The 57671-nt window shown below is 64.2% G+C and carries 48 protein-coding genes and 1 riboswitch (1 of these 49 running past the window's edge); of the genes, 21 read left to right on the forward strand and 27 right to left on the reverse strand.

The genetic code is table 11. The features are described from left to right. Positions 1–70: 70 nt before the first annotated feature. The 5 genes from FJW08_RS27375 to FJW08_RS27395 are packed head-to-tail and all read left to right on the forward strand — an operon-like array spanning position 71 to position 6353. Complete coding sequence (locus tag FJW08_RS27375) at positions 71–1195, forward strand: ABC transporter ATP-binding protein (protein ID WP_140813050.1); 1125 nt, start codon at positions 71–73, stop codon at positions 1193–1195. Beyond that, a complete protein-coding gene (locus FJW08_RS27380; protein ID WP_140813051.1) occupies positions 1195–2748 on the forward strand; it encodes an FGGY-family carbohydrate kinase in 1554 nt (517 codons plus the stop codon). Before FJW08_RS27375 ends, FJW08_RS27380 begins: the two co-directional genes overlap by 1 nt. A 10-nt stretch (positions 2749–2758) precedes the next feature. Continuing rightward, positions 2759–3799: a 2-hydroxyacid dehydrogenase gene (locus FJW08_RS27385; RefSeq protein WP_140813052.1), complete on the forward strand. Its 1041-nt coding sequence runs from the start codon at positions 2759–2761 to the stop codon at positions 3797–3799. A 46-nt stretch (positions 3800–3845) separates the two neighbouring features. Beyond that, the gene (locus FJW08_RS27390) at positions 3846–5363 is read left to right on the forward strand and encodes a glycerol-3-phosphate dehydrogenase (protein ID WP_140813053.1); all 1518 of its coding nucleotides are present in this window, start codon (positions 3846–3848) and stop codon (positions 5361–5363) included. Positions 5364–5411: 48 nt separating this feature from the next. Next, positions 5412–6353: a TIM barrel protein gene (locus FJW08_RS27395; RefSeq protein ID WP_140813054.1), complete on the forward strand. Its 942-nt coding sequence runs from the start codon at positions 5412–5414 to the stop codon at positions 6351–6353. Between the two features lie 55 nt (positions 6354–6408). On the opposite strand, the gene fba is transcribed toward FJW08_RS27395, so the two are convergent. After that, positions 6409–7473, reverse strand: a complete 1065-nt coding sequence (fba, locus tag FJW08_RS27400; protein WP_023782262.1) for a class II fructose-bisphosphate aldolase — start codon at positions 7471–7473, stop codon at positions 6409–6411. 272 nt (positions 7474–7745) lie between these two features. On the opposite strand from fba, the gene FJW08_RS27405 reads away from it, so the two are divergent. The 3 genes from FJW08_RS27405 to FJW08_RS27415 are packed head-to-tail and all read left to right on the forward strand — an operon-like array spanning position 7746 to position 9760. Further along, on the forward strand, positions 7746–8516 hold the full coding sequence (locus FJW08_RS27405) for a DeoR/GlpR family DNA-binding transcription regulator (RefSeq protein ID WP_140813055.1): 771 nt from the start codon (positions 7746–7748) through the stop codon (positions 8514–8516). Positions 8517–8534: 18 nt separating this feature from the next. Continuing rightward, on the forward strand, positions 8535–9293 hold the full coding sequence (locus FJW08_RS27410) for a triose-phosphate isomerase (RefSeq protein ID WP_140813056.1): 759 nt from the start codon (positions 8535–8537) through the stop codon (positions 9291–9293). A 26-nt stretch (positions 9294–9319) separates the two neighbouring features. Next, entirely contained in the window at positions 9320–9760 is a 441-nt protein-coding gene (locus FJW08_RS27415; protein WP_140813057.1) for an RpiB/LacA/LacB family sugar-phosphate isomerase, read from the forward strand. Here the strand turns inward: FJW08_RS27415 and dhaL are convergent. The 4 genes from dhaL to FJW08_RS27435 all read right to left on the reverse strand — a co-directional run bounded on the left by dhaL (position 9757) and on the right by FJW08_RS27435 (position 13561). Beyond that, positions 9757–10392 carry a dihydroxyacetone kinase subunit DhaL gene (gene dhaL, locus FJW08_RS27420; RefSeq protein ID WP_140813058.1) on the reverse strand — a complete coding sequence of 212 codons (636 nt, stop codon included), beginning with the start codon at positions 10390–10392 and terminating at the stop codon, positions 9757–9759. The genes FJW08_RS27415 and dhaL overlap by 4 nt on opposite strands. Before the next feature lie 10 nt (positions 10393–10402). Next, a complete protein-coding gene (locus FJW08_RS27425; RefSeq protein ID WP_210241222.1) occupies positions 10403–11416 on the reverse strand; it encodes a dihydroxyacetone kinase subunit DhaK in 1014 nt (337 codons plus the stop codon). A 172-nt stretch (positions 11417–11588) separates the two neighbouring features. After that, positions 11589–12062: a 6,7-dimethyl-8-ribityllumazine synthase gene (locus tag FJW08_RS27430; RefSeq protein ID WP_140813060.1), complete on the reverse strand. Its 474-nt coding sequence runs from the start codon at positions 12060–12062 to the stop codon at positions 11589–11591. 77 nt (positions 12063–12139) lie between these two features. Then, a riboswitch (FMN riboswitch) is annotated at positions 12140–12284 on the reverse strand. A gap of 101 nt (positions 12285–12385) precedes the next feature. Continuing rightward, positions 12386–13561, reverse strand: coding sequence for an MFS transporter (locus FJW08_RS27435; protein ID WP_140813061.1), 1176 nt, complete (start codon positions 13559–13561; stop codon positions 12386–12388). Positions 13562–13609: 48 nt separating this feature from the next. Here FJW08_RS27435 and FJW08_RS27440 point away from each other — a divergent pair, with 48 nt between their 5' ends. Then, positions 13610–14149, forward strand: coding sequence for an Lrp/AsnC family transcriptional regulator (locus tag FJW08_RS27440; protein ID WP_140813062.1), 540 nt, complete (start codon positions 13610–13612; stop codon positions 14147–14149). Positions 14150–14205: 56 nt separating this feature from the next. Here the strand turns inward: FJW08_RS27440 and FJW08_RS27445 are convergent, their stop codons facing one another. Then, entirely contained in the window at positions 14206–15528 is a 1323-nt protein-coding gene (locus tag FJW08_RS27445) for a four-carbon acid sugar kinase family protein (RefSeq protein ID WP_140813095.1), read from the reverse strand. Between the two features lie 8 nt (positions 15529–15536). Continuing rightward, the gene (gene oiaX / locus FJW08_RS27450; protein ID WP_140813063.1) at positions 15537–16787 is read right to left on the reverse strand and encodes a 3-oxo-isoapionate-4-phosphate decarboxylase OiaX; all 1251 of its coding nucleotides are present in this window, start codon (positions 16785–16787) and stop codon (positions 15537–15539) included. A gap of 189 nt (positions 16788–16976) precedes the next feature. On the opposite strand from oiaX, the gene FJW08_RS27455 reads away from it, so the two are divergent. After that, positions 16977–17690: a transcriptional regulator NanR gene (locus FJW08_RS27455; protein ID WP_140813064.1), complete on the forward strand. Its 714-nt coding sequence runs from the start codon at positions 16977–16979 to the stop codon at positions 17688–17690. Between the two features lie 10 nt (positions 17691–17700). Here the strand turns inward: FJW08_RS27455 and FJW08_RS27460 are convergent, their stop codons facing one another. The 10 genes from FJW08_RS27460 to FJW08_RS27505 form a co-directional block, all read right to left on the reverse strand. After that, positions 17701–19539, reverse strand: coding sequence for a hypothetical protein (locus FJW08_RS27460; RefSeq protein ID WP_140813065.1), 1839 nt, complete (start codon positions 19537–19539; stop codon positions 17701–17703). Next, positions 19536–20570 (reverse strand): Gfo/Idh/MocA family oxidoreductase, encoded by a 1035-nt coding sequence (locus tag FJW08_RS27465; protein WP_140813066.1) that lies wholly within the window; start codon positions 20568–20570, stop codon positions 19536–19538. The genes FJW08_RS27460 and FJW08_RS27465 overlap by 4 nt, the downstream gene beginning before the upstream one ends. Before the next feature lie 2 nt (positions 20571–20572). Continuing rightward, positions 20573–21637 (reverse strand): ABC transporter permease, encoded by a 1065-nt coding sequence (locus tag FJW08_RS27470; RefSeq protein ID WP_140813067.1) that lies wholly within the window; start codon positions 21635–21637, stop codon positions 20573–20575. Continuing rightward, positions 21637–23181 carry a sugar ABC transporter ATP-binding protein gene (locus FJW08_RS27475; RefSeq protein WP_140813068.1) on the reverse strand — a complete coding sequence of 515 codons (1545 nt, stop codon included), beginning with the start codon at positions 23179–23181 and terminating at the stop codon, positions 21637–21639. The genes FJW08_RS27470 and FJW08_RS27475 overlap by 1 nt, the downstream gene beginning before the upstream one ends. Next, positions 23178–23840, reverse strand: a complete 663-nt coding sequence (locus FJW08_RS27480; protein ID WP_140813096.1) for a DUF2291 family protein — start codon at positions 23838–23840, stop codon at positions 23178–23180. Before FJW08_RS27480 ends, FJW08_RS27475 begins: the two co-directional genes overlap by 4 nt. Before the next feature lie 144 nt (positions 23841–23984). Next, complete coding sequence (locus FJW08_RS27485; protein WP_140813069.1) at positions 23985–24926, reverse strand: D-ribose ABC transporter substrate-binding protein; 942 nt, start codon at positions 24924–24926, stop codon at positions 23985–23987. Between the two features lie 263 nt (positions 24927–25189). Further along, positions 25190–26017 carry a phosphogluconate dehydrogenase C-terminal domain-containing protein gene (locus tag FJW08_RS27490; RefSeq protein ID WP_140757665.1) on the reverse strand — a complete coding sequence of 276 codons (828 nt, stop codon included), beginning with the start codon at positions 26015–26017 and terminating at the stop codon, positions 25190–25192. Between the two features lie 106 nt (positions 26018–26123). Beyond that, positions 26124–27158, reverse strand: a complete 1035-nt coding sequence (locus FJW08_RS27495; protein ID WP_140813070.1) for an ABC transporter permease — start codon at positions 27156–27158, stop codon at positions 26124–26126. Continuing rightward, entirely contained in the window at positions 27155–29629 is a 2475-nt protein-coding gene (locus tag FJW08_RS27500) for an ATP-binding cassette domain-containing protein (RefSeq protein WP_140813071.1), read from the reverse strand. The genes FJW08_RS27495 and FJW08_RS27500 overlap by 4 nt, the downstream gene beginning before the upstream one ends. A 73-nt stretch (positions 29630–29702) precedes the next feature. Beyond that, positions 29703–30725 (reverse strand): ABC transporter substrate-binding protein, encoded by a 1023-nt coding sequence (locus FJW08_RS27505; RefSeq protein WP_140813072.1) that lies wholly within the window; start codon positions 30723–30725, stop codon positions 29703–29705. Between the two features lie 354 nt (positions 30726–31079). Here FJW08_RS27505 and nanR point away from each other — a divergent pair, with 354 nt between their 5' ends. The 4 genes from nanR (at position 31080) to FJW08_RS27525 (ending at position 34903) form a co-directional block, all read left to right on the forward strand. Beyond that, positions 31080–31793, forward strand: coding sequence for a transcriptional regulator NanR (nanR, locus tag FJW08_RS27510; protein ID WP_140813073.1), 714 nt, complete (start codon positions 31080–31082; stop codon positions 31791–31793). A 105-nt stretch (positions 31794–31898) separates the two neighbouring features. Then, positions 31899–33161 (forward strand): ribulose-bisphosphate carboxylase large subunit family protein, encoded by a 1263-nt coding sequence (locus tag FJW08_RS27515; RefSeq protein ID WP_348642697.1) that lies wholly within the window; start codon positions 31899–31901, stop codon positions 33159–33161. Between the two features lie 44 nt (positions 33162–33205). Continuing rightward, positions 33206–34051: a phosphogluconate dehydrogenase C-terminal domain-containing protein gene (locus FJW08_RS27520; RefSeq protein WP_140813074.1), complete on the forward strand. Its 846-nt coding sequence runs from the start codon at positions 33206–33208 to the stop codon at positions 34049–34051. Between the two features lie 54 nt (positions 34052–34105). Continuing rightward, positions 34106–34903, forward strand: a complete 798-nt coding sequence (locus FJW08_RS27525) for a TIM barrel protein (RefSeq protein WP_140813075.1) — start codon at positions 34106–34108, stop codon at positions 34901–34903. A gap of 11 nt (positions 34904–34914) precedes the next feature. On the opposite strand, the gene mtnA is transcribed toward FJW08_RS27525, so the two are convergent. Next, on the reverse strand, positions 34915–36009 hold the full coding sequence (gene mtnA / locus FJW08_RS27530) for an S-methyl-5-thioribose-1-phosphate isomerase (RefSeq protein ID WP_140813076.1): 1095 nt from the start codon (positions 36007–36009) through the stop codon (positions 34915–34917). Next, the gene (gene mtnK, locus FJW08_RS27535) at positions 36006–37280 is read right to left on the reverse strand and encodes an S-methyl-5-thioribose kinase (RefSeq protein ID WP_140813077.1); all 1275 of its coding nucleotides are present in this window, start codon (positions 37278–37280) and stop codon (positions 36006–36008) included. Before mtnK ends, mtnA begins: the two co-directional genes overlap by 4 nt. A 137-nt stretch (positions 37281–37417) precedes the next feature. Here mtnK and FJW08_RS27540 point away from each other — a divergent pair, with 137 nt between their 5' ends. From FJW08_RS27540 to FJW08_RS27550, 3 genes are all read left to right on the forward strand, one after another. After that, the gene (locus FJW08_RS27540; RefSeq protein ID WP_140813078.1) at positions 37418–38929 is read left to right on the forward strand and encodes a sugar ABC transporter ATP-binding protein; all 1512 of its coding nucleotides are present in this window, start codon (positions 37418–37420) and stop codon (positions 38927–38929) included. An 81-nt stretch (positions 38930–39010) separates the two neighbouring features. Beyond that, on the forward strand, positions 39011–40006 hold the full coding sequence (locus FJW08_RS27545; protein WP_140813079.1) for an ABC transporter permease: 996 nt from the start codon (positions 39011–39013) through the stop codon (positions 40004–40006). 49 nt (positions 40007–40055) lie between these two features. After that, entirely contained in the window at positions 40056–41108 is a 1053-nt protein-coding gene (locus FJW08_RS27550) for a substrate-binding domain-containing protein (RefSeq protein WP_140813080.1), read from the forward strand. On the opposite strand, the gene FJW08_RS33405 is transcribed toward FJW08_RS27550, so the two are convergent. The 4 genes from FJW08_RS33405 to FJW08_RS27570 form a co-directional block, all read right to left on the reverse strand. Further along, positions 41014–41463: a type II toxin-antitoxin system YafQ family toxin gene (locus FJW08_RS33405; protein WP_348642698.1), complete on the reverse strand. Its 450-nt coding sequence runs from the start codon at positions 41461–41463 to the stop codon at positions 41014–41016. The two genes, FJW08_RS27550 and FJW08_RS33405, sit on opposite strands and share 95 nt — an antisense overlap. A gap of 2 nt (positions 41464–41465) precedes the next feature. Further along, on the reverse strand, positions 41466–41723 hold the full coding sequence (locus FJW08_RS27560) for a type II toxin-antitoxin system RelB/DinJ family antitoxin (protein ID WP_140757654.1): 258 nt from the start codon (positions 41721–41723) through the stop codon (positions 41466–41468). Between the two features lie 86 nt (positions 41724–41809). Beyond that, positions 41810–43864 carry a bifunctional aldolase/short-chain dehydrogenase gene (locus tag FJW08_RS27565; RefSeq protein WP_140813081.1) on the reverse strand — a complete coding sequence of 685 codons (2055 nt, stop codon included), beginning with the start codon at positions 43862–43864 and terminating at the stop codon, positions 41810–41812. Between the two features lie 86 nt (positions 43865–43950). Further along, positions 43951–44916: a sugar-binding transcriptional regulator gene (locus tag FJW08_RS27570; RefSeq protein ID WP_140813082.1), complete on the reverse strand. Its 966-nt coding sequence runs from the start codon at positions 44914–44916 to the stop codon at positions 43951–43953. A 202-nt stretch (positions 44917–45118) separates the two neighbouring features. Here FJW08_RS27570 and FJW08_RS27575 point away from each other — a divergent pair, with 202 nt between their 5' ends. From FJW08_RS27575 to FJW08_RS27590, 4 genes are all read left to right on the forward strand, one after another. Next, entirely contained in the window at positions 45119–46759 is a 1641-nt protein-coding gene (locus tag FJW08_RS27575) for an acyl-CoA synthetase (RefSeq protein WP_140813083.1), read from the forward strand. Positions 46760–46949: 190 nt separating this feature from the next. Next, entirely contained in the window at positions 46950–47555 is a 606-nt protein-coding gene (locus FJW08_RS27580; RefSeq protein WP_140757650.1) for a TetR family transcriptional regulator, read from the forward strand. 54 nt (positions 47556–47609) lie between these two features. Continuing rightward, positions 47610–48752 carry an efflux RND transporter periplasmic adaptor subunit gene (locus FJW08_RS27585; protein ID WP_140757649.1) on the forward strand — a complete coding sequence of 381 codons (1143 nt, stop codon included), beginning with the start codon at positions 47610–47612 and terminating at the stop codon, positions 48750–48752. A 258-nt stretch (positions 48753–49010) separates the two neighbouring features. Further along, positions 49011–52157 (forward strand): efflux RND transporter permease subunit, encoded by a 3147-nt coding sequence (locus FJW08_RS27590; RefSeq protein ID WP_140813084.1) that lies wholly within the window; start codon positions 49011–49013, stop codon positions 52155–52157. 78 nt (positions 52158–52235) lie between these two features. On the opposite strand, the gene FJW08_RS27595 is transcribed toward FJW08_RS27590, so the two are convergent. The 4 genes from FJW08_RS27595 to FJW08_RS27610 form a co-directional block, all read right to left on the reverse strand. After that, entirely contained in the window at positions 52236–53945 is a 1710-nt protein-coding gene (locus tag FJW08_RS27595) for an APC family permease (protein ID WP_140813085.1), read from the reverse strand. Positions 53946–54198: 253 nt separating this feature from the next. Continuing rightward, a complete protein-coding gene (locus FJW08_RS27600) occupies positions 54199–56568 on the reverse strand; it encodes an aminomethyltransferase family protein (protein ID WP_140813086.1) in 2370 nt (789 codons plus the stop codon). A 106-nt stretch (positions 56569–56674) separates the two neighbouring features. Further along, complete coding sequence (locus tag FJW08_RS27605) at positions 56675–57301, reverse strand: sarcosine oxidase subunit gamma (protein ID WP_140813087.1); 627 nt, start codon at positions 57299–57301, stop codon at positions 56675–56677. Beyond that, positions 57294–57671: the end of a sarcosine oxidase subunit alpha gene (locus FJW08_RS27610; RefSeq protein ID WP_140813088.1), read on the reverse strand. It continues 2604 nt past the right edge of the window; only the last 378 of its 2982 coding nucleotides appear in the window; its start codon lies beyond the right edge, outside the window — the gene reads right to left on this strand; its stop codon occupies positions 57294–57296. Before FJW08_RS27610 ends, FJW08_RS27605 begins: the two co-directional genes overlap by 8 nt.

Consider the following 57671-nt stretch of genomic DNA (forward strand, 5'->3'; position numbering starts at 1 on the left):
CGTCACGGTGGCGCGGGACCAACGCCCAATCAGCTCCTAAACTGATTCAACGCAATCGTGAGGTTGCCTGATGAGCGCCAGCGCACTCACCATTTCCGGCGTCGACAAGTTCTACGGCCCGATCGACAGGGGCGTTCACGCCGTCAAGAACCTTACGATGGAGATCGGCAAGGGCGAGATCGTTGCGCTGCTCGGCTCGTCGGGCTGCGGCAAGACCTCGACGCTGCGCATGATTGCCGGCTTCGAGGAGGTCTCGCGCGGCACGATCGCGGTCGCCGGCCGCAAGGTACACACCTTGCCGCCGGTCAGACGCAATGTGGCGATGGCCTTCGAGGGCTACTCGCTCTATCCCCCGCTGACCGTGCGCGAGAACATGGCCTTTGCCCTCAAGGCCGCCCGGCTGCCCAGGAGCGAGGTCGACGCCAAGGTCGCCAGCATCGCCAAACTGCTGGAGATCGAAGACATACTGGAGCGCTATCCCAGTTCCATTTCGGGCGGCCAGCAGCAGCGTGCCAGTCTCGGCCGGGCGCTCATCCGCGAGGCCGACCTGCATCTGCTCGACGAGCCGATGGGGCAACTCGAGCCGCAGCTTCGCGCCGTGCTGCGCGGCCGTATCAAGCACTTCATCAAGGAGCGCGGCCTGACCGCGATCCTGGTCACCCATGATCAGACCGAGGCCAATGCGCTTGCCGACCGCATCGCGGTGATGGAAGGCGGCGTGCTGCAGCAGTTCGACACTCCCGACAGGATCAAGGAGCGTCCGGCGAACCTGTTCACCGGCACCTTCGTCGGCGAGCCGCCGATGAACGTCTTCGAGGCCTTTGTCGGGACCGCCGCCGGCCGCATCAATCTCAGGCTGCCCGATGGGCTGTCGCTCGACTACGACAAGGACGCTTTCAGCGCTCCGGTGCGCGACCAGCTGCTCAGCCGCGAACGGGTGGTCATCGGCATCAGGCCCTACGCGGTCCGGCGCTCGAAGGAAGGTGTTCCGGCCAGGGTCTCGGCCAACCAGTGGCTCGGCGACCAGACCCATATCGCCGCCGATTTCGCCGGCGGCTCGCTGGTTCTGGTGGAGCATGACCGCACCCGGCTCGACCTCGGCGCGCCTATCAATGTCAGCATCGATCCGAAAAACCTGCACGTCTTCGACCAGGCGAGCGGCAAGGCCATCTCGCACGGCATGGAGCTCGCGTGATGCGCGACATACTGATCGGCATCGATGCCGGCACCTCCGTCATCAAATCCATCGCCTTCGACACGGCGGGCCGCCAGATCGCGGCCGCGGCAACGCCGAACCATTATGAGACGCTGCCGGGCGGCGGCGCCGAACAGGATCTGGCGCGCACATGGGCCGATGCCGCCACGACCCTGCGCCAGCTTGCCGACAAGGTGCCCGATCTCGCCAGCCGGACCGTCGCCATCGCGGTGACCGGGCAGGGCGACGGTACTTGGCTGATCGATGGCAAGGGCGAGCCGGTGGCCAAGGGATGGCTCTGGCTCGATGCGCGCGCCGCCGGCGTCGTCGAGGAGATCCGCGCGCGGCCCGATGACCGGCTGCGCTTCGAGAAGACCGGCAGCGGGCTTGCCGCCTGCCAGCAAGGCTCGCAGTTCGTCTTCATGAAGCGCACCATGCCCGAAATGCTCGGCAGGGCTGCCACCGCGTTCCACTGCAAGGACTGGCTCTATTTCAAGCTGACCGGCGAGCGCGCCACCGATCCGTCCGAAGGCACCTTCACCTTCGGCGACTTCCGCACCCGTGACTACAGCGACGAGGTGCTCGACGTGCTCGGCGTCGCCGATCTCAGGCACCTGCTGCCGCCGATTGTCGATGGCACGAGGCACAGCACCGGACTGTCGCCGGCCGCCGCCGCCGTCACCGGCATGCTTGCTGGTACACCCGTCGTGCTCGGCTATGTCGATGTCGTCTGCACCGCGCTCGGCGCCGGCCTCCTCGACCGCGAGCGCAAGCCCGGCTGCTCGATCATCGGCTCCACGGGGATGCATATGCGGCTGGCCGAGACGCCCGACGATGTGCAGCTCAACGAAGCGGCGACCGGCTACACCATGGCGATGCCGGCGCCCGGCGTGTTCGCGCAGATGCAGTCCAACATGGCCGCGACGCTCAACATCGACTGGGTGCTTGGGCTTGCCTCGGGCATTCTCGCCTCGCAAGGCATAACCCGCAGCAATGGCGAGATGATCGCCCTGGTCGATGCCTGGATCGCGGCATCGCAGCCGGCAACGCTGCTCTATCAGCCCTACGTATCGGAAGCCGGCGAGCGCGGGCCGTTCGTCGATGCCAATGCCAGGGCGGGCTTCGTCGGCATTTCCTCGCGCCACGGCTATGCCGATCTGGTGCGCGCCGTCTTCGAAGGCTTGGCGTTCGCGGCGCGCGACTGCTACGCCGCCCTGGGTCCGCTGCCACGCGAAATCCGCCTGACCGGCGGGGCCGCCCGAAGCCCGGCGCTGCGCAAGATCCTGGGCGCGGCCATCGGTGCCGACACGCGCACCAGCGCGCGCGAGGAGGCCGGCGCCGCCGGTGCGGCGATGATCGCCGCGGTCTGCGTCGGTCAATACGCCTCGATGGACGAATGCGTCGGCGAATGGGTGACGCCGCTGCTCGGCGAGGCCGAACCCAGCGACCCGGACCTTGCCGCGATCTACGACAGGATGGCCCCGTCCTACATGCTGGCGCATCAGGCCCTGCGGCCGGTTTGGCGTGCCATGGCGACATCGCAGGAAAATTGAGAAGTCGAGTATGCCCAGGAAAATAGCGATCATTGGCGACAACTTCATGCTGCCGGAGGTGTTTCGCGCCAAAATCGAGAACGTCGTCAGTGGCGGCCTCGATATCAGGACCTTGCAGACGGCCTGGCCCGACGAGCCGATGGAGTTCGGCGATCCGGCGCTCGGCCTCGACAAGGTCAAGGAATATTTCGGCCATCCCGACGAGGTCGTCGACTTCATCGGCGATGCCGAAATCCTCGTTACTCAGCTTGCGCCCCTGTCGGAAGGCATGATGCGGCGCCTGCCGGGGCTCAAGCTGGTCGCTGTCTCGCGCGGCGGCCCGATCAACATCGACATGGAAGCGGCCAGGGCGAACGGCATCACCGTGGTCAACGTGCCCGGCCGCAACGCCACCGCCGTGGCCGAGTTCACCATCGGCGCGATCCTTACCGAGACGCGGCTGATCCGGGTCGGTCACGAGGCCCTGCGCAAGGGGGAATGGCGCGGCGATCTCTACCGCGCCGACCGCACCGGTCGCGAACTCGGTGAAATGACAGTCGGCGTCGTCGGCTATGGCAATATCGGCACGAAAGTGGTGCGCCTGCTGCGTGCCTTCGGCTGCCATGTCCTGGTCAGCGACCCCTATGTGCAGTTGAGCGCCGAGGACCGCAACGCCGGCGTCGAACTGGTTGCGCTCGACGATCTCCTGTCGCGCTCCGATGTGGTTACGCTGCATTCGCGGGTGACGCAGGAGACACGCGGCCTGATCGGTCAGGACACCCTCGCGCGGATGAAGCCGGGCGCGATCTTCGTCAACACCGCGCGCGGGCCGCTGGTCGACTATGACGCACTCTACGGCGCGCTGGTTTCGGGGCGGATCGCCAGCGCGATGCTGGAGACCTTCGCGGTCGAACCGGTGCCCTCGGACTGGCCGCTGCTGCAGCTTCCCAATGTGACACTGACGCCGCACATCGCCGGCGCCTCGGTGCGCACCGTGACCTATGCCGCCGAGCAGGCCGCCGAGGAGGTGCGCCGCTACCTGGCCGGCCTGCCTCCGGTCAATCCGTGCTGAGAGCGAGAGCCATGATGCGAGAGTCCGGTCGCGGGATGATGGCAAGATGAGCGTCGGCCCTGACATCGTCGATCTCTTCGTCATTGGCGGCGGCGTCAACGGCGCCGGCATCGCGCGCGATGCCGCCGGCCGCGGCCTTTCCGTCATTCTGTGCGAAAAGGACGATCTCGCCGAAGGCACCAGTTCGCGCTCGGGCAAGCTCGTGCATGGCGGTCTACGCTACCTCGAATATTACGAGTTCCGTCTGGTGCGCGAGGCGCTGATCGAGCGCGAGGTGCTGTTGGAATCGGCGCCGCACATCATCTGGCCGATGCGCTTCGTGCTGCCGCACAGCCCGGACGACCGGCCGGCATGGCTGGTGCGGCTCGGCCTCTTCCTTTACGACCATCTTGGCGGCCGCAAGCGGCTGCCCGCCACCCGCACGCTCGACCTGCGCACCGCGCCCGAGGGGGCGCCGATCAAGGACGGTTTCAAGCGCGGCTTCGAATATTCCGACTGCTGGGTCGACGATGCCCGCCTCGTCGTCATCAATGCTCTCGACGCGGCCGAACGGGGAGCGAAGGTCTTCACCCGCACCGCCTGCACCGATGCCCGCCGCGAAGGCGGCCTCTGGGTCGTCGAGATGCGCGACGTCAGGACCGGCAACAAGACCAGTGTGCGGGCTCGCGCGCTGATCAATGCCGCCGGCCCCTGGGTCAACGACATCGTCAACCGCGTTGCCGGACAGAATTCCAGGCGCAATGTCCGCCTGGTCAAGGGCAGCCATATCGTCGTGCCCAAATTCTGGGAAGGCCGGCAGGCCTATCTCGTCCAGAACAGCGACAAGCGCGTCATCTTCATCAACCCCTACCAGAACGATCTTGCCCTGATCGGCACCACCGACATTCCCTACGAAGGCCGGCCCGAAGATGTGACGGCGGACGAGAGCGAGATCGATTACCTGATCAGAGTGGTCAACCGCTATTTCAAGCGCGGCCTTGCGCGCAACGATGTGGTCTATTCCTTCTCAGGCGTCAGGCCGCTCTACGACGACAACGCCGACAATCCGAGTGCGGTGACCCGCGACTATATTTTCGAACTCGACGCGCCGGACGCGCAGGCGCCGCTGCTCTCCGTCTTCGGCGGCAAGATCACCACCTTCCGCAAACTGGCCGAGCACGCGCTGGACAGGATCGCGCCGTTCTTTCCGAAGATGGGCAAACCATGGACCGCGAAGGCGCATCTGCCCGGCGGCGACATCGCCAATGCCGACTTCGAACAGTTTCTCGGCGACCTCGCGAACGAGTATCCGTGGATGCCCGCGTCGCTGCTGAAGCATTACGGCCGGCTCTACGGCACCAGGACGCGGTCCGTGGTCGGCGGCGCCCATTCGCTTGCCGCACTGGGGCGGTGCTTCGGCGGGGATTTCTTCGAGCGCGAGGCGAACTACCTCTTCGAACAGGAATGGGCGCAAGACGCGGCCGACATTCTCGAACGGCGCACCAAGCATGGCCTGCATCTGTCCGCCGAGGAGAAGTCGGCCTTCGAGCATTGGTGCGCGAACCGGCAGGCGAGGGCAGGCTGATGGCGCTCATTGGCCCTATTCGGCGACTGCGTTGAAGGGATCGCGACCTTGGCCTTCACGCTCTCCCTCAACACCAATCCGCTGGTCAACCGCTTCGCGGAGCCGGACGATGTGATCGACACCATCGCCTACGGCATCGGCATCAGGGACATTCAGCTCACACATGAATTCGTCAATCCGGGCTGGCCGGCGGCGACGATCGTCAAATTCATCCGCCTGTTCCGTAATGCCTTGGACCGCACCGGCGTGCGTGTGACGTCGGGGATGACTGGCCCCTACGGCCGGCTCAACCATTTCGGCCACCCCGATGCCGATGTGCGCCGTTACTATGTCGACTGGTTCAAGACCTTTGCCGATATCTCGGCCGAACTTGGCGCCGGCGGCATGGGCACGCAGTTCGCCATCTTCACGCATCGCGACTATGACGACCCCGCCCGCCGCGCCAGGCTGTTCGACATCGCGCTGGACTGCTGGCGAGAGGTCGCCGAACACGCCCGGGCGGCAGGCCTGAGCTACCTGTTCTGGGAGCCGATGTCGGTCGGTCGCGAGTTCGGCCACACGATCGAGAATTGCCGGATGCTCCAGGATGCGATCGATGCTGCCGGCATGGCTATTCCGCTGGAGATGATGGTCGACATCGACCATGGCGACGTGACCTCCGCCAACCCGGCCGACATCGATCCCTATGCCTGGGCCGAGGCCTTCCCCCTGAAGTCACCGATCATCCACATCAAGCAATCGTCGATGAACAAGGGCGGCCACTGGCCGTTCACGTCATCCCACAACAAGGACGGCCGCATCACGCCTGAGAAGCTGCTGGAGACCGTGCGGCGAGGCGGCGGCACCGACAACGAGATCTGCCTCGAACTGTCGTTCCGCGAGCGCGAGCCGGTCGACCATCAGGTGGTCGCCATGATCCGCGAGTCGGTCGACTACTGGGCGCCGTTCATCGAGACCGGCAGGCCTGGCCTGCTGCCGAAAGCCGGATAGAAATCGGACAGGAGCCGATGCGGCTCCTGTCCATGAAATGCAACGGGGAGCGAACTCAGGCGAATTTCGGATCGAGGCTGCCCGACTTGTAGCGCTTGGCCATTTCCGAGACCGGCAGCGGCTTGATCTTCGGCGCATTGCCGGCGGTGCCGAATTGCTCGAAGCGCTCCTTGCAGAGCTTCCTCATCGCCGCCATCGCCGGCGTCAGGTATTTGCGCGGATCGAACTCGCTTGGGTTTTCGGTCAGCACCTTGCGGATCGCGCCGGTCAACGCCATGCGGTTGTCGGTGTCGATGTTGATCTTGCGCACGCCATGCTTGATGCCGCGCTGGATCTCTTCTACCGGCACGCCCCAGGTCGGCTTCATCTGGCCGCCATATTTGTTGATGATCTCCTGCAGGTCCTCCGGCACCGACGACGAGCCGTGCATCACCAGATGCATGTTCGGCAGCCGGCGGTGGATCTCCTCGATGACGTTCATGGCGAGAACCGCGCCGTCGGGCTTGCGCGAGAATTTATAGGCGCCGTGGCTGGTGCCCATGGCCACCGCCAGCGCATCGACATGGGTGTCGCGCACGAACTGTTCGGCCTGCACCGGATCGGTCAAGAGCTGGTCGTGGCTGATCGCGCCTTCGACGCCATGGCCGTCTTCCTGCTCACCGCCGCCGCTCTCCAGCGAACCCAGAACGCCGATCTCGCCTTCCACCGAGACGCCGCCCCAATGCGCCATGTCGACGACGCGCCGCGTGATGCCGGAATTATAGGCATAGTCGGCCGGCGACTTGCCGTCCTCCTTGAGCGAGCCGTCCATCATCACCGAGGTGAAGCCGTGCTGGATGGCGGTGACGCAGGTGGCTTCGTTGTTGCCATGGTCGAGATGCATGCAGACCGGGATGTCTGGGTGGATTTCCACCAGGGCGTCGATCAGCTTGGCCAGCACCACGTCATTGGCGTAGGCGCGCGCACCGCGGCTTGCCTGCAGGATGACCGGTGACTTGGTCTCCTCCGCGGCCTCCATGATGGCGAGGCCTTGTTCCATGTTGTTCATGTTGAAGGCCGGCACGCCATAGCCATATTCGGCGGCGTGATCGAGCAATTGTCTCAGTGTGATGCGAGCCAACGATTAGTCTCCCGTATCTGGTTTCAAACCTGTGGTTGCGGGCTGTCCGCGCATCGTTCAGCCCACCGATGCTTCTGGCCGGAATTCTGCGCAACCGCAACCGTGACAGAGGGTCCCGGCTGCAATTCTTGTTACAGCGTCGCGATAGAAGGCGGCGAGATATCCCACAGAAATGTCTCATTATCACAAAAATTATGATACTTCTGCGATGGTATCTGTTATATCTGGGCTCGATCAAAGAGCCAGGCTTCTGCGTTGGCGGGTCGGCGAGAATGAAGAGCGACAACAGACGGCAAGGCATCATGGACTTCCTGATGGACGCCGGCGCGGCAAGCGTCGACGACCTCGCTTCGCGTTTTGGCGTCTCCAGGATGACCGTGCACCGGGACCTCGACGAACTCGAGGAGAGCGGCTTCCTGCGCAAGGTGCGCGGCGGCGCGTCGATCCAGCCGAGCAGCCTCTTCGAAAGCGATTTCCGCTACCGGCAGAAGCAGGCGATCGGGGAAAAGCAGCGCCTGGCGGCTGCGGCCGTGGCCATGATCGAGCCTGGCCAGACGGTCGTCATCGACGACGGTTCGACGGCGGGCGGCATCGCGCGTCATCTCACCGATCTCAGGCCGCTGACGGTGATCACCAACAACCTCGCCGTCATCCAGGATCTGGCCGGTGCCGGAGGCATCAACCTGATCGCGCTTGGCGGCCAGTACTCGAAGAAATTCCATGGCTTCTTCGGCCTGCTCGCGGAGGCTTCGCTGAGATCGCTGCACGCCGACGTCGCCTTCCTGTCCTCATCCGCCATCCACGGCGCGGCCGCCTTCCATCAGGACCAGGAAGTGGTGCAGGCCAAGCGGCTGATGATGGCCGCGGCGACACGCAAATATCTGCTCGTCGATCACGGCAAGTTTGGCCGCAGCGCGCTGCATTTCCTGACCGATCTCAAGGCATTCGACGCCGTCTTCACCGGGCGCGAGCCGGAGCTCGGGATGCGCGCGACGCTGGATGCGGCCGGGGTTTCGCTGACGGTCGTCGCCGACAAGGATTGAGGGTCAAGGAGAGTACGCGTGGTTTACTGGGTCGGTACAAGCTGGAAGATGAACAAGACGCTCGCCGAGGCGCTTGATTTTGCCGGGGCGCTGGCCGGCTTCGTGCCGGGTTTCGACGATCGCATCCAGCCTTTCGTCATCCCGCCCTTCACGGCGGTGCGCGAGGTCAGGCAGGCGCTGTCGGCAACGCGCATCAAGGTCGGCGCGCAGAACGTGCATTGGGCCGATGCCGGCGCCTGGACCGGCGAGATCTCGCCGGTGATGCTGAACGACTGCGGCCTCGACCTGGTCGAACTCGGCCATAGCGAACGGCGCGAGCATTTCGGCGAGACCGATCGCACGGTCGGGCTGAAGACGGCGGCGGCGGTCAAGCATGGACTGATACCGCTGGTCTGTGTCGGCGAGACGCTGGCCGAGCGCGAAAGCGGCAAGGCCGATGCGGTGCTGACCAGCCAGGTCGAGGGTGCATTGCAATTCCTCGAAGGCGAGGCGAGGGGAGCAAAAATCCTGTTCGCCTACGAGCCGGTCTGGGCGATCGGCGACAAGGGCATTCCGGCCAGCTCCGACTATGCCGACAAGCAGCAGGCGCTGATCAAGAAGATCGCTGCCGGCCTGCTGCCGTCCATGCCGCCGGTGCTCTATGGCGGCAGCGTCAACCCTGGCAATGCCGCGGAACTGATCGGCCGACCCAACATCGATGGCCTGTTCATCGGCCGCTCCGCCTGGCAGGCCGAAGGCTACATCGACATCCTGCGCCGGGCCTCGGCGGCAATCTGAACCAAACGAACTGGAAAGGACAAAAAATGAAGATAGCCATCGGAGCCGACAGCGCCGGCAAGCCGCTGCTCGACATCATCGCCGCGCATCTGGCAACCAAGCCCGGCCTCACCGTCAGCGACCTCAGCCAGGCCGGCTTCTACGCCGACCTGTCGCAGAAGCTTGCCCAGACGATCGTCGAAGGCGAGAACGACCGCGGCATCCTGTTCTGCGGCACCGGCATCGGCGTCTCGATCTCGGCCAACAAGGTGCCGGGCATCCGCGCCGCGCTCACCCACGACACCTATTCGGCCGAGCGCGCGGCGAAATCCAACAACGCCCAGATCATCACCATGGGCGCCCGCGTCATCGGCCCGGAATTGGCCAAGGCCATCGTAGATACGTGGCTGGCCTCGGAGTTCGACGAGAAGGGGCCATCGGCCGGCAACGTCCAGGCGATCAACAAGCTCGACGCGGCGAAGAGCTAAGCGAGACTGTCGCGCATAGCGCCGATGACGGTGACGGTCGATGCAGCTCCCGGATCCATGTGGCCAAGCGAACGCTCGCCAAGCCGTGACGAACGGCCTTTGGCGGCGATCATGTCCTTTGTCGCTTCCGCGCCGCGCTCGGCGGCAGCAAGGGCTGCCTCAAGGCTTTCCGGCAAAGGCTTGCCGGCCGCATTTGCAGCGCCAGCCGCGTCTGCCGCCGGTTGCCAGGCATCGACCATCGTCTTTTCGCCGATCTCTGCCTTGCCGCGATCCTTGATGCCTTGCGCCATCGCCTGCAGCAGCGTGATGAATTCGGCATCCGCCAGCGTCGCCTTGCCCTTGACGGCGGCGCCGGCGCGCATGAAGGCCGTGGCATAGAGCGGGCCGCAGGACGCGCCGACGGCATTGAGAAACGATTTCGCCGCAGTGTTGAGGAGCGTGGTCGGTTCGGTCGCCGTAAGGTCGAGCGATGCCAGCGCATCGCGCACGGCGTTGAATCCGAGCGCCATCGCAATGCCGTGGTCGGCGTCGCCGATGACGCCGTCGAGCTGGCAAAGCCGGTCCCTATCTGCCTCGATCGCGATCGCGATCGCGTCGAACATTCTCTTCAGGTCGGAGACGCCGATCGTCATGGAGCGCTCCTCAGCCGGCACGGAACATGGCGCAGTCGCAGGGGTGGTCGAGCATCGCCTGCAATTCTTCGTCGAGATGGAACAGCGTCACGGAAGCGCCGGCCATTTCCAGCGACGTGCAATAATTGCCGACCCAGGTCGCATGAATGGAAACGCCGATTGCGTCCAATCTCTGCTTGACCCGGCGGTTCATGATGTAGAGCTCCATCAGCGGCGTCGATCCCAGCGAATTGACCAGCACCGCGACCTTGTCGCCGCGCTCCGGCGCCATCTCGGCGAAAATCTTGTCGAGCATCTCGTCGGTGATCTGATCGGCGGTTCCGAGCTTGCCGCGCGCAATGCCGGGTTCGCCATGGATGCCCATGCCGATCTCCATCTCGTCGGCGCCGATCTCGAAATTCGGCCGCCGCGTCTGCGGCAGCGAGCAGGGCGACAGCGCCACGCCCATGGTGAAGGTGCGGTCGTTTGCCTTGCGCGCGACGCGTTCGCATTCGTCGAGGGAGAGCATGAGATCGCAGGCGGCACCGGCCGCCTTGAAGATGAAGAAATTGCCGGCGACACCCCGGCGCTTCTGCCGCTGGTCGAGCGGTGCCGAGGCGACGTCGTCGGTGGTGAGCACGGTGCGCACCTCGACGTCGTCCATGCCGGCCATCTCGGCCGCCATGTCGAAATTCATAACGTCGCCGGCATAGTTGCCGTACATGAACAGGACACCGGCGCCGCCGCTGACCGCCTTGGCGCATTCCAGGATCGGATCCGGTGGTGGCGAGGCAAAGACGTTGCCGATGGCCGCTGCGTCCGCCAGCCCCTTGCCGACAAAGCCGAGAAAGGTGGGCTCGTGGCCGGAGCCGCCGCCGATCACCAGCCCGACCTTGCCGGGCCGTGGTCCGTCGCGGGCGATGATCGAGCGCGGGCTGCCGTCCACGCTTGCGAGATGGCGAGGATGCGCGGCCAGTATCCCTTCGAGCATTTCGTCGACGGCGCGGTTGCCGTCATTGATGATCTTCTTGGTCTGCACCAGCATCCTCCCGAACTCGGCATGTTCCTGGAAACGTGTCGCGCTGAAACGAATTAACGCGACGCGTTTCCAGGTCTTTTTCTATGCACGTCCTTATCCCAAAACCACTGCGCGATTTTGGGCGACGTGCATCCGATACTACCGGCTGTCATCGGGATTTCCACCCGGCTTCGGTACTTCAGGCCGCGATCTTTTCCCGCGCTGCGAGAATCTCCACGCATGCCTTGGCCGCCTCTTTGCCCTTGACCGTGAAGTGCTCGAAGAAGAAGCGGTGATGCTCGGCGCTGTCGTGAAAATTGTGCGGCGTGAGCACCGCCGAAAGGATCGGCACGCCGGTCGAAAGCTGCACGTTCATCATGCCGTCGATGACGGCGCCGGCGACGAAGTCGTGCCGGTAGATGCCGCCATTGACGACGAAAGCCGTGCCGAGGATCGCCGCGTAGCGACCGGTCCCGGCGAGCGTCTTGGCGTGCAGCGGAATCTCGTAGGCGCCGGGCACGTCGAAGACGTCGACGGCAAAGCGTCCGCCGCCGATCTCGGCCAGCTCCGCCTCGAAGGCTTGCACGCACTGGTCGACGATGTCGGCATGCCAGCGCGCCCTGATGACGGCGACACGGATCGTTTCAAAGTCTTTGTGGGAATGCTGATTCATGGGTCCATCCTTCCGTTTCGAACCAGAATCAGGACGCACGATACGAAATCCGGCCCGCCGGGGCGGTCCGTTTTCCGTTTCGTTCTCTTTCATCCGGACTCTAACCGTCGGCTCCGGAATCACACCGGATCTGCTGACCTTTCCGATGCCGGAAAGCGCTCGCGGGCTTCGGCCGAAACCGTTACCGCCGGTGGGGACTTTCACCCCGCCCTGAGAACATTAACGGCTCTGTATGGAAGGGTAGGGGTGCCGCTGTCAACCGCGCCAGCGGCCGGTGGCCAACCACATTCCGTCGACTGGAGCAACGCGATGCGAGGCTGGCTCTACCGGGTGCGCCATGCTGCAGCCGCGGCGGCAACCAGCATCAGCACCGCCGCGACCATCGCACATGTGGCAAAGCCGAAGCCGGAATAGAGCGGCCCGAAGCCGGTGGTGCCGACGAACACTGCGAGGTAGGTCACCGCGCTGTTCAGGCCCATGATCGTGCCCCGCCGTGACGGATCGAGCGCCGACAGGCGCATCACCAGCACGTTCAACCCGAAATGATTGGCAAGCCCCCAGGCCGCTACCATGGCGAGGGTGAGACCGTAGCTGTCGCTGGTCGCGGCAATCGCTACATAGACGATGGCGACGAGAAGATAGGCGAAAGGCATGACGCGTCCGGCGCCCAGGCGATCGATGATGCCGTCGAAGAGCGCCGCCGCGCCGAACCCCACCCCATAGGCAAGCGCGGCAAGCCCGTTGGCGCTGACCGGCTCTCCCAGGCCGACATGAAGGTGGTCGCCGAGGTAGCCATAGACGCCGTAGAAGGCGGTCATGAATGCCGCACAGGCGACCAGCAGCGGGATGATGCCAGGCGTGCTCAGCGCCTCCATCGGGGCTGGCGCAGGCCCGGCTTTTCTGGCGTCGCTGAGCGAGGTCATTGTCAGTCCCGCCCAAGCGAGAGCAGCAAGCAGCGCCACGGCCGCGAAGACGGCGCGCCAGTGCACGAGATCGGCAAGCACCGCCGACAGGGAAACGCCGGCCACCATGCTGAGCGTCCATCCGGTCAGCACCACGCCGATCGTGCCGCTTTCGCGCCCGGGCGGAGCGATGGCCGCGGCACTGGCGTAGATCGCCGGCATGGCGACGCCGGCGGCAATGCCGGCGACAAGCTGCGCGGCAACCAGCGCGCTCACCGTCGGCGCGGCCGCGCTGGCGACCAAGGCCAATGCCAGCAACAGCAAGGCCGCCTGCAGCATCCGGCGCGCGCCGACCCGGTCGATATGGCGTGCCAGGAACAGGGCGCTCGCCGATGTGCCGAGGCCGAAGGCCGCCGCCGCCATCATCACCATCGGAACGCTGGTCGCGAACGATACGGCCACCGCCGGAGCGATCGGGCCCAGCACCAGCGAATTCGAGCCGATCACGGCGATGCATCCGGTCAGCAGATAGGCAAGGCCCGGGATGGGCGGCCTGGTATCCGCGCCCAAGGCTGCAGCTTGATCGTTGTTCGACATATCATCATAATGGCCGTATTAAATTCCGTGACAATCGGGAATGTCGATATGGATGAAGAAACAGATGGTATTCCGCGGAACAGGCCGGCGGCCCGGGATCTCGACGCGATCGACCGAAAAATATTAGGTGTTCTGGTCGACGACGCGACGGTCAGCTATGCCGAACTCGGCGATCGCGTCGGCCTGTCGCCGCCGGCCGCGCATGAGCGCGTCAAGCGGCTTCGGCGCAGCGGCGCCATCCGCAACACGGCCGCCATCATCGATCCCAACGCGGTGAGAAAGCCGCTGCTCGCCTTCGTTCACATCGACACCAGTGGCTGGGGCAAGACCCCTGAACTGATGGCGATCTCGGAATACCCCGAAGTCGAGGAGATCCACACCGTCGCCGGCGATACATGCGTGTTGCTCAAGGTGCGCACCGAGGACACCAAGGCGCTCGAAGGATTGCTGTTGCGTCTCTACGAGACACCCGGCGTCACCTCGACACGCAGCTACGTGGTTCTGGCGACCTACCTCGAACGGCCGGTGCAGCCCGGCATCACCGCGCAGTGGCCGACTCCGAAGCACATGGGCAAGCCGCTGTACTGAAGCAATTCCAGGAAAAATGTGCAGCGGGTTTCCATCCGGAATCGCGCCGAGACGGTCTAGCTCCCCAGCCGGATCGTCTCGAAATAGGCGTCGGTGCCGACCTGGCCGCCTTTCAGTGCGATCTCCAGGCCATCGATCGCACCGCTGCCATGGGCGACGCAGAGCGGCGACCCCGGCGATTGCGGCAACGGCATGCGCACGGTCAGCGCGTCGATGGCCAATTGTCCGAGCGCGTGGCTGGACGTGTCGCCACCGGCGATCACCGCGCGCTCGAGTTTCTGCTCGGCGATCAGACGGCGCAGGATGGTCCCCAGCGCCCGCCCGAGCGTGTTCCGGGCGCCGTCGATGCGGTCGATCTCGGCGCCGCGATCGGCCTGTGGACCAAGCGCTGTGTAGAGGATGACGCTGCGGCCCTTGGCCAGGCTCGCCAGCCCGGCCGCGACTGCCTGCTCGATCGCTTCGCGGGCGCCTTCGCGGACCAGTCGCATTGCATCCATCTCGACGCCGTCGAACCCGCGGGCAAGCGCGTGGCGAATCTGTTTTTCCGTGGTCGGGGAGACGCTGCCCGACACCACGGCGAGCCGATCCACCGGACCGGGCGGTGCAAATGCCGCATGCCCCGACACGATGCCTTTGGCGGCCCACTCGGCAAGCAAGGCATATTCGGCGCCGGAAGATCCGACGACGAAACCATGGCCTTTCTCGTGAATGCGCCAGAGCTGTTCGCCGACCCGTTTCTGCGTCTGGGGGCTATCGACATCGAACAGGACGATGTCCTTGTCCTGCAGGATTTGGTCGACCGTTCGCGCGAGATCGGGAGCCTGCAGGGTCGCCAGGTCGACCAGGCCGGAACCGAGGCTGGTCTGGCGCGAAAGGTGAACGAGCAGGTCGGCCTCGTCCATCGGCGTCACCGGATGCCTGCTCATCACCGGGTGCCGGTCGATGCGGAAATACGCGCCACGGAATGCCGCGAAGAGATGGCCGAAGGCGGTGTAGCGCTTGAGTTGCGGCGCCCCGACCACCATCGGTACGCTTGCCCCGCCGAAGATGCGCCTGCCGATCTCGGTGGCGCGGCCGATGCTGCCGACCGCCGGGCTGGAATCGAAGGTCGAACAGATCTTGTAGTGGCACACAGCCGCCCCGAGGCCCTTCAGCCATTCGAAGGCCGGCGTCAGGTTTTCCTCCATCCATTGCGGCGTTTCGCTTCGGCTGGTGCCCGCCAACCCGACCGCGCGGCAATGCGAAAACCGTGCCAGCAAGGAAGGGTCGGGCCGGCGCATGAACAGGACGGTCGGCACGCCGCTCAGTTCGAGCGCCTCCATGACGTCGGTCGAGCCGGTAAGATCGTCGCCGTAGTAACTGAGGAGCAGGTTTTGCACGGCCATGCTCATGCTGCCTTGCCGTCGCCGAACTTTTCAATCGATCGGGCCAGTTCGATGTGATCGCGGGCATAGTCCGCAAGCGCAATGCCCTCGACTGCGGCTTGCCAGGCTTGCAGCACGGCCCGTACGCCGGCGCCGGGCCCGTCCGGATGGCTGACGATGCCGCCGCCGCAGAGGTAGAGGAGATCGACCGTGCGGCCTGTGCGCTCATAGGTTTCTGGCGCCTGGCCGCCCCACTGGCCGGAACAGGCGACGGGCAGTGCGCAATCGTCTGGTGAGAACAGCGGCGTCGTCACAGCCTCGAAGGAACGGATGAAAGAATCGTCCGGCTCCCAATATTTCGAGCCGATGCCGTTGATCTGGAACTGATCGATGCCGAGCAGCCGCCAGAATTGCTGCCAAACCTTGAAATCCATGCCGAGGCCGGGATGGCGTGTGAGGATGTCCCAGCCATTGCGGTGCGCATGCAGCACCAGTCCGGAGCGCTTTCTCAGGTAAGCCATGCCGCCGAAGCCGATGGAGTTGATGTTGACGACAGCGCAATTGCCGCCGGCTTCGAGCACGAGATCGTGGTTGCGCATCATCTCGTCGGGATCGGCATGCGAGATGCCGAAGGCATACATCACCTTCTTGCCGGTCTTCTGCTCGTGGTCGAGGATCAATGGCATGATCGCCTTCACCCGTTCCGCGAGCGGCGAATAGGCCGGGCTCATCAGCTTCTCGTCGTCCTTGATGAAATCGACGCCGGCCTTAATCAGTTCGCCCACCATTTCGGCCGTCTCACGCGGCCTGAGCCCCAGCGCCGGCTTGACGATGGTGCCGATGATCGGGCGGTCCTCGACCCCAGTCATCTCGCGGCTGCCGGCCAAGCCGAACTGCGGGCCCGGATGGGCTCCCCGGTATTGTTCCGGCAGCTTCATGTCGATGACGCGGATGCCGGACAGGCCCCTGATCGAATAGGTGCCGCCGATGGCGATGGTCATCAGCGCCGACAGGTCGGTGCCGATGGCGTCGAACGGAAAGGCGATGTCGACGTCGGCGCGCCTGAAGGGCCCGTTGCCGGATCCCGGGAGAGACGGTTGCGCGGCATCGGGCAGGTGCCGGATCGCCAGCACGCGCGCCGCCACGCGCGCCTTCAGTTCCTCGGTCTCGCCCGGCAGCGCGACGAAGGTCCCGGTCGACTGGTCACTGGCGATCTTGGCCGCCAGCGCCTCGATGCTGCCAGAGGTTTCGATGCGATAGGTAAGCGTGATCATGGTCGGCCGGCCGCTCGAAAAGGGTTCGAAAAAAGTTTCGTCGCGCAGGAAATCTGGTATAATGAGTACATAAGTATTGCAAGAAATATCCGAGCCTCGGCATTGGAGCGACCCGCTCCAGGCGCGGGCATTCCGGTAATCCTGCCGGGAATGCTAAACAGGAACCGGGCCAGGGAGTGATTCGTCACGATGAACCGTTCGGAGCCGATCGTCCGGCGCAAACTTTCCGACGAAGTCTTTGCAAGACTGAAGCGGCTGATCACCAGCGGCGAACTGCAGCCGGGCGACGACATGCCGTCCGAGCGCGAGTTGATGGAGCGCTTCGAGGTCGGCCGGCCGGCGATCCGCGAGGCCATGCAGGCGCTGAGCAATATGGGGCTCGTCGCCATCTCGCATGGCGAGCGTGCGAAGGTGCTGCAACTGACCGCCAAGTCGATCATCAAGCAGGTCGATGGTGCGGCCAAGATCATCCTGTCCTCGTCCAGGGACACGCTGGAGCACCTGAAGACCGCGCGCATCTTCTTCGAGCGCGGCATGGTCAGGGAAGCCGCGGAAAAAGCCACATCGGAGGATGTGCAACTGCTGAAGGCGACCGTGGCCGAGCAGCGCGCCGCGCGCGGCGATTCCGAAGCCTTCATCTCCGCCGACATGAAGTTCCATACCCAGATCGCATCCATTTCAGGCAATCCGATCTATGTCGCCGTCAGCGAAGCCACGCTGGGCTGGCTGAAGGAATACCACACTGAAATGCTGATCTGGACCGGCAAGGAAAGATACACGTTGACCGAGCACGAGGAGATCATCGACCGCATCGAGCGCGGGGATGCCGACGGCGCCGAGAAGGCGATGATCAAGCACCTCGAACGCTCGCGTGCGCTCTATGTGATGAATTCCGAGAAGTAAGGCTGTTTGCCTAACCGATCTTGGTAATCGCATAGGGCGACATTATGAGATTGCCCTGGCCAAGCGCGGAAGCGTCGACCGGGACGTCGTTGGCCGTCAGGTTCGCCAGCCATACAATGGTTTCCCCTGAGGCGGAGCGGCCGGCCAGCGCCAGAACCCGCGTCTCGTCGCTCGTCGTGGCGGAAACATAGGTTAGCCCGGCCAACTCGCAAAGCCCTTCGATGGCGCGGAAGATCGGCCGCGACGTTCCTTGCGCGACGGGTTCGCCCGATTCCGCGACCACGCCGAACGGCCCGCTGAAGCTCGACAGTGTCAGCATCTCCAGTCCCGCCGGCGCGACGCGCGCGGCATAGCCGATCGTCCATGCGGCGGCGAACTGCGCGGCATGGCGGGGATCGCGGTTCGCCATGGCGATGCGCTGTCCCTGCGGATTGTCCTTGGTCGCGCCGCCATAGGGGTTCTGGCGCATGGCGATCGTCGATGGCCCGATCCGGTACGGCTTTGTCCCGAAGATCGCCCGGGTGGACCGGGTGATGAAGGGCAGCGCCTCCAGCGACTGCATGACGCTGAGATCGTCGGCGGCATGCACGATCGGACAGGTGCAGTGGATGATGAAATCGAGCTGGTCGGCCGGAACGCGCTTGCGGTTGAGCTCGGTGAAATAGCTGAACATGCCGCCGCCGAGACGGAGGCCGGGAAAGGCGCGGCGCGCCGCGGCGTAGACGTCCTCGAGCGGCGGACATGCCGGCCAGGCGCTGCCCGGCGGCGTCGACTGGCGGTCGACCGCGGGCGATACCGCGATGGCGTCGAGCCGCAGACCCGCCCGGCGTACCATATCGGCGACATCGGAAAGTTCGGCGTCGAGATCGCCGGTGCAGGCGACCACGCATTCCAGCGTCGTCGAAGCAGGATAGGCGGCGGCGAGGCGGGCATGGGCGCGCAGCGCCTCGAGGCCGTGGCCGCGCGTCGGATCGAAGTGGAAAAGCAGCTGCCGGGGACCAAGCCTTCCCAGCATCGGCAGGTCGGCAAACGCCGCCTCGACATCCTCGGGATAGATCACGATGCCGATGTCAGGCAGCTTCGAGCCGGCCTTGCCGAGTTCGACGCGGACCGGTCCGGCCGGCGCTGCCGAGGTATGCGCGTTGGCATCGCCGGTGATTTGCAGGCTGATCGTCTGGCGCAGGGGTTGTCTGGCCGGCAGCACATAGGGCCAGGGCAGCGCCAGCGGCCGCACATAGGTCTTGTAGGAGGCGTCAGACCAGTTGCGCTGGTCTTCCATCTCGAATGTGTCGCCTTCCATCCGGCATTGCGCGACAACGCCGGGCCGCACCTGATGCGTGATGGCGCGCAAATCCTTGAAGGGCTGCCAGGGGTCGATCAGATCGGGCAGTTCCGTCTCGACCACCCTGTCGTCGGTGTGCTCGACCGTCACCGGGCAGCCCGCAAGGCCGGCGATCGGATGCAGGATGCAGAAGCCGCAGCGGTTGGTTTCGAAATTGCTCTGCGGCAATGCGGTCACATCGAAGACCAACCTGCCGTCGGCGGAGCCTTCGATCGTGGCGTGGAAGACGAGCCGGCTGCCATCTGGGCCGAGGCAGCTTGCCGCGTAGCTGACGGAGAAACGGTTGTCCTTCTGGTCGATGGTGAGGTCCGTCAGGTCGGGCTCATAGGTGCCCCAGTCGCGGTCGCGCACGATATAGGCGATGGCGCGCAGCACTTCGGTGCCGCCATGGCGGATGGTGCGCAGATTGCCGTTGACCAGTTCCGCGCTCAATGCGCCCGCGCGCAGCGTGACCGGCTTGGGCTCGACCGCGCGCGTGCCGTAGAGCTGGAAAGCGTCTGGTGTCATCTCAGCAAGGCGTCGATCTGCACCGGCTCGCGGCTCGCGGCACTCGCATAGGCGGCCTCGACCAGGGCAAATGTCTTGAGATTATCCGCGCCCGAGGTCGCCGGTTCCTGGCCTGATGCAAGGCAGTCGATCCAGTGCTGCTGGATGGCGGCAACGCTTTCCTGGATGTTGTGCCAAGGCCGCGAGGCCCAGGGCAGCAGCGGCGGAGAGACATCGCTCACTCTGGTTCCGCTCTTGCCGGTGACGGTCAGCCTGTAGCTTTGCGCCAGCCGGATCGTGCCGTCGCTGCCGTCGAGTTCGATGAGCGTTTCCGGGAACGGCTCCACGGCAAGCTTCGTCGCGTAGCTGCAATCGACCACCGAGGTGGCGCCGCCGACATGGTCCATGAGCATTGTCGCGACGTCCTCGCCGGCGATGGCGAGATTGATGCGTGCGGTTCGGGCGGTCAGGCTCGACACATCGCCGAGCAGGAAGCGGGCGATGTCGAGAATATGGATGCCCAGATCCTCGATGATGAAGCGTTCGCCCGTCGCCAGATAGGGCTGGCCGGAAAACACGTCATAGCCGGAACGAAAGGAGATGCGGCCGAAGAAGGCCGTGCCGATCTCGCCGCTGTCGAGCACCGCGCGCACCGCCTGGATCGGCGACTGCCAACGAAAGTTCTCATGCACCATCAGCGGCACGCCGGCGGTTTCGCAGGCCTTCACCATCGCCTTGGCATCGCCAAGCGTTGGCGCGAACGGCTTTTGGCAGATCACGGGAACGCCGTGCGTGGCAGCCATCTCGACCAGCGCACGATGGCTGCCCACCGTGGTGGCGACGTCGACGAAGTCGAGTTTCTCCCCGGCAAACATCGCCGCTGCGTCAGTGTAGCGCCGCGCCACGCCGAACTGGTCGCCGACGATCCTGAGCCGCTCGGCATCGCGGTCGCAGATGGCGACGATCGAGGCGCCTTCGATGCCGCGCCAGGCATGCATCTGGTTGACGGCGAAGAAGCCGCAGCCGATCAGCGCTCCACTTAAGCTCGCCATGCTCAACCCGCCTTCGCCATCTGCATCAGGGTAACGCGTTGCTGCAGCCGGCGCTGCGCCTGGTCGACGACGACGGCGACGATGATGACCAGGCCCTTGATCACCATCTGCCAGAAGGAACTCACGCCCATCATCACCAGCCCGTCCGACAGGATACCGATGACGAAGGCGCCGACGATGGTGCCGCCGATCGTGCCGCGCCCGCCCGACATCGAGGTACCGCCGAGCACCGCTGCGGCAATCGCATTCAATTCGAAGCTCTCGCCGGTCGCCGGATGCGAGGCCATCAGCTCCGAGGAGATGATCAGCCCGACGATCGCGGCGCAGAAGCCGGAGAACATGTAGACGAACATCTTGACCATGTTGACGCGCACGCCCGAGATGCGCGCCGCGCGTTCATTGCCGCCGACGGCGAAGATGTGGCGGCCGAGCGGCGTGTAGCGCGCGAGATAGGCAGCCCCCAGCGCCACCACGATCAGGATCCAGATCGACACCGGCAGCCCGAGCAGCCGGCCGGCGCCGAGGAAACCGAAACCGGTGGTGCCGAGTTCCGGCTTGCCGACGAGGTTGGGAAAAGTGCGGCCGTCGGAGGACAGCAGCGCGAAACCGCGCGCGACATAGAGCACGCCGAGCGTGGCGATGAAGGGTGCGACGTTGAGCCTGGTGATCAGCAGGCCGTTGACGGCGCCGATCGCCATGCCGACCAGAAGCGTGATCAGGATGATCTCGAAGACGTTGAAATAGACGGTGTAACCGATCTGCAGGGCGATGCCGTTGAGCACGAGATAGCCGGCCACCATGCCGCATAGGCCGACGATCGAACCGACCGAAAGGTCGATGCCGCCGGTGATGATGACGAAGGTCATGCCCATGGCGAGGAAGGCGTTGAGCGCCACGTGCTTGGCCATCAGGATCAAATTGGCGGCCGAGAGGAAGTTCGGCGCGGCGATCGAGAAGAACACCAGAACCGCGATCAGCGCGATGAAGGTCCTGAGCTTCATCAGCGTCAGCAGCGCGGAACCGCTGGAGGCGGAAGGAGCGGCCGCCTTGGCCGGAATGTCAGTCATCAGCGTTGCTCTCCATGTGCCGGTCCGTGACCCAGCGCCGATGCCGCGACGATCGCCGCTTCCGTCGCCTCGGCGCGATCGAACATGCCGGTCAGTCTGCCATTGCTCATCACCGCGATGCGGTCGGACAGCGCCATCACCTCGTCGAGATCGGAGGTGGCGAACAGGATGCCGAGTCCGTCACGCGAAAGCTTGCGCATAGTGCGGAAGACGTCGGCCTTGGCGCCGACATCGATGCCGCGGCTGGGTTCGTCCATCAAAAGCACTTTCGGTTCGGTCAGCAACGCCTTGCCGATCACCACCTTCTGCTGGTTGCCGCCCGACAGCGACGACACTTCCTGCGCCGGATCGGCGACCTTGATCGCCAGTTCCCGCACCATCTGCACGACGGCCTGCCGCTCGGCGGCGCCGCGGATATGAAACAGGCTGACGAAGCGCGACAGGCTCGCCAGCGTCAGGTTGCTGGCGACCGAGAGGATCGACACCAGCCCTTCGCGCTGGCGGTCCTCCGGTATCAATGCCAGCCCTCGCTGGATACGGCGTGTCGTGTCGCGCTCCTTCACCTGTTTGCCGGCGATGAAGATCTTGCCGCTGGCATGGCCGTGGCGACCCATGATGCAGTCGAACAGCTCGCTGCGCCCGGCGCCCATCAGCCCATATATGCCAAGGATTTCGCCGGCACGCAGCGACAGCGAGACATGGTCGACCGCCAGCCCGCCGGTGACGCGCGGCAGGCAGATCTCCTCGGCGCGGAAGATCTCCTCGCCGGGCTGATGGCCGTCGGCCTTGGCGAAATCCTTGGCATCCGAGCCGATCATCTGCCGCACGATCCACTGCGTGTCGACGTTCCTCATTGCCTCCTGGCCGGTGATACGGCCGTCGCGCAGTACGGTGACGGTGTCGCCGATGCGGATCAGTTCTTCCAGCCGGTGCGAGATGTAGACGATGGCGACGCCGCGCGCCTTGAGGTCGGCGATCACCTTGAACAGGATTTCGACTTCCGCCGCGCTCAGCGCCGAGGTCGGCTCGTCCATGATCAGGATCTTGGCGTCGAGCGAAACCGCCTTGGCGATCTCGACCAGCTGCTGCTGGCCGATGCGCAGGTCCTCGACCAGCATGTCCGGCCGGATGCCGGCTTCGAGCCGGTCGAGGAACTCGCCCGCTCGTTTTTCCTGCTCCTTGCGGTCGATCTTGCCCAGCCGGTTGGTGATTTCGCGTGTGGCGAAGATGTTCTCCGCCACGGTCATGTTGCCGAACAGGTTCAGCTCCTGGAACACCATGCCGATGCCGCGCGCCACCGCATCTCCCGATGAGGAGAAGGAAACCTCTTCGCCTTCGAGCAGGATGCGGCCGGCGGTCGGCTGCTCGACGCCGGCGATGATCTTCATCAGCGTCGACTTGCCGGCGCCGTTTTCACCGACCAGCACGTTGACCGCACCCCTGCGCACCTCGAAGTTCGCCTGCTTGACCGCCACCGTGCCGGCATAGACCTTCGAGACGTCCTCGAGCTTGAGAATCACCTCGTGAGCGGCCGCCATGCTCATGGCTTCGCCCCGATCTCGGCCTCCGCCGGCGTCACCAGCGGCAGGTCCTGGCCGCCTTCGATCGTGTAGGCGCCGATCACCTTGGCGGTGCGGCCTTCAAGCGCCTCGCGCGGCAGTTTGGACAGCACGGTCTTGTCGGCATAGGCGTTGAAGGCCTTGCCGAACTGGGCGAAGTCGATCTGGTTGGTGAAGTCGTTGAACTGGACGAAATCGAGGCTGTCGCGCAGTGCCGTGCCGCGCATCGCCGGCCCGATCTGGACGCGCGCATCGGCCTTGCCATCGCCGTCCACGTCGATGTCCATCGTTGCCGCGCGCGACTGCGTGTTGGCGGCGACGATCTTGCCCTCGACGCGCACCGCGAAGGTCCATGGCGAATTCGCCTGCTTCCTGGGATTGCCGTATTTGGCGCCGGCCGCCGCCGGATCCGTCTTCGCCAGCGCATGGACGTCTGCGAACGGCCCGGCCTTCTGCCCGAGATAGGGGATGACCTTCGAGGCCCAGATGTCCTCGACCATCTTGTCCGGGTTGAAGGTGGGCGCCTTGCTTTCTTCCTGTGCCGATGACGTCGGCAGGATCTTGCAGGCGCTGAGACCGATGCCGGCGAGGACGACAAGCGTCAGCCAAGTGAAAGGGGTCAGCCAGGTCAATCTGTTCGGCATGGCGGTCAAAAAAATCACCCGGAACGTGAAACTGGAGCAATTCCAGGAAAAGTGTGAAGCGGTTTTCCGTGCGGAATTGCGTCAAAACAAAACTGGGCGAGGGGCGAACACGGGTCCGCCCCCTCCCTGTTATTTTGCGCCGGCTCAGTTCTTCAACGCGAAGGTTTCCAGCTTGGCGGCGTTGTCGCCGTTGACGAGCACGCAGTCCATCAGCTGCTTCTCCTTCTCGGGCGATTTCTTGTTCTTGATGAAGTCGTTGGCCTGTTCGACCGCCATCTGCGCCTGGGCATAGGCAGGCTGCAGCACCGTCGCCTTGATGCCGCCCGAGGTGATGGAATCGCGCACGTCGTTCGATCCGTCGAAGCCGACGACGATGACATCCTTGCGGTTCGCGGCGGCGAGCGCGGCATAGGCGCCCATCGCCATCGTGTCGTTGCCGGAGATGACGCCCTTGATGTCGGGATTGGCCTGCAGGATCGATTCCATCTTGGAATAGGCCTCGGTCTGGCTCCAGTTGGCCGACTGCTGCGCGACCATCTTCAGGTCCGGATAGTCGTCGATGACGTCGTGATAGCCCTTGGAGCGGATGCCGGCATTGGTGTCGGATTCCTTGCCGACCAGCTCGACGAAATTGCCCTTCTCGCCCATCAGCTTGACGAATTCCTGCGCGCCGAGCTGAGCGCCCTGGTAGTTGTTGGAGACGATCTGCGCCACGGCGACGCCGGTGGCGTTGATCTCGCGGTCGATCAGGAAAGAGGGAATACCGGCGTCCTTGGCCTTCTGCACGGCGGCGACGGTGGCGTCGGCGCCGGCATTGTCGAGGATGATCGCCTTGGCGCCGCGGCCGATCGCGGTGTCGATCAGTTCGGACTGCTTGTTGGCATCGTCGTCATGCACCAGCACCAGCGCCTCGTAGCCGAGTTCCTTGGCCTTGGCCTCGGCGCCGACGGCTTCGGCCTTGAAGAACGGATTGTCGTGCGATGGCGTGATGATGGCGATGAGGTCCGCCGCGTAGGCGGGCATCGCCGTGCCGAGTGCCAGCACGCCGGCGAAAGCCGCAAGCGTCATTCTGCGTGTCAGTTTCATGAAGTCCTCCCGTTTGAAAAGTCCGTGTCTCGATCGATTCGAGGCCACTGTCTGCATTTGAATCCGTCAGGCTGTGAAGGTTCTGGAACGCCTGGGCTCAAGCCATCGGTCGGCTCCGCCAAAGCAAGTTCCCGTTCCCCGCCATCCTCCACCCGTTTCAGCTTCGAACTCCCGGCGAAGCGTGATTGACCCGAGCGAAGATTAGCTTAGCCAACTGGTATGATGAGTCAACCACAAATTCAGATGATCTGTACCTGAGGCGCTCAAGTGATCCGCTGAATGCTGGCCGCGATCTCTTCCGGCTCGAAGACGCGCTTCCAGTCGTCGCGCATCAGCACCGGCTTGCCGAATTCGATCGCCTTGTTGCAGGCGTCCGAGAACACGCCCTTGGTTTCGCCGAAGATGACGGCGCCGAGCACGTTCATGTGGCCAAGCAGGAAATCGAGCGCCGCCTGCTGGTCGACGCCACGCGCCACGACCTCGTCGACCGCTTCCTTCATGACGACCAGCAGCGAAGCGCATACGGTTTCCGAAAGACCTGGCTCGAGCAGCGCCATCTGTTCGACGGAGACGCGGTGCGAGCGCATCACCGGCGCCCAGATGATCTTGGCGATGGCCTCACCCTTGGCGTAGTCGGCTTCCGGTCCCTGCATCAGGGCGCTGACCATGTGCTGCTTGGCCTTGACACCGCCGAAATAGTCCTTCTTGGCCGCCATGTCGGTCTCGTCGTTGAAGATCGGCGGATGGCAGGGATGGGTGACGAAGTAGGTCAGGTCGGGGCGATCGGGCAAATGGCCGGCAAACGGTGCAGCCGCGTCGAGAACGATGACCATCGTGCCCGGCGCGAGCTTGCTCTCGATGCTTGTCGCGACCTTGCCGATATGGGTGTCCGGCACGGCCAGGATCACCACGTCGGCGCCTTTCAGCGCCTCGTCGGCGCTGACCGTGTCGAAGCCCAGTCCGGTCTTCAGTCGATCACGCCCGGCCTCGCTGACCTCGACATGGCGGATCGTGTAGGGCGAGCCGCGGAAATTGGTCGAAAGGCGGTAGCCCATTTTCCCGCCGGCACCGAACAGCGCAATCGTCGTCATCTAGCCCTTGCTCCCTGGTCGTGGACGATGGCGTTGCCGATCGTCACCTTATCTACTGGTATGATCACTCTACCACAACTTGGCAAGAGAAATCATCATCCGCTCGTCATTCCGGTCGGCCTGCCGCCGCGCTTGGCTCGGATTTCACGGTGCCGTCGTCGTCGGCGCGGTCGACGACGGCTCGACGCGACAGCACCTGCCGGCCGGCCAGCGCCAGAACGAAAATGACGACGATGCCTTGCACGATGTCTTGCGCACCCGGCGGCAGACCGACGATCTGCATGGTGGTGACGATGAGGATCAAAAGGATGCTGGCGAACAGCGTGCCGACGGCGCTCGCCGAGCCGCCGAAGATCAGCGTGCCGCCCAGCACCACCGCGGCGATCGACTGCAAGAGATAGGGCTGGCCCATTTCGAGGAAGGCGCCGCCTACATAGGCGCCGAGCAGCAGCCCGTTGAGCGAAGCCAGCACCGACGAGATGATGAACGCCGAAGCTATGACCCGGTTGTTGCGGATCGCCGCCAGCCGCGCGGCGGTGCGGTTCTGGCCAACCGCCGACAGCAATTGTCCGAACACCGTGTAGCGCAGCAGGAAGGCGGTCGCGGCCACGCCAACGATGGCGATGATGGCCATGATCGGCATGCCGGAGACGCGGCCCGTCGCTAGCGTCTTCAGCAGCGGGCTGACGGCAAAACCCGATATGGCGCGGTTCGATAGCAGTGTCGCGGTCGCGAGAACGTAGCCTGTCGCCAGCGTGGCGATGATGGCCGGTATGTTCAGCCCGACGACGAGCAGCGAATTCAAGCCGCCGACCGCGAGGCCGAGCAGGATCGCGGCGCCGAGGCCGATGGCAAGGTTGGCGTCTTGGCCCTTGATGGTGAGCAGCGCCACGAAGGCGCTGAGCGTGATCACCGACGCCACCGAAAGGTCGATATTGCCGCGCCCGGTGGTGACGACGAACATCTGGCCGATGCCGACGACGGTCAGGAACGAGGCCGACAGCATGATGCCCGACAGGCTGGAGAGGCTGAAGCGGTTGGTGACCACCGAGAGCACCAGCCAAAGCACAAGCACGCCGATCGCCGACCAGACCCAGCGGTTCTTCTGCGCCCAGAGGCTGAAGGCGGCGAGGCCGTTCATTGTTCGCTCCTGCGGTCTGCGGTCAGGCTGCGCAGCGTCAGCAGGGCGATGAGGATCAGCCCTTGCGTTGCCGCGTTGAAGTCGCTGCTCACGTTCAGCGTGCCGAGCAGGGCGCCGATCAATGCCAGCGTGACCGCGCCGGCGATGGCGCCGATCGGCGAAATGACGCCGCCCAGCAGCGAGCAGCCGCCCATGACCACGGCGGCAACGCTGAGCAGCGTGAACGAGTTGCCGGAATTGATGTCGCTTGCCGTGTTGATCGCCGTCAGCGACAGGCCGGCGGCAGCCGCGAACAGTCCGGCGACGAGGTAGCGCACCAGCGCATAGCGCGTCGGCGACCAGCCGGAGCGGATCATGGCGGTCGGATTGTTGCCGAACCCGCGCAGCACCACGCCGAGCGGCAGCCGGTCGATCACCAACACCATCAGTGCGACCGCGGCGATGAGGATGACGGAGGTGGGCAGGAAGCCAAGCGACCAGCTGAACATCGCCGACAACCATTCGGGGCTGGCGCCGCCAGGTGTCGGCTGCAGCGCGTAGCCTAGTCCCATCCAGATGAAGGAGGCGCCGAGCGTGACGACGATGGCCGGGATCTTGCGTGCCTGGATCAGGCCGCCGAGCCCGGCATAGGCGGCGACCGCCGCCGCCAGCGCCAGCGCGCCGAGCCATGGCTGATCGTAGAGCAGCGTGGCGGAGAGCACGCTGACGAGACCGGCAAAGGCGCCGACGCCGAGATCGATCTCGCTGCCGCCGACGACGAACATCTGCGCCGCCGTCACCAGCACCAGCGACAGCGCCGGCATCAACAGCAGGTCGAGCCCGAAGATTGAGGCGACCGCCGGGTTGGCCGAGATCATCACCGCCAGCACGGCGGCGAGGCCGATGAAGGGAGCCGCGTTGACCAAGCGGCGGGCAAGCCCGGCGCTGGCGGCGCCATGTCCCGCGCCGACGCGGGTGTCCGCCTGCTGGGTGAAGGATGCGCCGACGACGGCCGATTCCGTGATCGCCTCGCCGCTCAATTCCTTGACGATGCGCCCGCCCGAAAACACCAGCACGCGGTCGCAGGCCAAAAGCTCGGCATCTTCGGTCGTGTGCCAGACCAGTGTGCGCCCGCTGCGCGCGATCTCGTTGCAGAGCTTGTAGAAGTCCTGCTTGGTGGCGATGTCGACGCCGCGCGTCGGATCGTCGAGCAGCAGGATCGGCGTGTCGGCGACGAGGGCGCGGGCGACCAGCGCCTTCTGCTGGTTGCCGCCGCTGAGTTCGAGGATATTGGAGCCGAAGCGATTGTCGTCGAGCCGCAGCCGGCCGGCCGCATCGGCCGCCGCCTTGCGGCTGGCGCGTTCCGAAACCAGCCCCAGTGCCGGACGGCGGGCAAGGCTGCCGATGCTGATGTTTCCAAGCACGCTCCACAGCGGGAACACGCCTTCCTTCTGGCGGTCGCCGGCAATGAAACCGGCATCGCCGCTCCTGGTGACCGCGGTTCCCCTGGTGGAAACCGGCTCGAAGATGGCGTGCAGCAACTCCTTCTGGCCGCTGCCCTCGAGCCCCGCCAGTCCGATGATCTCGCCGCGGCCGATCGCGATGTCGCGGCCGAGGCCGGCGGTCAGGGAGCCGGACAATTTGACCAGCGCCTCGCCGCTGCTGGCGGCGGCGGCGCTGTGCTGGTGGATTGAATTGGCGTCGCCGCCCATGAGGTGCACAAGTTGGCCGATCGAGGTGTCGGCGACATCTCCGCGCCAGGCGGTACGTCCGTTGCGCAGCACCATCACCTGCGTGGTGATGTCGATGATTTCCTGCAGCTTGTGGCTGATGAAGATGAAGGCGAGGCCGTATCTGGCTCGCTCGCGGATGAAGGTCCGCAACTGCCTGGAGCGGTCGAGGTCGAGCGAGGAGGTCGGCTCGTCGAGCACGATCAACCTGACGTCGGGCGTTGCGGCGGCGCGCGCGATCTCGACCATCTGCCGCTCGGCGATGGAAAGGTGGCCGACTTCGGCATTCACATCGATGCCGTTGGCGGGAAAGACGGCGTCCAGCGCCGCGCGGGCGCGGGTCCGGTAGAGTGCGCGCCAGCCCGGCCGGTTGGTCGCTTCGCCGGGCGTCTCCAGGAAGAAATTCTCGGCGACGGAAAGATTGGCGCACAGCGACAGTTCCTGATGCACCATGCGGATGCCGCGCCTTTGCGCCTCTGCAGTGTCGTAGTCGGCGAAGCTCACGCCCTGTCCGGCGAACGAAATCGAGCCGAGGGTCGGCGACGTCGCCCCACACAGGATACGCATCAGCGTCGACTTGCCGGCGCCGTTGCCGCCGACCAGGCCGATGATTTCGCCGGCCGAGACGGCGAGGTCGATCTGCGCATTCGCCAACGTCGGGCCGAAACTCTTGGTGATCTGCGACAGCGAGACGACGTTGGGCCTGATGTCGGGCATCGTAGCGGCTGCGCCTTCTGGACTGGCTACGGCGAGATGGGACATTCGTCCTCCGTTTCTTTACGGACAAGGACCGGGCGCGGCGTTTGGCTGCGTCCGGTCCCTGGCAATGGCAGCCTTACTTGCTGAGCAGGTTCTGCTTGACCCAGTCGAGCGAATAGCTGGGGCTGATGATCTGGCCGCCCGGCAGCTTCGCATACTCCTTGAGATTGTTGGCATCGACGGTCGCTACCGGCATGATCATCAGCTTCGGTGCCTTGCCGCCCTTGAGCAGCGAAAGGCCGAGCCAGAGTGCGGCGCCGCCAATGCCCGGTGTGGTGTTCATCGAGACCGTCTGGTAGCCGTTCTTGGCATTCTCGTCGGCCCACCATTTGACGAAGTCGGTGCCGCCGCCGCCTTCGATGATCGGCATCTTGCCGGCATAATCGCCGCCATATTGGACGAAGGCCTGGGCAATGCCGACATCGTCGCTGCCGCCCTGGCCGAGCACGGCGTCGACATGCGGCAGCGAGGGCAGGACGTTGGCGATCGCCGCTTGCGCGACCGAGGCGGTCGCCTGGCCATAGACGGTGGCGACAACCTTGATGTCGGGATATTTCGCCAGCACCGACTGCTGCGCGTTGAACATGTCGTTGTCGGGCGCCGAGCCCTTCACGCCGCGCACCTGGATGACGTTGCCCTTGCCGCCGATCATCTTGAAGACGGCTTCGGCCTGGGCCGCCTTGTAGCCCTTGAAGTCGAAGTTGAGCTGGTAATTGCAGGGCGCCGAAGCAACCGAATCGAAGGAAACGACGATGATGCCGGCCTTGCAGGCCTTTTCGATGATGCCGTTGACCGCGGTTTCCGAAGCCGCGTCGACGGCGAGCACGTCGACCTTCTTGAGGATGAGTTCGGCGATCTGGCTGTTCTGTTGCGCCACCGAGCCGTCACCGTTCATGACGATATAGTCGGCGATCTGACCGGCAGCCTTGGCTTCCTTGGCCGAGGCCTCGAAAGCCTCCACCATCTGATGCCGCCAGGTGTTGCCGTAATAGGCGTTGGCGAGCGCGATTACCGGTGCGTCCGGCGACGCCATCGCCGGCAAGACCGAAACACTGGCGAGCGCGGCGCCGGCAAGCGCCGCCACTATTGAAAACTTCATGATTTCTCCTCCCAAAAAACCGGCCGACCTGATCGGCTCGTCTGTCATTCCGTGTCTCTTCCGAAAGACACCATACCAGCTACATGTTATACCAGCATACCAAATAGGCAAGCCGGTCGGAACCTCATTTGATTGCGTCGACGGGAGCGAAGCACGGCCCGCCGGGTTCTTCTGTGTCACCCTTGGCCAGTTGGGCCGGTCCGTTGCGGCAACCACGTTTGCCGTCATGTGCCGCGCTGACGTTGGCTATGGACGTTATGTCATCATATATGTAATGTCAATTAAATGCCGGGACCTTGCCTGTCGGTGCGACTCGGGATCGATTATGCCTGGGAACGATCAGGGGAGATGCGGATGGAACCGGTCCAGAAGAAGAAGTTGTATGTCGAGGTGCTCGACCGGCTGATGGCGGCGATCTCGACGTCCGAATTCCCGCCCGGTTCCCAATTGCCGTCGGAAAAGGAACTGATGACGATGATCGGCGTCGGGCGGCCGTCGATCAGGGAAGCGATGCTGACGCTGCAGCAGATGGGGCTCATCAGGATCTCGCACGGCGAACGTGCGCGCGTCATCAATCCGACGCCCGAAGTGATCGTCGACCAGGTCTCCGCGGCAATGGTCATGATGCTGGCGACGAACTCTCGTGGTCTCGAAGAACTCAAGGAAGTCAGGCTCTTGCTGGAAACAGGGCTGGTCCGGATAGCCACGCGACGCGCCACCGCCAAGAGCCTGGAACGGCTTGCCGAGACCTTGCGTCACTTGCGCGACGCAAAGGGTGACCAGGCGCGATTTGTCACTGCCGACATGGAATTCCACGCCGTCATAGCGGAGATGAGCGGCAATTCGATGATCGCTGCCGTGGCCAAGGGCATGCTCGAATGGCTGTCCCGCTTCAAGCGCGATCTCGTGGCCGTGAAAGGCGCCGAGCGCCTGACAGTCGAGGAGCACGAACGGATCTACAAGGCGATCGCCAGTGGCGATGCGGAAGGCGCGAGCGCCGCCATGGCCGACCATATCGGCCGTGCCAATGAACTTTATTCGAAACTGGCCGATGGCGGCGGGGGCTGACGGCGGCCAAAATTTTTCTGACCGGGAAAACTCATGTGATGACATGATGTCTTTTTGGTGTTATCGCTCACCGCCATGAAGATCATTCCAGCCGGGAAACCTGCATTGACCGGTCGCCTCCGGGCCACCTACCTGATCGAAACCCGCTACCCGCTGGAGATTGCAGCGGCCGCAATGGCGGGCGAGCAATCGAGCGGGACGTTCCGCGCCATACCCGGGGAAACGCCGGAACTGCTGCGAAGGTTCGGAGCGCGCGTCGAATTCGTCGAGGATGTTGTCGAGGTTGACGGCGAGGCGCTGCCGTTTTCGCGTTCGCCCAAGAATGCCGCCGCCAAGCCGCGCCGGGCCAAGGTGGGCCTTTCCTGGAACATCGAGAATACAGGCACCGTGCTGGCTTCGGTCTGGTCGACGGTCCTCGGCAATCTGTTCGAGCTGCATCATTTCTCGGCCATGCGCCTGCTCGACGTGGCCTTTCCCGATGCCTTCGCGGAAGCCTATCCGGGGCCGGCTTTCGCCGTCGAGGGGACGCGTCGCCTGACGGGAGTCGAGGGACGCCCGCTGATCGGCACCATCGTCAAGCCGAGCGTTGGCCTTACGCCCGAAGAGACGGCGACCCTTGCCGACACGCTGATCGCCGCCGGTCTCGATTTCATCAAGGACGACAAACTGATGGGAGATCCCCCGCATTCGCCGTTTGAACAGCGGTTCGAGGCGGTCATGGCTGTCATAGACAGGCACGCGGACAGAACCGGCCGCAAGGGCATGTATGCTGCCAACATTTCCGGCGATATCGACGCCATGCGCCGTCAGCTGGATCTGATCGAGCGCCGTGGCGGTACCTGCGCCATGCTCGTCCTGAATTCAGTTGGCCTGTCGGCTGTCGTCGAGATGCGTCGTCATTCCGGCGTTGCGCTACACGGCCACCGGGCAGGCTGGGGCCTCTTCAGCCGTTCCCCTGATCTGGGCATAAGCTATATCGCCTACCAGAAATTCTGGCGCCTGGCAGGCATCGACCACATGCACGTCAACGGGCTGTCCAACAAATTCTGCGAACCCGACGGATCGGTGATGGCCTCGGCCCATGCTTGCCTGACTCCGATGTTCGGACGGGCTGACCGCCCCGATACGGTCATGCCGGTGTTTTCGTCCGGACAGACAGCGGTGCAGGCGGGCGAGACCTACGCAAGGCTCGGCTCGAACGATTTCATCTATTGCTGCGGCGGCGGGATCATGGCGCATCCCGGCGGACCGGCCGCGGGCGTTCGAAGCCTGCATGATGCTTTCGAAGCCGCGGCGGCCGGCATTCCCGCGCGCGACCATGCCGCCACGCATCCGGACCTCGAGGCCGCGCTGCGGGCGTTCGGCTGAACCTGCGCCAACCGCGCCATCAAGATGAAATGGGAGAAGAGCAAATGACGATATCGGTAGCGGTGCTTGGAGCCGGCGGGAAAATGGGCTTCCGCGTAACCGGGAAGCTGATCGGCGCTGGCTATGATGTCCGTGCCGTGGAGGTCGGCGAGGCGGGCCGCAAACGATTGGCTGAATCAGGCATCGCCGCCGTTGCCATGGAGCAGGGTATTCCCGGCGCCAAGATCGTGGTGATGGCCTTACCGGACAACATCATCGGCCAAGTGACGCGGCAGATCTCGCCCATGCTTGCCAAGGGCACCATGATCCTCGTTCTGGATGCGGCCGCACCCTATGCCGGCGACCTGCCGAAGGACCGGCCGGACCTCACTTATTTCGTCGGCCACCCCTGCCATCCACCTTTGTTCGGCGACGAAACGGAGTGGGCCGCGCGTCGCGACTATCATGGCGGCATTGCCAGGCAATCGATCGTCTGCGCCCTGATGCAAGGTCCCGAAGAGCATTACGCGCTTGGCGAGGAAGTGTGCAAAGCGATGTGGTCGCCGATCATCGTCAGCCACCGCGTCACGGTCGAACAGCTGGCGATCCTGGAGCCCGGCCTGTCGGAAATGATCGCCATGCCTTTCGTCGACACCATGGTCGAGGCGGTCGAGGAGTGCGAGCGCAAATACGGTATTCCCAGGCAGGCCGCGCTCGATTTCCTGATCGGCCATCTGAACGTCGAGATCGCCATGTGGTTCGGCTTCTCGCCGAAAGTCCCGTCCGACGCTGCGCTGCGCCTGATGCGGTTCGCCAAGGGCGTCGTGGTCCGCGACGACTGGCGCGAAGCGCTGTCGCCGGCCAAGGTGAAGGAAGCCTCCGAATTGATCGTCTACGGCAAGGGGGCCTGAGCCCTGCCTTCGCGGATCATATCGGTATCGACCGCACTCTTCGACGGCTACTCCATGGATCTGGCCGTCGAGGAGATTGCCGCGGCGGGTGCTGCCCATGTCGAGCCGGCCTTCATTCGCGGCTATATCGATTTCGATGAAGGCATGTTTGCCGATACGAACGCCTCGCGGTTGCGGCGGACAGCGGAACATGCCGGGCTTTGCATCAATGCCGTGTCGGCTCATCTCGACCTGTCTGGGCCTGATGCCATCGAGGCGTTGTCCCGGCGTATCGGCTTTGCCGCCGGCCTTGGCGCATCCTTCCTGATCACCAATGCCGGCCCGATGACGGACAGCGCGGCGATCCGCACGACGATCGATGCCGTTCTGCCGAGGCTGGAACAGGCTGACATCGTTCTGGCGCTCGAGAACCCCGGACATGGCTGCGGCGATCTGCTCGGCAGCGCGCGATCAGGGGCAAGCTTCGTCCGCGCCATCGGATCGCCGCACATCCGCCTGAACCACGACGCCGGCAACATTTTCACCTACAGCGGCGAGACGATGCAGCCGTCGCAAGATATCGCCGATGCCACCGACATGGTCGGCCATGCTCATCTGAAGGATGTCGTCAGCACCGGGGCAGGATGGGCGTTCTGCGCCATCGGCGACGGCTCGGTCGGCTATGAACCCTATTGGGCGATGCTTCCCGCGATGCTGCCGGTCAGCATCGAACTGCCGTTGCGATTGGAGCGCCCGGGACGCCGTGATCCTGAGCGACGCAACACGCCCGTCGACATCGCCGCCATTCGCGGCGCCTTGCAGCGCTCGCTGGATTTCGTGAACGCGTTGGAGATCCCGGACGTCGAGTTCTGAGCGCGTCCCGATTATCCGCGTTCGGGGAACATCGCCTTCAGCCCTTCGCGCGAAGCCTTGGCGATGCCGCGCTCGGTGATCAGTCCGGTCACCAGCCGAGCCGGCGTCACGTCGAAGGCGGGGTTTCTTGCCGGCGTCGCTTCGGGCGACACACGCACCTGGGCTATCTCGCCCTTGGCGGTCTTGCCCCAGACCAGCGAGACCTCGTCGCCCGAGCGCTCCTCGATCGGGATCTCGGCGAGGCCGTCGCCCACGGTCCAGTCGATGGTGGGCGAGGGCAGCGCGACGTAGAACGGCACGTCATTGTCGGCGGCGGCGAGCGCCTTCAGATAGGTGCCGATCTTGTTGCAGACATCGCCATCGGCTGTCGTGCGGTCGGTGCCGACGATGACCATGTCGATCGCGCCACGCTGCATCAGATGGCCGCCGGCATTGTCGACGATCAGCGTGTGCGGCACGCCGTGGCCAGCCATCTCCCAGGCGGTCAGCTGGGCGCCCTGGTTGCGCGGCCGTGTTTCATCGACATAGACATGGACGGGAATGCCGGCTTCGACGGCGAGGTAGATCGGTGAAGTCGCCGTGCCGTAGTCGACTGTCGCCAGCCAGCCGGCATTGCAGTGGGTGAGGATATTGACCGCCTCGCCCGGCTGCTTGCGCGCCGCGATCGCCTTGATGATGGCGAGCCCGTTCTCGCCGATGGCGCGGTTCAGCCCGACATCCTCGTCGGCGATTTCACTGGCGCGCCGATAGGCGGCTGCGGCGCGTTGTCCGGTCGGCAACGGTCGCAGGAAACGCCGCATCTCGTCCAGAGCCCAGCGCAGGTTGATTGCCGTCGGTCGTGTCTCGTGCAGAGTTTCCCACACAGTGTCGAGCGCTTCGTCGGACGGATCGCGCGCCATCTGCATGGCGACGCCATAGGCTGCGGTGACCCCGATCAACGGTGCGCCGCGCACCCACATGTCGCGGATCGCGGTGGCGATGCCGGCGACCGTGCCTAGCTTCTCGATGCGGAATTCATGCGGCAGCCAGCGCTGGTCGATGATCTCCACCGAGCGGCCGTCGTCGCTGAGCCAGATGGTCCGATAGTGGCGGTCGCCGACGTTCAAATGCTGTTCTCCCGTTCGATCAGCGCGGCCAGTGTGTTGACCTCGTCGATGCTGTGAATCTGGCGCCGGTTGACGGCGATGTGACGGCCGAATTTCAGCGCCTTCGCCTCACAACTGGCGCGCAGATCTTCATCGGCAATGGTCTCGAAGTCGGCATTGTGGGCGAGGCCGAGGATGCGCCTGTGCACCTCGATGCCGGCAAAACCGAGCAGATCGTCCCAGATCTGGTGCAGGACAGTATCGAGCGCCTGCTCGGCGCCCAGCCTGTCGCCCTGATCCTCGAACAGGCTCTTTTGATAGAGCATGCCTGTGCGCTCGGTGCGCCACAGATGCGAGAACTCGGCGCGGAACACCGCCCATGTCTCGACGACGACATCGAGCAGATAGGCGCGCATGGCGTCGCGCTTGCCCTTCTGCTCATGCCCGCGTTGCGAGAAGAACGACATCCAGAAATTGGCAAGCAGCATGCCGACATCGAACGCCATCGGACCGTAGAAGGCGAACTCCGGATCGATCATCCGCGTTTCCTGGTCGGTGACCATGATCGAGCCGGAATGCAGGTCGCCATGCAGCAGCGTCTCGGCGTTGGCGGCGAAGACATGCTTCAGCCGCTGCGCCTCCACCTTGAGATCACGGTCGGCCCGCAGTTCGGCCACCAGCCCGTCGAGCTGCGGACTGGTGTGGCGGTTCATCTTGGCGTCGAAATAGGGGTCTGAGAACACCAGGTTCTCGGTGATGTCGCAAAGTTCGACATTGTCGGCGAACAACGCCAGGTCCGCCTTGCGATCCTTGGTCGCCATCGACAGATCGGAACCGCGAAACAGCGTGCGGGCCATGAACAGGCCGATATCCCTGGCAATGTTGGGCAATTGGCGCCCGTCGATCAGGGCGCGCCTGAGAATGATGTGTGGCGGCGCCAGATACTCCATGATGATCAGCGCCTGGACTTCGTCGAAGTAGTAGATCGCCGGCACCGAGCCCGGCGCGCGCGCCTCCTGGCGGGTCAGCGCGTGATACTCGAAGAAGGAGCGTTTGAGCGGCAGCGGCCAGCTGTCGCCGACGAGGCGGACATAGGGGAGGGCTTGCTTGACGATGGCACCGCCACTGGCACCTTCGACGATGAACACCAGGTTCAGATTGCCGTCCCCGACCTCGCGGACCTTCCAGGCGCTAGCATCCTTGCCGATCTTCGCGCACAGCGCTTCGTTCGTACCGAGACGTGTTGCGAGGGTCTCCACCGACAATGCTTCGAACGGCAATTTCCCAATCATCCTTGTCCCTCCCGCCGATGTGCTCCGATCATAAGGGAGCCTTGGCGGCGAGGCCAAGCTAGGAAGCTGTCTGGCAATTGTCAATCGTGTTGACAATTGCCGACATTGACCATAGCGTCATGGTCAGGGAGGAACGCATGGTCGGCAATGCCGTGTTCCGCGTAGAGGGACTGAGGAAATCCTTTGGCCGCAACGAGGTGCTTGGCGGCATCGCGCTGGACCTCCATGCCGGTGAAGTGACCGTGCTGATGGGCGCCAACGGCGCCGGCAAATCCACCCTCGTCAAGATCGTCAGTGGCGTCTACGAGCGTGGCGGCGGCAGCATGACGCTTGCCGGGCAGGATTTTACGCCGAACACGCCGGCGGAAGCGATCCGCGCCGGCGTCGTCACCGTACACCAGAACATCAATGACGGCGTCGTCGCCGACCTCGATGTCGCCACCAATCTCACCCTCGACAGGCTGAGCGGCAAAGGCGCGCCGACCCTGTTCAATCCCGCTCGCGTGCGCCGTGAGGCCAAGGTAGTCGCAGACCGCATGGGGCTGGCCATTGATCTCAAGGCCCGCGTCAGCGACCTTTCGCTCGCCGATCGCCAGATGGTGGCGATTGCCCGAGCGCTCGCCCATCAGCCGAAGGTGCTGATCCTCGATGAGCCGACCTCGTCGCTCTCCAGCGCCGAAGCCGACAGGCTGTTCGCGCTGGTCGACCGGCTGCGCGAGCAAGGCGTGGCGATCCTCTATATCTCGCACCGCATGTCGGACATCAGGCGGCTCGCCGACCGCATCGTCTCGATGCGCGACGGTGTCGTCTCTGGCGCCTTCGACACCAAGCCGCTCGACTATGAAGGCGCGGTCAACGCCATGCTCGGCCGCAAGATCCATCTCGACCGGATCGTCGCCAGGAGTTCAGCCAGGGCGGTCCTGAGCGTCGAAGGGCTGCGCATCGCACAGGGTGCCCGGCCGATCTCGCTGACGCTTGGTGATGGCGAAGTCGTCGCCATCACCGGTCTCGTCGGTGTCGGCAAGACCGCTCTTGCCGAGACGCTGTTCGGTGTGCGCCGACCGCTCGCCGGCACCATGACAATGAACGGCAAGCCTTACGCGCCGCGCTCGGCGGGCGACGCGATCGCCGCCGGCGTGTTCCTCGTCGCCAAGGATCGCGCCACCAGCGGCATCATCGGCGGCTTCAACATAGAGCGCAATGTCAGCCTGCCCTTCCTCAGGCGGATGTCCAGTCTAAGTGTCCTCAAACGCCGCCTCGAACGTGCCACCGCGCGCCAGCAGATCGAGCAACTCGGCATCGTCTGCCGCTCCGAGAAGGATGAGATGTCGGCCTTGTCCGGCGGCAATCAGCAGAAGGTGATGGTCGCCCGCTGGATGGCCCAGAATGCCGCGCTGTTCATCCTCGACGAGCCGTTCCAGGGCGTCGACATTTCGGCCCGGCGCGATATCGCAGCCAAGCTGCGGGCAAGCGCCAATGGCCGCGCCACGCTTTTGTTCGTCACCGAACTCGACGAAGCGCTGGAGACGGCCGACCGCATCCTGGTGATGTCGGAGCATACAATCGTCGGCGAACACCGCAACGCAGATGTCGATCTCGACCGTCTGCTGGCCGAGGTCGCCGGCGGACGGCTGCACAGCGCTGCCTGAGCGTGGCGGCCGATGGAATTGGAATGGAGAGACCATGGGTTGGAGTTGGGTAAAAACGGCAGCGGCGCCGGGGTGCGCGCAATGACGCTACGCGACTACGCCATCCGCTATGGGTTCATCGTGCTGCTGTTCGGATTGGTCGCCTATTTCGCGATCGCCGCCGACGGGTTCGTCTCGCCGCAAAGTGCCGTCTTCATCTTCCAGTCGGTCGCCATCACCGGCGTGCTTGCGCTCGGCGTTACCGCAACTTTGGTTGTCGGCGGCTTCGATCTGTCGATCGGTTCGGTCGCGACCTCGGCCATGATGGCGGCGGCCTATGTCATGGTGGTGCTGGAGCAGAACGCTTTCGTGGCGGTCATCGTCTGCCTGCTGATCGGCGCCCTTGTCGGCCTGATCAATGGCTGGCTGATCGTCTACATGCGCGTGCCGGACCTGCTGGCGACGCTCGGCATGATGTTCCTGCTCGTCGGCCTGCAGCGCATCCCGACAGAAGGCCGCTCGATTGCCACTGGCATGACCATGCCCGACGGCTCGGTCGCCAACGGCAAGTTCTCCGATTCCTTCCTGGCGCTTGGCCGCCACCGCTTCGACTTCTTCATCCCGAACCTCATCCCGGTGTCGGTCGTCGTGCTTCTGGTGCTGGCCGTGCTGATCTGGTTCTTCCTCGAATATACCCGCTTCGGCCGCATGATGTATGCCGTTGGCTCCAATGAGCGCGCCGCCGAACTCGCCGGCGCGCCTGTCAAGGCATACAAGATCTGGGCCTACGTCATTTCAGGAGTTTTTGCCTCGATCGGCGGCATTTTGCTCGCCGCCCGGCTTGGACGCGGCGACATCGCCTCGGGTAATAATCTGCTGCTCGATGCGGTTGCCGCGGCGCTGATCGGCTACGCGGTGCTCGGCGCCGCCAAGCCGAACGCCTTCGGCACCGCCGTCGGCGCGCTGTTCGTCGGCATCTTGCTGCAAGGCCTGACGATGATGAACGCGCCTTACTACACGCAGGATTTCGTCAAGGGCGTGGTTCTGGTCGTCGCCCTTGTCTTCACCTTTGCCCTTTCGGGCAGGGGCAGGAGCTAGCATTCGGCCGGATAGGATTTTGGGTTCAACAAAAGTGGAGGAAAACAAGGTGAACATCACAAGAAGACTTCTGGGGAAAGTGGCGCTCGGGCTGGCCGGCGCAACCATGCTGACGCAGATCCCGGCATTGGCCGCGGACAAGCCGGCGCCGTTCGACAAGCCCGGCGTCAAGATCGCGCTGGTGCGCTATCTCTCGACCGGCGACTTCTTCCAGGCCTACCTGTCGGGCGTCGAGGCGCAGTCGAAGGCGCTCGGCATCGATCTGCGCGTGCTCGACAGCCGCCAGGACGCCGCCCTTCAGTCCGACATGGTCGACCAGGCCATCGCGCTCGGCGTGCAGGGCATCATCATCCAGCACGGCCTGACGGAATCGATGAAGGATGCCGCCCAGCGCGCCGTCGACGCCGGCATCAAGGTGGTGGCATTCGACGTCAATGTCGAAAACCCCAAGATCCCGCAGATCGAACAGTCGGACAAGGACCTGGCGCGTCTGGCCCTCGAGCAGGCGGTCAAGGACAATGGCGACAGCTGGAACGCCGGCTATGTCTACGTCGCCGGCATCGCGCCGCTCGACCGCCGAAACGAAACCTGGATCGACGTGAAGAAGAAATATGCCGGCATCAAGGAAGCCGCCATGTTCGGCACGCTCGACAATCCGATCGCCAACTCGGTCGCCAACCAGGCGCGCTCGGTGCTGTCGGCGCACCCCGACATCAACGTGATGTTCGCCCCTTATGACGAATTCGCCAAGGGCGTGAAGATCGCCGTCGACGAAGCGAGCCTGAACAAGAAGATCAAGATCTATTCGGCCGACATTTCGACGTCCGACATCGCGGCGATGCGCGAGCCTGACAGTGCGTGGGCGGCGACCGCGGCGACCAACCCGGCCGTCGTCGGCCAGGTCTCGGTGCGCGCCCTGGCGCAACTGCTCGCCGGCGAAGATCCCGGCCACAACGTCATCGTGCCGCCGACGCTGATCACCCAGAAGGAGCTGATCGACAAGGACATCAAGAACATGGAAGACCTGTCGGCCAAGCTGCCGCAGTTCGCCCATGCCGATGTCGCCATGCCTGCCTGGATGCCGAACCCGAACGCGAAGTAGCTTTCGGCACAAAACTCTTGCTGGTTGCTGAGTTGAGACGAAATGAAAGCCGCCCTGCAGCAAATCGCTGCGGGCGGCTTTTTCGATGACGTTCACTCGTTGAACAGGAACCGGTACGGGCAAGCTGCAATTCGTCGCCGACAACGCGGTAGATCAGGAGCCAGTCTGGTTCGATATGCGCGTCACGAAAGCCTTTCCAATCCCCTTTCAGAGGATGATCCTTATACGTCCCTGGCAGTTCATGTCCGGCGATGAGCAGGCCTAACAGATCGCGCAACTTGCCCAGGTTCTTGCCACGTTTTTCCATACGCTTCACGTCCCGGCGAAATTGCCCGGAGTGAACGGGCACTGGCACGCTTAGATTCCCAAATCCTTGAACAACTCATCAGCCGAGGCAAAGCGCTTGCCTTTGCCTTTTTCCAACTCGGCCATGGCCTTTTGAGTGGTGGCGTTCGGCACTTTCACTGGGAAAGGGAATTCCTTGTCGGCGGCGACGCGCACCAGAAGCAGGCGAATGGCATCGGAGACCGACAAGCCCATGGCTGCCAAGGCCTCCGTTGCCTGATCTTTCGTAGCGCTGTCGATGCGAGCGCGGACCACTGAATCCGTTGCCATATCGTGGCTCCTTCATGTTGAGCCACAATGTAGCTACGATTCGCAACTCTTACAAGCGGATCGCTGCGAACGTTCAGGCAGCAACCCTACCGCAGCGCCGCCGCGATGTTGCCGCCGTCGACCGTGGTCACATCGGCGGTGGTCCGGTCGGCCAGGGCGTGATGCAGGAAGGCCTGTGCCACATCCTGCGCCGTCACTTCCTGGCCGAGCAAATTGCCGGACATGTATTCCTTCTCCGATACGCCGCGCGCGCCCGAGCGGCTGGCGATCATCGCGTCGGTCAACAGCCCGGAGCGGATGCGGTCGGCGTTGACGGCGTTCGAACGGATGCCATGGGCGCCGTAGTCGAGCGCGTATTGCCTGGACAGGAACAGCGTCGCCGCTTTCGGCACGCCATAGGCGCCGAATTTCGGACCGGGGTTGACCGCCTGCTTGGAGGTGTTGAACAGGAGAGCGCCGCCGGTGCCCTGTTCGAGCATGATGCGCACGGCGTTCTGCGCCGCCGACTGGTGGGCGAAGAAATTGAGCTCGAAGCTCTTGCGCAGCAGCGCATCGTCAAGCTCGCCGATGCGGCCTTCCCAGGCAGCACCCGCATTGGACACCAATATGTCGACGCCGCCGAACACGGCCACCGCCTTGTCGAAGGCGGCGCGCATCTGAGCCGGGTCGGTGATGTCGGCGCCAACGCCGATCGAATTGTTGCCGGCCTTCCTGGCGGCGTCAGCGGCCTTTTCGGCGTCGAGATCGACGACGACGGCATGAGCGCCATTGTCGGCGAATAGTTTTGCCGTCGCCGCACCGATCGCGCCGGCGCCGCCGGTGATCAGCACCACCTGTCCGGTCAGCGGCTTCGGCTTGTTGGAAGCGAGCTTGGCCTGTTCCAGCGACCAGTATTCGAGCGGGAACAGGTCGGCCTTGGACAATGGGTGGAAACGCCCGACCGCCTCCGCACCGCGCACTGCCTCGATCCACATCTCGCCGACGTCCGATGCGATCCTGGCATCCTTCAGCGTGCGGCCGTGGCCGAACATGCCGAGCCCCGGCACCAGCGTCAGCCGGGGCATCGGGTCGAGCATGGTGCGCTTGACGTCGTCGAGCGCGTCATTGGTCTCGAAATAGGCGCGATAATCGCTGGCGAAGCCGTCGACATGGCTTTTGATCACCGCCTTGTAGTCGCCGACCTTGTCGGCGTCGGGCGCCGGCACCGCCATCGGCCCGGTCTTGATGCGGATCGACAGATCCGGCGTCGACACGCCACGTCCGGCATAGTCGGCGATCTCTGCCGAATTGATGAAATCGACGATCGCGTCCGAGGTGCGGAAATCGCTGATCATGCGGTCGAAGCGGCCTTCGCCGCGTGGCGCCGCGACAGCGCCGCGCAGCATCGGCGCGATCTCCGTCGGTGACGCGAGCCTTGCCGGCAATGCCGCCTTTGCAGCCTTGGGCTTGGCATGCTTGGCCACATAGTCCTCGGCGACGTTCACATAGTGGATCATCCGGTCATAGGCTTGCCTGGCGTCGTCGCCGAAGGTGAAGATGCCATGCTTGTCGAGGATCAGGCCTTCTACCGTTGGGTCGGCGTCGAAGACATCGGCCGCTGCCTTGGCGAGGTCGAAGCCCGGCATGATGTAGGGCACGTAGCCCATCTTTGTTCCGAACACCTTTGCCACCAGCGGCTTGCTGTCTTCCTGGTCGACAATGGCCAGGATGGCGGTCGAATGGGTGTGGTCGACGAATTTGTGCGGCAGGAACGCATGCAGCAGGGTCTCGACCGAAGGGTTGGGCGAGGCGGGGTCGATCAGGTTTGCCCGCTGCAGGGCGACCATGTCCTCGTCGGAAAGCCTGTCCAGCCTGCGCGCCTTGAGCAGGGCGCCCATCTTGACGGCGGGCAGGCCCTGCGGCTCGATGACGGCCATGTCCCAGCCGCTGCCCTTGACGCACAGCACGTCCCACTCGTCGCCGACGAGGTCGGTCGCCTTGATCTTGCAGGAGGTGTTGCCGCCGCCATGCAGGACCAGCTGTGGCACGCCGCCCAGAAGCCGCGTCGTGTAGACACGCAAGGCCAAGTCGCGGCCGACGCCCTTCTTCGCATAGTCGGCAACGAGTTTTTCGGCCGCGTCGTCGTTCCACAAATTCTTCATGTTCGCTTCGTCCAGTTGCTGTCTTTGATGGTGAAACAGGAATGCCACGACGCCTTGATGACGATGCGTCGGCAAAGGATTGGTTTTCAGGATGCCTTTTCTGCTGACGTTCCGGCATGATCGAGCAGCCGCTGCGCCATGCGTGCGCCGACCACCAGATGCGTGCAGAGGCCGCCGGCGATGGCCGCGAGCAGCGGCTCGAACTTACTGTCTTCCTGCACGACCATCAGCCGCTTCTCGATGACGCGCAGTGAGGCAAGCCCAGCCGAGATGACCCGCCGGTTGTAGCTGCAGTCGAGCAACTCGCCACCGGCGTCGATGATCTGCCCGGCAATGACACCGGCGGCACCTTCCCTGCGCAGTGCCGCCATCTCGGCTGCCGTCAGCGCGCCGCACTTCACCAGATGGCTGTCGGCATCGACCGCGCCGATGGAGTAGAGCGCAAGATCGCAGTCGCTGATCCCGGCAAGCTGGTCGCGGATTACCGGCTCGGCGCGCAGGCCTTGCGCCAGTTCCTCGGTCGACAGCACCAGAGGCGCGTAGAAGTTGAGGCCCTTGGCATTGAGCCGCCGCGCGATTTCCATGGTGCACTGGTCGGGCCGGTAGGAATACGGCGCGCCGAGATTGCCGCAGAGCTGCACCACGGTGACGTCCTGCAGGTCGGCATAGGACATGATGTCGGCGATCGTGTAGACGGTGCGGCCCCAGGCGACGCCGATGCGATCGCCTTTCCTGACGAGTTCCAGGAAGACGCTTGCCGCCAGCACCGCGATATCGGTCGAGGGGTCGGCGAGATAGGCGCTTTCCGGCGCTAGCCAGACGGCGTCGAGCTTCAGGGCGTCTTCCAGCCTGCGCGCCATGACGTCGTCGGTGAAGAGCTGCGTCGAGGTCGAGATGTTGACGATCCCCGTCTCGCGCGCCTTGCGCAGATACATGGCGACGGAAGCGCGCGAAATGTTGAGTTGATGGGCCACTTCGTCCTGGCGAAGCCCATGGGCATAGTAAAGCCAGGCCGCCTTGTGGATGAGCTGTTCTGCCGGTCGGATCGCCATGCCGCCTCCTTGGCTGACATTAGTCACGGCTCTCGACAAAAGTCAAATTTGGATGGGCAGGAAGGAATCTTCTGCCGGGGCGGCTCGATCGAGATCACCATTCCAGCAAGTCGGCGCAGTATAGCATTCTCAGCCCTTCAGGGGGATAGCGTGACGACGAACCCGGGGCTAGAAAGCTCGAAAAGACTTTGGGGAGGACGGGATGGCCAATCCCTACGAACAGGATCTCGACAGGAACGCCGCCAACCACCAGCCGCTGACGCCGCTAACCTATCTGGAGCGCGCGGCGAAAACCTATCCCGACCACATTGCCATCATCCATGGCAGCCAGCGCATCAGCTACCGCGATTTCTGGCGCCGCTCGCTGAAGCTCGCCTCGGCCCTTTCCAAGCACGGCATCGGCAAGTGCGATACGGTGACGGTCATGCTGTCGAACACGCCGCCGATGCTGGAGGCGCATTTCGGCGTGCCGATGACCAAGGCGGTGCTGCACTCGCTCAACACGCGCCTCGACGCCGCGGTCATCGCCTTCCAACTCGACCACGCCGAGACCAAGGTGCTCATCGTCGATCGCGAGTTTTCCGGAGTCGTGCGGGAGGCGCTCGGTCTGGCCAAGGTCAAGCCGCTGGTCATCGATTACGACGATCCCGATTACGCCGCTGACGCGCCCTATCCGAAAGGCGAGCGGGTCGGCACGTCGGACTATGAGGATTTTGTCGCTGGCGGCGACGAGGATTTCACGTGGTCGATGCCCGACGACGAATGGGACGCCATCTCGCTCAACTACACGTCGGGCACGACGGGCAATCCCAAGGGCGTCGTCTACCATCACCGTGGTGCGGCGCTGATGGCCTACACCAACACCATCCATGCCGGCATGGCCAAGCACGCGGTCTATCTCTGGACCTTGCCGATGTTCCATTGCAATGGCTGGTGTTTTCCTTGGACGCTCGCCGTCCAGGCCGGCACGCATGTCTGCTTGCGCTGGGTACGGCCGAAGCCGATCTATGACGCCATCGCGGACCACGGCGTCACGCATCTGTGCGGGGCGCCGGTTGTCATGTCGGTGCTGATCAACGCCAGGGAGGAAGACAAGCGCGCGTTTGCGCAGACGGTCACCTTCAACACAGCCGCCGCCCCTCCGCCCGAAGCCGTGCTGTCGGGCATGGCGGACGCAGGCTTTGCCGTCACCCATCTCTACGGTCTGACCGAAACCTATGGTCCCGCCGTGGTCAACGAATGGCACAATGCTTGGGACGCGCTCGACAAAGGGGCGAGGGCGGGCAAGAAGGCACGGCAGGGCGTGCGCTATGCCGCGCTCGAAGGCCTGACGGTGATGGATCCCGAAACCATGGCCGAAACACCCGCCGACGGTGAGACCATCGGCGAAGTCATGTTCCGGGGCAACATCGTCATGAAGGGTTATCTGAAGAACCGCAAGGCGACGGACGAGGCTTTCGTCGGCGGCTGGTTCCACTCGGGCGATCTCGGCGTCATGCATCCCGACGGCTACATCCAGCTCAAGGACCGCTCCAAGGACATCATCATCTCCGGTGGCGAGAACATTTCCTCGATCGAGGTCGAGGATGCGCTCTACAAGCATCCCGCCATCGCCTCCTGCGGCGTCGTCGCACGTCATGACGACAAATGGGGCGAGGTGCCTGTCGCCTATATCGAACTGAAGCCGGGGATGCAGGCGAGCGAGGCCGAGATCATCGAGCACTGCCGCGGTCTGCTCGCCCGCTTCAAGGTGCCGAAAGCGGTGATCTTCGCCGAGATACCGAAGACCTCGACCGGCAAGATCCAGAAATTCCGGCTGCGGGAAATGGCCAAGGTCGCCTGAATCCGTCCGGCGGCCTTTCGAGAGAATTATTTTCAGAGGCCCGCATCCTGAGGGCGCCTTGTGACGTCTATTGCCTGTCACCATCTGTCACCTGTCGTACGCGTACGCCGAATTCTCGTTGACATCCCGATCGTTTCGATTTACGAGTGATGAAAATCGAAATTCGTCACTCGTTATTTGACAGAGAGCTATGTCCGAAGCCGCCAACATCGTCGCCGACGTCGCCCGACAGGAAAATGTGACGCGCATTCTCGATTGCGCCGAGCGCCTGTTCCGGCACTATGGCTACGGCAAGACCAACGTCGCAGACATTGCCCGCGAACTCGGCATGTCGCCGGCCAACATCTATCGTTTCTTTGCCTCCAAGGTCGAAATCCACCAGGCCGTCTGTGGCCGGATGCTCGGCGCCAGCTACAACATGGCCTACGAGATCATGCACCTGCCGGTCAGCGCCGAGGAGAGGCTGCGGCGCTACGTGCATGCACAGTACAAGATGACGATGGAGGTGATGCTCGACGACCAGAAGGTGCACGAGATGGTCATCGTCGCCCTTGAGCGCGATTGGGGCGTCATCGACAAGCATGTCGACAGCATCCACGATCTCTTCGCCGAGGTGATCCGCGAGGGTATCGAGGCCGGCGAGTTCAGGAAACAGGACCCGGTGACCGCGTCGCGCTGTTTCGGTGCCGCCACCGTCATCCTGTGCCATCCGCAGATGGTGGCGCAGTGCCTCGCCAAGACCAATCGGGCGATGCCCGACGACCTCATCGATTACGCAATCAGAGCCTTGAAATAGCCGCCGCCAGCCGGTGCCGGTGTCGACAGTCCGTCTCCAGTCGGGAGTATCACGATGTTTTTGCCCAGTTCCATCCTTCGCAAGCTGCCAGTTGCCGGCCTGATCGTCGCATCGCTTGGGCTCGCCGGCTGCTCGCAGGAAAAAGCGGAGGTGAAGGACATCATCCGCCCGGTCAAGGTCGTCGAGATCGCCCAGGCGCATGATACCCGCACGCTGTCCTATTCCGGATCGGTGCGCGCCCGCACCGAGAGCACGCTGGGTTTCCGCGTCAACGGCAAGATCACCGAGCGTCTCGTCGACATCGGCCAGCGCGTGGCGCCTGGCGATGTTCTCGCCCGCATCGATCCGTCAGACTACGACCTGTCGGTCAAGAGCGCGCAGGCCGCGCTGGATGCCGCCGAACGGCAGGTTGAAACCGTCGAACTCGCCCGCAAGCGCGCCGAGCAGCTATTCGCCAAGAACTTCGCGCCGAAATCGCAGCTTGAACAGGCGACGCTGACCTATGACCAGGCCGTCGCCACACGCGACTCCGCCCGCTCGACCCTTGCCCAGGCCAGGAACCAGGTCGGCTATACAGACCTCAAGGCCGACAGGGACGGCATCGTCACGGCGGTCAACGCCGATGTCGGCCAAGTGGTCGGGTCGGGCACGCCAGTGGTTACCGTCGCGGTCGATGGCGAAAAGGAAGTTCTGATCGCGGTTCCGGAAATGGAGATCGCGCAGTTCAAGCCGGGCAAGGACGTCAAGGCCGGTTTCTGGTCAGACGATGGGCTGAAGCTCGACGGCAAGGTTCGCGAGGTCGCCGGCAGCGCCGATCCACAGTCGCGCACCTTTGCCGTCCGCGTCAGCCTGCCCAACGATCCGCGCGTGCTACTCGGGATGACCGCCAATATCGAAGCGTCGGCGGCTAATGAAAAGCAGCTCGTGTCCATCCCGCTCAGTGCGCTCGCCGAGAAAGACAGCCAGTCGATCGTCTGGACCGTCGATCGTGGCGCCGACACGGTTCATGCCCGTCCGGTCAAGGTCGCCGAGTTCGCCGCCGACGGCGTGCGTGTCGCGGAGGGATTGAAACCGGGCGATATCGTGGTCGCCGCCGGAACGCAGTTCATGACCGAGGACCTGAAGGTGAAGCTCGCCGGCGGCATCACACAGCAGTCCGCCTCGGCCGAGGGCGGGGAAGCCAGCCAGTTGCGCTGACGACAGACAGGTCGGCCGCGCGTTCCCGCGGCCGCAGGTTTCCGGGCGGCGTGCCCGAAAGGTCGAGACGTCAAGACCGATGTACCCCCGCATCGATCCTCGCGTCCCACCGCGATGAGTGTCTCTCCGCTCGAAGAGTGACGCCGCCCGGAAACCAGTACCGAACGCAGATAATTTCGTTTCGCGCGCCGCGCTTCTTCGGAGCACCTTCCTCGAAGCACAATGGCGCCGGCAACCAAGCAAAGTGGACCAGCACCGATGACGACCTCCACTGAAGAAAAGCGGCCCTTCAATCTCTCTCGTTGGGCAATTGGCCATCCCTCGATTGCGCGCTTCCTGTTCGGGCTGATCATCATCGCCGGCGCGCTCGGCCTGATGCGCATGGGCCAGAAGGAGGATCCCGACTTCACCTTCCGCGTCATGGTCGTGCAGGCGATCTGGCCGGGCTCGTCGATCCAGGAGATGGAAGACCAGGTCGTCAACAAGATCGAGCGCAAATTGCAGGAGACGCCGCATCTCGATTTCGTGCGTTCCTTCACCCGAGCCGGCAGCGCCATCATCACTGTCCAGATCAAGGGCGACACCAATGCCGAAGAAGTCAAGGACGCCTTCTATCAGGTGCGCAAGAAGGTCAGCGATATCCAGGGCGACCTGCCGCAGGGCCTGCTCGGTCCGTATTTCAACGACGAGTTCGGCGACACCTTCATCACGCTGCATTCGATCAGCGGCGACGGCTTCTCCTATCCGGAGCTGAAGAAGTTCGCCATCCAGGCGCGCGATATGCTGTTGACGACGCCTGGCGTCGAGAAGGCGGTCATCATCGGCGACCAGCCGGAAAAACTCTATATCGATGTCTCGTCCAAGGCGCTGGCCGAACGCGGCCTGACGCTGACCGACCTGCAGAACGCGATCAAGGGCCAGAACAACGTCGACCCCGCGGGCTCCGTCGACACCGGCGTCAATTCGGTGCGCATTTCGGTCGAAGGCGACGTCGCCAAGGCGGCCGACATCCGCGAACTGCGCCTGCGCGCCGGCGGCCAGGTCACCCGGTTGGGCGACATCGCCACCGTGACTTCGGGGCTGGAAGACCCCTTCCAGCGCAAATACCGCTTCAATGGTCACGACAGCGTGCAGCTTGGCGTCGTCATGGCAAAGGGTTTTAAAGTCACCGACGTCGGCAAGGATGTCGAGGCGACCTACAAGCGCTTCGAGGAAGCGCTGCCCTATGGCGTTTCGGTCGACCAGATTTCCGACCAGCCTGAAGTCGTCAGGGATGCCGTCAGCGAATTCATGCATGCGCTTGGCGAAGCGCTGCTGATCGTGCTCGTCGTCTCGTTCCTGTCGATCGGCTGGCGCTCGGGCCTGGTGATCGCCATCGCCATACCGTTGGTGCTCGCCGCCACCTTCGCCATCATGTACGAGATCGGCATCGACCTGCAGCGCATTTCGCTGGGCGCGCTGATCATCGCGCTCGGCCTGCTCGTCGACGATGCCATGATCGTCGTCGAGATGATGGAGCGGAAGCTCGAGGAGGGGCTGGTCAAGATCGAGGCGGCGAGCTTCGCCTATTCCTCGACCGCCTTCCCGATGCTGACCGGCACGCTGATCACCACCGCCGGCTTCATCCCGGTCGGCTTCGCCGCTTCGACGGCTGGCGAATATGTGCGCACCCTGTTCTATGTCGTCGGCATCGCGCTGATCGTGTCGTGGTTCGTGGCCGTCTATTTCACGCCGTGGCTGGGGCATATGATCCTGAAGCAGCGCAAGCATGCCGGCAGCCATCACGACGCCTTCGACACGAGCTTCTATCGTCGGCTGCGCGCCACGGTCGGCTGGGCCGTGCGCCACCGCATCATCGTCCTGGTGATGACGCTGGTGACTTTCGGCACCAGTCTGTGGGCGTTCCAGTTCATCCCGCAGAATTTCTTCCCGCAATCGTCTCGGCCCGAAATCCTCGTCGACCTCTGGCTGCCGGAAGGCACCAGCATCAAGGAGGTCGAGGCACAGGCCAAGGCCCTGGAAGCCAAGATGATGGACGACAAGGACAAGCGTTTCATCGCCACCTACATCGGCGAGGGCGCCCCGCGCTTCTTCCTGCCGCTCGACCAGCAGCTGCGTAATCCGAACTTCGCCCAGATGCTTGTCATGGCCAATGACGAGCCGGCGCGCGAACGGCTGATCGTCAAGCTGCGCACGGTTCTGGCGCAGGATTTCCCATCGATCCGCGCCAAGGTCGACCGCCTGTTCCTCGGACCGCCGACCGGCTGGCCCGTGCAGATGCGCGTCATGGGTCCGGACCGCCAGGAGGTGCGCCGCATCGCCGACCAGGTGAAGGCGAAGTTCCGGCAGAATCCGCTGCTCGGCGCGGTGCATGACGACTGGCTGGAGCCTGTTCCGGCGATGAAACTGGTCATCGACCAGGATCGCGCCCGTGCGCTCGGCGTCACCTCGCAGCGCATCCGCCAGATGCTGCAGGCCGCGATGTCGGGCGCGCCGCTCGACGATTTCCGCGATGGCGAGGAGACGGTGTCCATCGTCGCCCGCGAGCCGGATGCCAGCCGCAGCCTGCTGTCGTCGGTCGACTCGGTCTATATCCCGACCGATTTCGGCGGCTTCGTGCCGCTGTCGCAGGTGGCCAAGGTGGTGCCGGTGATGGAGCAGGGCATAGAGTGGCGCCGCGACCGCCTGCCGACGATCAGCGTGCGCGCCACATTGCCCGACGGCGTGCAGTCCAACGACGTCGTCACCAAGATGTACAAGGACATGCAGGGCCTGCGTGACGGCCTGGCGCCTGGTTACAAGATCGAGATCCAGGGCGGGGCCGAGGATTCGGCCGAAAGCCAGGCTTCGATCGCCGCCAAGGCGCCGATCATGCTGGCCATCATCGTCGTGCTCTTGATGATCCAGCTGCAGAACTTCGGCAAGGCGATGCTGGTGCTGGCCACCGGTCCGCTCGGCATCATCGGTGCCGCCGCCGCTCTGCTGATCAGCGGCGCGCCGTTCGGCTTCGTCGCCATCCTCGGCGTCATCGCGCTGCTCGGCATCATCATGCGCAACTCGATCATCCTGGTCGACCAGATCGATCAGGACATTGCCAGGGGCATGGACCGTTCCGAGGCGATCATCGGCTCGGCGGTGCGCCGCTTCAGGCCGATCGTGCTGACGGCGATGACCGCGGTGCTGGCGCTGATCCCGATCTCGCGTGCCGTGTTCTGGGGGCCGCTCGCCTACGCCATGATGGGCGGCATCATGGTCGCTACCGTGTTGACCATCCTGGTGCTGCCGGCGGGGTATGCGCTCTTCTTCGGCCGCGAGCCCAAGAAGGCGAAGACCGACGAACAGGCGCCGGAGCCGGAAGCGATCGAAGGCATCGAACGTCCGCAACTGGCGTTGGCGGCCGAATAAGAAAAAAACCGGCCCGTCGATTTGCGACCGGCCGGTTTTTCTTGATGCAGTGGCTTGGCCCGCCTGGCGGTCAGACCATCAGATGACGAACACCCAATTGGCGATGAGCATGACCGCCACGCCGGCGACCAGCGTCAGATAGGGCAGCATGCCCGCCTTTTTGATCGAAAGGTCGGCTCCCGCCATGCCGAGGTCGGCCAGCATGTGGTCGGGGAATTTGCCCTTGTCCTGGATGTAGTGGCGGAAGCAGAACACCGGGATGATCAGCGCGGCCGTGATCAGCCCCGCCCACAGCGCCATCGGGTTCCACACCTTGGCGCCTGCGCCCATGAAGATGGCGTTGACATAGGCGAAGATCGCCCCGATCCCCAAGAGCCAACTCGGCGCTTTCCATGGCCGTGCGATATGGCCGTTGTCGATGCGGTGGATCCAGCCGGCGTTGAGATTGAGGAAGTTGAAGATGATGTAGCCGCAATTCGACACGGCGAGGATGAAGAAGAAGCTCGTCGCGTCGGCCGACGCGATGGCCAGCACGACCAGGTTGAAGCAGAGATCGGTCCACATGGCTCGCGTCGGAGCGCCGTGCTCGTTGACGTGGCTGAGATAGCGCGGCAGCCAGCCGTCGACCGAGCCCTGGTAGAGCGTGCGCGACGAGCCGGCCATCGCCGTCATGATGCAGAGCACCAGCGCCAGGATCATCAGCATCACCAGAAGACTGTGGATCAGCCTGCCGCCGCCGACCATGCCGGCCAGCGCATCGGCCACGCCGGAGCCGTCGACGATCGGCGTTGCCAGCATGCCGTTCAGGCCCAACACGCCCTGGAAGGTGAAGGGCACCAGGATGAACAAAAGCATGCACAGCAGGCCGGAATAGAAGATGGCCTTGAACGTATCGGTGCCGGGATTCTTGAACTCCGACGTGTAGCAGACGGCCGTTTCGAAGCCATAGGTCGACCACGCGGCGATGAACATGCCGCCGAGCGCCAATGTCCAGCCGGCGATGTTCCAGGAGCCGGGCTCGGGCGCGTAGGCGGCGGCGAGCGGCACCAGCGGCGAAAAGTTCGACCAGTCGATCTGGCCGGTGAAGATCGGCACCACGCCGACTATCAGCATCGGGATGATGACCAGCAGTCCGATATATTTCTGCACGCTGGCGGTGCCCAGGATGCCGCGATGCTGGATCGAGAAGATGATCAGCATCAGCACCGCGCCGATGAAGAAGGTGGCGTTGAGCGTGAACGAGACCGGACCCAGCGTGTGGCTCCACAGCGTCCAGTTACGGATCGCCGGCGTCGCCGCGGCCGTCACCGCAGTGATGGCGTCGGCGGGAACCGTTCCGGCGTGCGCGGCGATATAGGCGACGACATCCGGCGAGGTCTCGGTGAACAGCGGCACCGGCGCCAACGCGTTGAGGATATAGGCGGCGGCGATCGAGCAGCCGAGCGACAGAACCGGCGACCAGGCGAACCAGTTGCACCACACCGAAAGCGGCGCGATGAATTTGGAATAGCGCAGCCAGGCCGTGGCGCCGTAGATCGAGGCGCCGCCGGACTTGTTCGGAAACAGGCCGGCGATCTCGGCATAGGTAAAGGATTGCAGGAAGCCCATGATCATGGACACCGTCCAGATCAGGAAGGCCAGCTTTCCCGTCGTGCCGGCAATGCCGCCGATCGAGAACAGAACCAGCGCCGGAACGCCGCTCGCCACCCAGAAGGCGCCGCGCCAGTCGATATGCCTGAGCAGCTTGCTTTCGGCAGGCTGGTCCAGGACCGTACTTATCGTGCTCATGTCGATGAGTTCCCCTTTTTCGATGTTCCCCGCCAGCGATGCCTCGGCTACGCGAAGCTTGCTCCCCGGCAAATGATCGTTCCGGCCGCCGTGTTTCCACTCAGTCGTATTTTTTTCTTAGGAGTGAAGATCAATCCGGCGCGCTTTCACGTCAAGCGATTTGTGAAGCCGTGCACATCACGCTTGCGCGCGTGGATGAAAAAGTGTCCGGCGGCGTGGCCGGCGGGCGCTTTGCGAACCCAAAAAGGGCAGGTCAGGAGCGCGGCTTGGTCTTCTGCGGATCGTAATGGGCAAAGGCCACGACCCGCGCCGGCAGCCGCTTGGCATGGCCGTCGAGCTTGCCGATCTCGACCTCCGTGCCGACTGCCGCATGGGTGACGTCGAGCCGCGCCAGCGCGATGGTCTTGCCGAGCACCGGCGAGCGCATGCCCGACGTGACGACGCCGATCTGGGCGCGGCCGACATGGACGCAGTCGCCATGGCCGACGGCGACGTTGCTGTCTATGTCGAGGCCGACCAGCTTCGTCTGCGGATGGTCCTTGCGCCGGATCAGCGCCTCGCGGCCGATGAAGTCGTCGGTCTTGCTCTTGAGCGGCACGGTGAAGCCGATACCGGCTTCGAACGGATCGGTCTGGTCGGAGAATTCGTAACCGGCGAAGATCAGCCCGGCCTCGATGCGCACCATGTCGAGTGCCTGCAGGCCCATCGGCTTCAGTCCGTGCGGCTGGCCGGCTTCCCAGATGGCGTCGAAGACCTTTTCGGCGTCGCGCGGATGGCACCAGATCTCATAGCCGAGTTCGCCGGTATAGCCGGTGCGCGAGACGACGATCGGAATGCCATTGCCGCCACCGATCCTGGCGACGGCGAAGCGGAACCATTCGAGTTCCTCGATCGAGGGCTGCACCGGAGAGGTCCAGACAACCTCCTTCAGGATGTCGCGGCTCTTTGGCCCTTGCACGGCGATGTTGTGCATCTGGTCGGTGGACGAGCGCACCAGCACGTTGAGGCCAAGTTTCTTGGCGGTCTCGCGCAGCCATTCGCCGGACAGATCGTCGCCGCCGACCCAGCGGAAATTGTCCTTGCCGAGCCGGAGCAGCGTGCCGTCGTCGATCATGCCGCCATGCTCGTAGCACATGGCGGAGTAGACGACTTGGCCGACGCCGAGCTTCTTGACGTCACGCGTCAGCGTGTATTGCAGCAGCGCTTCGGCATCCGGACCGGTGACCTCGAATTTGCGCAGCGGCGACAGGTCCATGATCACCGCGTCCTGCCGGCAGGCCCAGTATTCGGCGATAGCCCCTTCTTTGGCGAACGAGTTGGCCAGCCAATAGCCCCTGTACTCGACGAAGTCGCGCGTGTGTTTGGCAAAGCTCGAATGAAAGGCTGTCTCGCGGGTCATTTTCGGTTCCGAATCGGGCGTCATGCGTCTGGCGATCGCTCGCGAGAATTTGTGCTGGCCGGAATAGGTTCGAACGTGGATGTCGGTCAGGTCCCAGCCATTGGCCGGCGTCGTGTCGTCGGGGCAGGCGGAGGAGACGCAGACGATGTCGGTCAGCGCCCTGAGCAGAACATAGTCGCCGGCCCGCGACCACGGCTCGTCCGACACCATCACGCCATGGGCGTCGATCGCCGTGTTGAAGAAGAAGTTGATCGCCATCCAGCCGGCGCGGGGATTGACGCCCTTGCCGGTGAGCGCGCGGTTGAAATTCTCCGAGCAGTTGGTGTGGCCGGGATAGCCGATGTCGTCGTAATATTTCGCCGCGCAGGCGAGCGCGAAGGCGTCATGCCGGCCGCATGTGTCCTGCACCACCTCGACCAGTGGCTCCATGTCCTGGTCATAGTATTTGGAATGCAGGCCGGGCATCGGATAGCTCGCGCCCATCAGCGTGCGCGTCGTCGTGACGTCGAGCGGATGGTCGAGCCCCTTATCCAGCTTGCGTGCCGAGAAACACTGGAAGTCGGTGCACTGGCGCCCATCGACGTCGATGATCTGCAGATAGTCGCCCGCCTTGACGAAATAGGATTCGGCCGTCGCCGAATGAATGCGCAGATCGAGCATCGGATCGGCCAGTGGATCGGCAAGCCGGGATTTTGCTTTCAGGCGGATCGTGTTGCGCCGCACGATGACGCTGAGCGGCGTCGCCGTGTCGTGGCCGTCGACCAGCATCGGCCCGCCGGGCGCGGCAATCAGCATCGCACCATCGCGCGCTATCGCGAATGCCTGCTCGGCACCGGCCGGAGTGGCGCCGCCAAACACGCGCACAGCCTTGGCCTGGTCGAGCTGAACCTGGCGACGCTCAAGTCCGCGGCGCAGTGTGCCGAGACTGTCGTCGCCCTCGGCGAGCAGCGCCTTGATGCCGGCGGCATTGCTGTTCGATTTTTCGCCGAGAATGCCGGGGTCGGTGACGCCCGACTTGTCCCAGGCCAGCAACTCGCAGGCCTGGCCGCCCTCGACATTGCGTACCGTGATCGTATCGCGGGCCTCGACCTCGATCAGCACCGCGCCGTTGCCCTGTACGGTATAGCGCTCCATGCCGGCCGGCAGCGCGATCTGGCCGGGCCGCAGGATCAGGCTTGGCCTGGGCGGTCCGGCTGTCACGGCGGGGTAGGGCGACTGGCTCATCTCAGCCTTGCGGTTCGAGAAACAAGTTTGCCTGTGCGTGAAATTATTTTAGCACCAAGAATAGCAGCGGAGCGGAGTTTGGCAAGGCGGCGGTAGAAGCGCGGTGCTACGCCAAGTCCTCCGAATGCCCGATCTCGATTCCATACTCGGCACCCGAGTCCAGCATCGTGTGCCACAGGCTTTCGGCGAAGGTCGCGAACACCAGGACGTTGAACACGGCCTGGCCGTCCGGCGCATCATTGCCGCGCCACAGCGTGACGCTGGTGTGGTCCATCGAGGTGGCTGCCGCGGCTCCGACCGGGAACGTCGCCGGATACAGATCTATCGACGCCAGTTTGGCGAGCAGGGCGCGCGCCTTGTGGCCGGAAATTCTGATCAACACCCGCGCATGTGACTGGTCCGACAGCGAAGCCGAGGCCGCGAAAACCGGGGACAGCGACTCCATCTGATGTCTGCCGCCTTTCGACAGCACGAAGAACTGATCCGGTCCCGACCAGATGAGCGTGGCTTCGGCTGCTCCAGCCGTCTTCGGTGTTTCTGGCGCAGCAAGCCCAAAGCGCGCCTTGGCGGCCTTGGCCATCTCGGCCGCCTTGCCGCGTCGCGCCATCACCTGGACGAGATCGAAATTGCGGATTTCGGTCAGGGTGACGCCGGCCTCGCCATGCGCGCCATACGGTCCCGAAACCAGCGCGCGGTCGAGCGGACTGCGGGTTTCCCAGAAAAACTCAGCCACGCTGGCGCCCTCCATCCGGATCGTAGAAGACGGGATTGCAAATCTCGACGTCATAGTCTTCGCCGCGCAGCGGATCGTGCGCGTGCACGATCTCGCCGAGACGCTCGCGGCCGCGCTCGACAAGGGCAAGCCCGATCCATTGGTCTGCTGTCGGCGAGAAGCAGACCGAGGTGACGTAGCCCTGGTCGTTATCAGGCCCGGGTGTCTGCCCCTTCGGAATGATGTGCGCGCCCGAACGCAGGCGCCGCGCCTTGTCGGTCGGCTTGATGCCGACGACGACCTGCCGATCCGCTGCGACCAGCGCCTCGCGGCCGGCCATGACGCGGCCGATGAAATCCTTCTTGGTCGACATCATCTTGCCAAGGCCAAG

Origin of the sequence: Mesorhizobium sp. B3-2-1, from assembly GCF_006439515.1 — a bacterium.
Taxonomy (GTDB): Bacteria; Pseudomonadota; Alphaproteobacteria; order Rhizobiales; family Rhizobiaceae; genus Mesorhizobium.

Bases quoted from the DNA above. Each gene is read 5' to 3' on its own strand.
- FJW08_RS27390 (WP_140813053.1), top strand. From the start codon at position 3,846: ATGAGCGTCGGCCCTGACATCGTCGATCTCTTCGTCATTGGCGGCGGC.
- FJW08_RS27520 (WP_140813074.1), top strand. From the start codon at position 33,206: ATGACGATATCGGTAGCGGTGCTTGGAGCCGGCGGGAAAATGGGCTTC.
- oiaX (WP_140813063.1), bottom strand. From the start codon at position 16,787: ATGATCACGCTTACCTATCGCATCGAAACCTCTGGCAGCATCGAGGCG.
- FJW08_RS27380 (WP_140813051.1), top strand. From the start codon at position 1,195: ATGCGCGACATACTGATCGGCATCGATGCCGGCACCTCCGTCATCAAA.
- FJW08_RS27500 (WP_140813071.1), bottom strand. From the start codon at position 29,629: ATGTCCCATCTCGCCGTAGCCAGTCCAGAAGGCGCAGCCGCTACGATG.
- FJW08_RS27480 (WP_140813096.1), bottom strand. From the start codon at position 23,840: ATGCCGAACAGATTGACCTGGCTGACCCCTTTCACTTGGCTGACGCTT.
- FJW08_RS27575 (WP_140813083.1), top strand. From the start codon at position 45,119: ATGGCCAATCCCTACGAACAGGATCTCGACAGGAACGCCGCCAACCAC.
- FJW08_RS27585 (WP_140757649.1), top strand. From the start codon at position 47,610: ATGTTTTTGCCCAGTTCCATCCTTCGCAAGCTGCCAGTTGCCGGCCTG.
- dhaL (WP_140813058.1), bottom strand. From the start codon at position 10,392: ATGACGATCGGCGTCTCCGACCTGAAGAGAATGTTCGACGCGATCGCG.
- FJW08_RS27440 (WP_140813062.1), top strand. From the start codon at position 13,610: ATGGATGAAGAAACAGATGGTATTCCGCGGAACAGGCCGGCGGCCCGG.
- FJW08_RS27580 (WP_140757650.1), top strand. From the start codon at position 46,950: ATGTCCGAAGCCGCCAACATCGTCGCCGACGTCGCCCGACAGGAAAAT.
- mtnK (WP_140813077.1), bottom strand. From the start codon at position 37,280: ATGATTGGGAAATTGCCGTTCGAAGCATTGTCGGTGGAGACCCTCGCA.
- FJW08_RS27505 (WP_140813072.1), bottom strand. From the start codon at position 30,725: ATGAAGTTTTCAATAGTGGCGGCGCTTGCCGGCGCCGCGCTCGCCAGT.
- FJW08_RS27485 (WP_140813069.1), bottom strand. From the start codon at position 24,926: ATGAAACTGACACGCAGAATGACGCTTGCGGCTTTCGCCGGCGTGCTG.
- FJW08_RS27545 (WP_140813079.1), top strand. From the start codon at position 39,011: ATGACGCTACGCGACTACGCCATCCGCTATGGGTTCATCGTGCTGCTG.
- FJW08_RS27455 (WP_140813064.1), top strand. From the start codon at position 16,977: ATGAACCGTTCGGAGCCGATCGTCCGGCGCAAACTTTCCGACGAAGTC.
- FJW08_RS27405 (WP_140813055.1), top strand. From the start codon at position 7,746: ATGAAGAGCGACAACAGACGGCAAGGCATCATGGACTTCCTGATGGAC.
- FJW08_RS27595 (WP_140813085.1), bottom strand. From the start codon at position 53,945: ATGAGCACGATAAGTACGGTCCTGGACCAGCCTGCCGAAAGCAAGCTG.
- FJW08_RS27430 (WP_140813060.1), bottom strand. From the start codon at position 12,062: ATGAATCAGCATTCCCACAAAGACTTTGAAACGATCCGTGTCGCCGTC.
- FJW08_RS27495 (WP_140813070.1), bottom strand. From the start codon at position 27,158: ATGAACGGCCTCGCCGCCTTCAGCCTCTGGGCGCAGAAGAACCGCTGG.
- FJW08_RS27375 (WP_140813050.1), top strand. From the start codon at position 71: ATGAGCGCCAGCGCACTCACCATTTCCGGCGTCGACAAGTTCTACGGC.
- FJW08_RS27490 (WP_140757665.1), bottom strand. From the start codon at position 26,017: ATGACGACGATTGCGCTGTTCGGTGCCGGCGGGAAAATGGGCTACCGC.
- FJW08_RS27570 (WP_140813082.1), bottom strand. From the start codon at position 44,916: ATGGCGATCCGACCGGCAGAACAGCTCATCCACAAGGCGGCCTGGCTT.
- FJW08_RS27540 (WP_140813078.1), top strand. From the start codon at position 37,418: ATGGTCGGCAATGCCGTGTTCCGCGTAGAGGGACTGAGGAAATCCTTT.
- FJW08_RS27565 (WP_140813081.1), bottom strand. From the start codon at position 43,864: ATGAAGAATTTGTGGAACGACGACGCGGCCGAAAAACTCGTTGCCGAC.
- FJW08_RS27460 (WP_140813065.1), bottom strand. From the start codon at position 19,539: ATGACACCAGACGCTTTCCAGCTCTACGGCACGCGCGCGGTCGAGCCC.
- FJW08_RS27425 (WP_210241222.1), bottom strand. From the start codon at position 11,416: ATGCTGGTGCAGACCAAGAAGATCATCAATGACGGCAACCGCGCCGTC.
- FJW08_RS27435 (WP_140813061.1), bottom strand. From the start codon at position 13,561: ATGTCGAACAACGATCAAGCTGCAGCCTTGGGCGCGGATACCAGGCCG.
- nanR (WP_140813073.1), top strand. From the start codon at position 31,080: ATGGAACCGGTCCAGAAGAAGAAGTTGTATGTCGAGGTGCTCGACCGG.
- FJW08_RS27590 (WP_140813084.1), top strand. From the start codon at position 49,011: ATGACGACCTCCACTGAAGAAAAGCGGCCCTTCAATCTCTCTCGTTGG.
- FJW08_RS27475 (WP_140813068.1), bottom strand. From the start codon at position 23,181: ATGAGCATGGCGGCCGCTCACGAGGTGATTCTCAAGCTCGAGGACGTC.
- FJW08_RS27415 (WP_140813057.1), top strand. From the start codon at position 9,320: ATGAAGATAGCCATCGGAGCCGACAGCGCCGGCAAGCCGCTGCTCGAC.
- FJW08_RS27560 (WP_140757654.1), bottom strand. From the start codon at position 41,723: ATGGCAACGGATTCAGTGGTCCGCGCTCGCATCGACAGCGCTACGAAA.
- FJW08_RS27470 (WP_140813067.1), bottom strand. From the start codon at position 21,637: ATGACTGACATTCCGGCCAAGGCGGCCGCTCCTTCCGCCTCCAGCGGT.
- FJW08_RS27600 (WP_140813086.1), bottom strand. From the start codon at position 56,568: ATGAGCCAGTCGCCCTACCCCGCCGTGACAGCCGGACCGCCCAGGCCA.
- FJW08_RS27385 (WP_140813052.1), top strand. From the start codon at position 2,759: ATGCCCAGGAAAATAGCGATCATTGGCGACAACTTCATGCTGCCGGAG.
- FJW08_RS27465 (WP_140813066.1), bottom strand. From the start codon at position 20,570: ATGGCGAGCTTAAGTGGAGCGCTGATCGGCTGCGGCTTCTTCGCCGTC.
- FJW08_RS27525 (WP_140813075.1), top strand. From the start codon at position 34,106: ATGGATCTGGCCGTCGAGGAGATTGCCGCGGCGGGTGCTGCCCATGTC.